Raw genomic sequence first — 57,671 nt, 5'->3', positions numbered from 1 at the left:
GGACGGCGCGAGCGGGGTGCGGCTGTTCTGGTACGTCACCGTGCCGATGATCCGCGCCACGGTGATGGTCGTGCTGACCACCGTCATGATCATCACGCTGAAGGCCTTCGACATCGTCCGCACCATGACCGGCGGCAACTTCGGCACCCAGGTACTGGCCAACGAGATGTACTCGCAGTCCTTCGTGCAGTTCAACTCCGGCCGGGGCAGCGCCCTCGCGGTGCTGCTCTTCCTCGCGGTGCTGCCGCTGGTGGCCTACAACATCGTCCAGCTGCGGAAGGAGCGTGAGGTCCGGTGACCGGGACGCGTGGCCGGGAGCGGCCGGTGAAGTCGGCGGCGCCGGTGAACCCGGCAGGGCCGGTGAAGTCGGCGGCGCCGGTGCGGAAGGCCTTCAGCAGCCCGCTGGCCTCGGTGTTCGTGATCGCGATGACGGTGCTCTGGACGATCCCGACGCTGGGCCTGCTGGTGACCTCGCTGCGGCCCAAACGGGACGTGAGCACCAGTGGCTGGTGGGACGCCTTCCTCCACCCGGACCTCGGCCTCGGCAACTACCACTCGGTGCTGTTCGAGGGCGGGTCCGGCGTTTCCACCGGCCTGATGCCCTTCCTGGTCAACTCGCTGGCGATCAGCATCCCGGCGACGGTCTTCCCGCTGGCACTGGCGGCGATGGCGGCGTACGCGCTGGCCTGGGTGCGGTTCCGGGGGAGCGACGCGGTCTTCTTCACGGTGTTCGCGCTCCAGGTGGTGCCGCTCCAGATGGCGCTGATCCCGCTGCTGCGACTGTTCGCCGGCGGCGCGCACCTGGGCTCGCTGACGCTGATCCCGGCGGTGGACCTGAAGGGCAGCTACGCGCCGGTCTGGCTGGCGCACACCATGTTCGCGCTGCCGCTGGCGGTGTTCCTGCTGCACAACTTCATCGCCCAGCTGCCGCGCGACCTGATGGAGGCCGCGGTGGTGGACGGCGCCTCGCACTTCAAGATCTTCCGGTCGATCGTGCTGCCGCTGTGCACGCCCGCGCTGGCCTCGTTCGCGATCTTCCAGTTCCTGTGGGTCTGGAACGACCTGCTGGTGGCGCTGACCTTCGCGGGCGGCACGCCGGAAGTGGCGCCGATGACGGTACGGCTGGCGCAGCTGTCCGGCTCACTGGGCGGGCGCTGGGAGCTGCTCACGGCCGGGGCGTTCCTGTCGACCATCGTGCCGCTGATCGTCTTCTTCAGCCTCCAGCGGTACTTCGTGCGGGGGCTGCTGGCCGGGTCGGTGAAGGGGTAGCCGGGGAGTCCATGGCGGTGAGGGTGTTCTGAACGCGTTCAGACTCAGCTTTTGAACCTGTTCAGAATGGTCTACAGTCGGCAGCGGCCGCGGCGCCGAGCGCGCCCGCCGGCGGATCGCCCGATGGGTGGCTTCCGCATGCCTGCCGACCACTGAGGGGGACTCATGACAGGCCCGTCCATGCCTGCCTCGTCCGATTCGCCGGGTTCGAACGCGTCGCCGGAGTCGGCCGTGCCGAACGAGTCGCCGAAGCCGAACGAGTCGGCTGAGGGGACCGGAACGCCCGGCCCGGCCGCGCCGCACAACCCGCATGACGCGTACGACCCGTACGATCCCTACCGCCGTCCCGCGGGCCCCGGTGCGCAGGGCGGCGGTAAGGGCCCGGGCCGGGCGCCCGGCGCCGCCGTGCCCCCGGCCGCCGCATGGCTGCGCCGCAGTGACCCCGAGCGCCGGGCGGCGGCCACGCCCCGAATCCTCCTGGCGGCCCTGCTCACCGGTGTGCTGACGGCCTGGCTGCTCTACGACGGCCTGGGGCCCAACCTGCTGCTGCTCGGTGCCACCACCGCCGTCGGGGCCGGGACCGCCGCCCGGGCGGCCGACCGCCGGATCCGGCCGTGGACGGCGGTGTGGAGCCTGCTCGCCCTGGCACTGCTGGTGGTCCCGGCCTGGTGGGACGCCGACTGGCCCTCGGCGCTGGCCGCCCTCGGCGCGCTCGCGCTGGCCTCGCTGGCCCTGCACGGCGGCCGCCGGTGGCCGGGCGTGCTGTTCCCGCTGCCGGGCATCCTCTGGCAGCTGGTGCCCTCGACGGTCTGGGCCTGGGAGAGCACGGACGGGCGGCGGCTGCCCGGTCGTGGCCGGATCGTCCCGGTGCTCAAGGCGCTCGTGGTCGCCGCCGTCCTGCTGACCGTCTTCGGCCTGCTGTTCGCCAGCGCCGACGCCGCCATGGCGGACCTGCTGGGCAACCTCAGCCCGGACCTCGACCTCGACCAGCTCCCGGGGCGCGGCGTGCTGTTCGTGCTCGGGACGGTGATCGCGCTGGGCTTCGCGCACATGGCCGCCGGCCCGCGCCGCTGGGACCGTACGGTGATCCGGCCGGGCCGGGAGCGGCGCCGGCTGGAGTGGGCGCTGCCGCTGGTGGCGCTCAACCTGATGTTCGGCGCCTTCGCGGTGGTCCAGGCCGTGGTGGTGCTCGGCGGCGCCGACGCCGTGCTGAGCAACACCGGGATGAGCCGCTCCGAGTACGCCCGGCAGGGCTTCTGGCAGCTGAGCGTGATCACCGTGCTGACCCTCGTCGTGGTGACCTTCGCCAAGCGCTGGGCCCCGCGCACCACCCCCGCCGACCACCGGGTGGCGCGGATCCTGCTCGGCCTGCTCTGCGTCCTGGCCCTGGCCGTGGTCGCCTCGGCACTCGGCCGGATGTGGTTCTACGTGGACGCCTCCGGGCTAACCCGGCTGCGGCTCTGGGTGCTGGTGGTCGAGGTCTGGCTGGGCGCCGTCTTCCTGCTGCTGATCGCCGCCGGGCTGACCCGCCGCACCGGCTGGCTGCCGCGCGTGGTCGTCCTCAGCGGGGTGCTCACCCTCGGGGTCTACGGGCTGATGGGCCCGGACGCGATCGTCGCCGAGCAGAACGTCAGCCGGTACGAGCGGGTGCTGCGGACCGATCCGCCGCGCGCGGACATCGACCTGCGCAACGTCCGCCGGCTCTCGGCCGACGCGGTGCCCGCCCTGGACCGGCTCCCCGAGCCGCAGCGGAGCTGCGCGCTACAGCTGATCGGGCGGGGCCTGGCCGAGGAGTCGAAGCCCTGGTACGCGACCAACCGCTCGGCCGCCCGGGCCCGGGAGATCCTGGCGGAGCGGCCACTGATGGACTCGAAGGGGTCCGACCGCACGGCCTGCGACTGGGCCCGGCTGCCGTACGACGCCCGGTAGGCCGCCCGTCCTGAGGCTCGCGGGTCTACGGACCCGCAGAGCCGCGGACCCGCGGACAGCGGCAGGGCCGGTCGGGAGCGTGCTGCTCCCGGCCGGCCCTGCCGCTGTCGGTTCGCCGTGGCGGCGTCAGTGCATCGCGACGGCGGAGGCGTCACTCGGCAGGTCGCTGGCCTTGGCCTTGATCGCGAAGACCGCGACCAGCAGGGCGACCGCCGCGAGCGCGGCGCCCACGATGAAGCCGTGCGAAATGCCCTGGGTGAGCACGGTGTTGGCGGCGTCCGTGCCCTGCGGGAACTCGTGGTGCTGCTGGAGGTAGGCCAGCTGCTCCGGCGTCGCGCTCTCCATGAACTTCGGCAGCTGGACGGCCGACTCGGCCGTGGCGTAGTGCGCGAAGACCGTGGTCAGGATCGACAGGCCGAGCGAACCGCCGATCTGCTGCATCGAGTTGAGCAGGCCGGAGGCGGCTCCGGTCTCCTCGCCCGGGACACCCGCGACGGAGAGCAGCATCACCGGGACGAAGATCAAGCCCATCCCGAAGCCGAACACCACCGTGGGGCCGAGCACCCCGTCCAGGTAGCCGCTGTCCTTGCTCATCTGGGTCAGCCAGGTGAGGCCGACCGTGACCAGCAGCGCGCCGCCCGCCATGAAGGGCTTCGGGCCGTACTTGGCCTGGAGGTTGGACGCGATCTGCGCGGCGATGATGATCGCGACGCTGATCGGGAGGAAGGAGACGCCGGCCATCAGCGGGCTGTAGCCGAGCGGGCCCTGCACGAACAGCACGACGTAGAAGAAGATGCCGAACATGGCCGCGGCCAGGCAGAGCATCATCACCAGGCCGCCGGTGCGGTTGCGGTCGGCGAACAGGTGCATCGGGGTGATCGGCTGGTCGGTGCGGCTCTCGATCACGAGGAAGGCGGCGAGCAGGATCGCGCCGGCCACGAAGGAGCCGATCGTGATGCTGTCCGACCAGCCGTCCGAGGCGGCCCGGATGAACCCGTAGACCAGGCCGACCAGGCCGAGCGTCGAGGTGAACGCGCCGGGCAGGTCGAAGCGGCCCGGGTGGCGCTCGGACTCGGCGATGTAGCGCGGCGCGGCGACCGCGATCAGGATCGCGATCGGCACGTTGACGAAGAACACCCAGCGCCAGTTGAGGTACTCGGTGAGCAGACCGCCGGCCAGCAGGCCGATCGCGGCGCCCGAACCGGCCACCGCCGAGAACACCCCGAACGCCCGGTTGCGTTCCGGCCCCTCGTCGAAGTTGGTGGCGATCAGCGCGAAGGCGGTCGGGGAACAGATCGCGCCACCTATGCCCTGGAGCGCGCGGGCTGCCAGCAGCAGGGTGCTGTCCTGCGCGAAACCGCCGAGCAGGGAGGCCAGCCCGAACAGCAGGGTGCCGAAGACGAACACCCGCCGGCGGCCGAGGATGTCACCCGCGCGCCCGCCGAGCAGCAGCAGCCCGCCGAAGGTCAGGGTGTAGGCGTTGATGACCCACGACAGGTCGGTGGTCGAGAAGCTCAGGGCGTCCTTGATGTGCGGCAGCGCGATGTTCACGATGGTCGCGTCGAGGACCACCATGAGCTGGGTGGCCGCGATGACGGTCAGGGTGATGCCCTTGCCCCGCCCCTGGCTCGTGCGTGGTGGTGAGTTCTTGCTGAGCGTGTCGGAGATAGCCACGAATGTGCCCCCTGCTGGCTATGAGCTCGGTGGTGCGGGGTCCGGCGGAGTCGCCGGTCCGGGCGTGGCGCTGCGCCCTTGCGCAGGCCGGGAAGGAACGGGATCGTTCACTAATCGGGACGATATCCTGGCCGTGATTGTGAACGCAAGCGTTCCTTAAGGATGGTGGCGATGGAGCGGTTGGTGCGGCGCCTGGTGGCGGACCGGTCCGGTCGGTCGCGAGGTGGGGCGGCGGATGGGCCGGCGGGTGGTTCGACCGATGGTCCGTCGAATGGTTCGTCGGATGGTTCGGTGGGCGGTTCGACGGTGCCGGCTTCCGGGGCGGTGGCCGCGGGGTCGAGCACCGGCGCGAGTGCGGAGCCGCGGTTCGGGTCGGATGCGGAGCGGGGCGCCGAACCGGCCTTCTGTCCGGTGCGGGCCGCCCACCAGGCCCTGACGCGGCCGGCGCGACGCCGGGGGAAGGAGTTGGAGAACGCGATCTTCGAGGCCGCGCTCGACCAGCTCACCTCCGGCGGATACGCGCGGCTGACCATGGAAGGGGTCGCCGGTGCGGCGCGGACCGGGAAGGCCGCGCTCTACCGGCGCTGGGCGTCCAAGGACGAACTCGTCATCGACGCCCTGGACGCCACTCTCCCACGGCCTTACGACACCCCCGACCTCGGGTCCGCATGTGATGAACTCCGCCAGCTCATCGAGGGGTTCACCCAGGCGATGACCTCCCGGGTGGGCTCCGCGCTCAACGCGCTGATGGGCGAGATCGACCACGAGCGGGCCGAGGTCTTCAAGGCCTTCATCACCGACCGGGTCATCGAACCGACCGCCCGGACCATCCTGGAGATCCTGCGCCGCGGCGCCGAGCGCGGCGACGTCCGGCCCAGCGCGGCCACCCCGCTGGTGGCGGACGTCATCCCGGCGGTGCTGCTCTACCACGTCAAGGTCCGCGGGGTGGAGAGCTTGGGGCCGGGCTTCGCCGGCCGGCTGGTGGACGAGGTGCTGGAGCCGATGATCCGGGCCTGAGCCGGCCGTCGCCGGACTGGGAGTGCCGGGCCTGAGTCGGCCGGGGCGGGTCCGGGCGAGCCCGTGCCGCCAGGCGGGCCCGGACTGCCCGCCGGGCCCGGGCTGCCGGAGGCCCCTCCCGCCGGCGGAGGCGGATCCGGCGGTCGTGGGGCTGGCTTAGGCTGGAGGCTGCCCCCGCTGAACGGAATCCGCCATGCCCATCGTCCCCCCGACGCACTCCGTCGAACGCTCGCTCCGCCGGGCCGGCGCCAAGATCGTCGTCGGTCTCGACGAGGTCGGACGCGGCGCCTGGGCCGGGCCGGTCACCGTGGGCGCGGCCGTCACCGGTCTGCGCAAGGCGCCGGAGGGGCTGACCGACTCCAAGCTGCTCACCGAACTGCGCCGCCGCGCGCTCGCCCCCGTCCTCGCCGACTGGGTCACCGCGTACGCGCTCGGGCAGGCATCCCCGCAGGAGTGCGACGAGCTCGGCATGACGGCGGCGCTGCGACTGGCCGCCGTCCGCGCGCTGGAGGCGCTGCCGGTCGAACCCGACGCGGTGATCCTGGACGGCAAGCACGACTACCTCGGCGGCCCCTGGCGGGTACGCACGGTGATCAAGGGCGACCAGTCCTGCGTCTGCGTCTCCGCCGCCTCGGTGCTCGCCAAGGTCCACCGCGACGGCCTGATGGCCGAACTGGGCGAGGGGCTCCCGGAGTACGGCTTCGCCGACAACGCCGGATACCCGTCCCCGGTGCACCGCGCCGCGCTGGAGGAGCTCGGCCCCACCGAGCACCACCGGCTCTCCTGGGCGTACTTGGACGCGCTGCCGAAGTGGCGTCATCTCAAGCGGGTTCGGGAGATCGCGGGGGACGGCCGGGGGTCCGCCGACGAGCAGCTGGCGCTCGGTTTCTGACGGTCCGTCTGGAATTGCCCCGGCGGGGGGCGGCGGGAGACGTGTACCCAATGGGTGGGGCGCCCGTGCGCGCCCGACCGGCATTTGATAGATATCCGGGTATGCCTGTCTTCCCCGAGGAGCCGGAGATTCACGAGAGCATCCCGGGCCCCGGCGTTCCCTTCCCCCGCGAGTCGGACGCACAAGCCCCTGCCACCGCAACCACCACCGCCGCCGCCCCGGCGCCGGTGCCCGGCCCCCGCCCGGCGCCCCCGCGTCCGGCCCCGCCGCGCGCCGCCCGTCCGGGCCCGCCGCGACTGATCCCCAAGCCGGGGCCGGCGCCGCGCCGCCCGGCCCCCGCCGCACCGCAGGTGGAGGTCCAGCGGATCGCCGCCACCCCGGCGCAGGCGGTGGAGCGCGCCGACGACGCGGTCGACCTGCTGCTGGAGTCCGGCCGCAACCCGGGCGACATCCTGGTGCTGACGGTCGGCGAGGCGCACCCCTGGCAGCAGCACGAACTCTCCTTCGGTGAGGAGCGCTACTGGGCGCAGCTCGCCGAGGGCGGGGACGTGTTCTACGCGGACGCCGCGCTGACCCGCCCGGTCCGCCGAGAGGCGGTCGTCCTGGTGGTCAACGGCGGACCGTCCGCCAAGGCCGCCGAGGCGTACGCCAAGGCGCTCGACCACGCGACCGCCCTGCTGGTGGTCTGCGGCGACGCCGGTGTCGCCGGCGCGGGCACGGCCGGAGCCGCGCCGGGCCGCCCGGTCAAGGCCTGACCACAGTCGTCCACTTCGGGCCCGGCGCCGCCGTACGGCTCCGGGCCCGAGGTCCGTCCCGGAGTTCCCCCCGGGGTCCGTCCCGAGGCTCGTCTGCGGCCCGTCCCGTGGGTGCGCGCGCGGTCCTCGACGGTCGGCGATCGGCCCCGACGGCCGGCGGCCCGGTGGGGCCGGTTCTGCCGCCGCCGATTCAGCGCGTGCCGGTGCGGCGGGTCGGTTCGGCCGCCGCGACCCGGGCCTGGGCCCACGGGGGCTCGGACTGCGGGGAACGCGCCGCGCCCTCGCCGTGCGTCGCCTGGTCGGCCGTCAGTTGGCGGGTGCGCTGGCCGCGCGGGGCGTCCAGCGCCGAGCGCGGCGGCAGTTCCGTCACGGTGTGCACCGGTCCGTCGGCCCACGAGCCCGCGTGCGGGTTGCGTCCGCTCCGCCCGTCGCCGAGGACCTGCCAGCCCGCCGGGGTGAGTCCGATGTACGAGCCGCAGCGCAGTCCGTGGAGCGCGGACGCGTCTCTCAGCGCCCACATCCAGGCGCCGTCCTGTTCCGTCCAGCCGGGCGCGCCGTCGCGGCAGCGCAGCAGCACGGCCGTCCGGGTCGGCTCGGGCAGTCGCAGGTCGTGCGGGATGATCCGGCGCAGGTGCGTCAGCAGCGCGTTGCGGTGCTGCCAGCCGTCGGTGTCGTGCGGCCAGGGGGTGAACGAGGCCGATGCGACGAGGTGGTGGAGCGCGTCCAGGACGGCGACCACGACGGTGCCCGGCTGGGGCAGGTGGCGCTGGTGCAGTTCCAGGACGAACTCGCGGGGGTCGCGCAGCAACGGGATCCCCGAGGCGGTCCAGGCCTCCAGGTCCAGCACCCGTCTGGGTTCCGGCCTCCCGGAGAAGGGATTCTGACCTCGGTCGATGCCGTTGATCACGATCCTCCTTCCTGACCCGTGGGCAGGCGGGTGCCTGGGTGCGCCGAAGGACGGGTCCAGCGGACCGGGTTTCGGGTACCTCCCAATTCTCGGGGCATCGGGGGCGGAGCGGCAATGATGAAATGATGAACGCCATCCGATAGCCCATGGTCTGCCGGATATGTTCCACGGGGGACCGAGCACCGCGGACGTGCCTCCGGGCCTTGATCCACAAAGCCCGCAGGGCAGGGTGAACCGTCATCGACATGGTGGCCACTCCTTTCCCGGGTCGCTCGACCGCTGTGATCGAAATCGCTTCGTCTGATCCTTTCTGTTAGGCCATTCGAGTGAGCGGGAGGGCGTCTTCGGCGGCGTTCCGCCGTCCCGTCACCCCTGCACGGCCAGCACCAGCGGCAGCACCGCGCTCGCCCCCGCCCGGCGCAGCAGCCGGGCGGCCACGGTGACCGTCCACCCCGAGTCGACGAGGTCGTCCACCAGCAGCACCGGCCCGTTGGCGGCCGCCACCGCCTGCTCCACCTCCGGCGGCAGGACCAGCGCGCCGGCCAGCGAGTGCAGCCGCTGGGCGCTGTTGCTGCGGGCGCCGCGCGGAGCCAGACCGCCGGCGTACTCGATCCGGCCGAGCATCGGCAGCCGCCCGATCTCGGCGATCCGCGCGCCCAGGCTGCCGACCAGTCGGGGCCTGGTCGAGGAGGCCATCGTCACCACGCCGACCGGCCGCTCCAGCCGGGCGCCCTCCGTCGTCGCGGGCCCGGCCCAGCCGCCCGGACCGCGGGCCCAGTCGGCGAGCACCGCCACCAGTGCGTCCACCGCCTCGCCGGGCACCGGCACGTCGGGCGCCTGCTCGGCGAGCAGGGCGCGCAGCCGGTTGCCCCAGCCGATGTCGGACAGCCGGCCCAGCGCCCGGCCGGTCTCCGCCTGCTCGCCCGCCGGGATCCGGCCCTTGAGCGGCACCCCGAGCGCGTCCATCCCGGTCGGCCAGAGCCGGCGCGGCTCGAAGGTCACACCCGGGCGGCCGAGCGCGGCCCGGGCGGCCGCCAGCGTCTCGGCGGAGACGTCCGGGGTGTGCAGCGGCCCGGCGCAGTTGTCGCACCGGCCGCAGGGGGCGGCCTGCTCGTCGTCCAGCTGGCGGCGCAGGAACTCCATCCGGCAGCCGGTGCCCGCCGCATAGTCGCGCATCGCCCGCTGTTCCGCGTCCCGGGAGGCGGCGACCTTGGCGTAGCGGGCGGTGTCGTACGTCCAGCTCTGGCCGGTGGCCGTCCAGCCGCCCTTGACCCGGCGGACGGCGCCGTCCACGTCGAGCACCTTGAGCATGGTCTCCAGCCGGGCCCGGCGCAGGTCCACCCGGGGCTCCAGGGCGGCGGTGGAGAGCGGCCGGCCGGCCTCGGCCAGTGCGTCGATGGTGCGGCGCACCTGCTCCTCCGGCGGGAAGGCCAGCGAGGCGAAGTAGCGCCAGATCGCCTCGTCCTCGCGCCCGGGCAGCAGCAGCACCTCGGCCCGGTCCACTCCGCGCCCGGCCCGGCCGACCTGCTGGTAGTAGGCGATCGGCGAGCTGGGGGAGCCGAGGTGCACCACGAAGCCGAGATCGGGCTTGTCGAAGCCCATGCCGAGCGCGGAGGTGGCGACCAGCGCCTTGACCCGGTTGGCCAGCAGGTCGGCCTCGGCGGTGCGGCGCTCGGCGTCCTCGGTGCGGCCGGAGTAGGAGGCCACCGGGAAGCCGCGCTCGCGCAGGAAGGCCGTCACCTCCTCGGCGGCGGCCACCGTCAGGGTGTAGACGATGCCCGAGCCGGGGAGCCGGTCGAGGTGGTCGGCCAGCCAGGCGAGCCGGTGCGCCGGGTCGGGCAGGGAGAGTACGCCCAGGGTGAGGCTCTCCCGGTCGAGCGGCCCGCGCAGCACCAGGGCGTGCTCGTCGGTGGCGCCGGTGCCGAGCTGCTCGGCGACGTCCGCGGTGACCCGGGCGTTGGCCGTCGCCGTGGTGGCCAGCACCGGGACGCCGGGCGGCAGGTCCGCGAGCATGGTGCGCAGCCGGCGGTAGTCGGGGCGGAAGTCGTGCCCCCAGTCCGAGATGCAGTGGGCCTCGTCGACCACCAGCAGGCCGGTGGAGGCGGCGAGTTCGGGCAGCACCTGGTCGCGGAAGTCCGGGTTGTTCAGCCGCTCGGGGCTGACCAGCAGGATGTCGACCTTCCCGGCGGCGACCTCCTCCTGGATCGCGGCCCACTCGTCGGTGTTGGCCGAGTTGATGGTGCGGGCGTGGATGCCGGCCCGGCCGGCCGACTCGACCTGGTTGCGCATCAGGGCGAGCAGCGGCGAGACGATCACCGTCGGCCCGGAACCGCGCGCCCGGAGCAGGGCGGTGGCGATGAAGTAGACCGCGGACTTCCCCCAGCCGGTGCGCTGGACGACCAGGGCGCGGCGGCGGTCGACCACGAGGGCCTCGATGGCCGTCCACTGGTCCTCGCGCAGGGTGGCTGCGGGGCCGGCGAGCTCGCGCAGGACGGCCTCGGCCCGCGCCCGGACCTCGGCGCGGTCGGCGGCGGTGGCGGTGGTGTGGGTGTCGGGCTGCTGCATGGCGTCCATGTAACCCCGTACCGCCGACAAGCGACGAATGCAGGGGAGGGGAAGCGGGGGAAGGCGGGGTGTATTTCATCCGCTGGTCCGCTGAACGGCGGTCGAAATCCACTCGTCGGAGGGAGTGTCGCCTGCTCCGAATGGGCGAAGGGAAATTCGGGGGCGGAGTTATCCACAGGAAAAGGGTCGGTTCCGGCATCGTCCGCGGATTGCGTCCACTGTTGCGGCCATGAACGCGATGAACAACGAACACGTCATTCTGTCCCTCGGCCCGGCCTCCGAGCACCGGCCGGTCGTCATGCGAGGTCCGGCCGACATGGCCGAGCTGCTTCCGTACTTCCTGGGCTTCTACCCCGACGACAGCATCGTCGCGGTCGGGCTCCACGGCCCCGGCCTGCACCAGGGCGGGGTGATCCGGGCGGACCTGCCGCGGTCGCCCGCGCAGTGGCCGGCCGCCGCGGACGAGACGGCCGCCCTGCTGACCGCCCTCTCCGAGCGGCACGGCGCCCGGCCGCTCCAGGTGCTCCTCTACCTCTGCCAGGATCCCGGCGCGGCCCACGCTCCGCCGGTGGTGGACGGGCTGCGGCCGCTGGCGGAGGCCCTCCGGGCGGCCTTCGGGCGCCGGGGCGTGGCCGTCAAGGAGTCGCTGTGCGTCTCGGACGGCCGCTGGTGGTCCTTCCTCTGCCGCGGCGACGGGTGCTGCGACGCGGCGGGCAACCCGGTGCGGCGCAGCCCAGACCCCGGTCCGGCGGCCGCCGCCGCGACGGTCGCGGGCCTGGCGCCGCGCGGCAGCCGGAAGGCGATCATCGGCGGGCTGGATCCGGTCGGCCCGCCGGTGGCCGCCGCCCAGCGCGAGGCGCTCGCCCGGGCCGAGGCCGTGGACGCCCTCGCCCGGGAGCAGCGGATCGCCCTGCTCGACCAGGCCGTCGCCGAGTTCCAGGCCGGGGCCAGGGAGCTCGACGCGGACCGGACGGCACAGCTGCTGCTCGCCCTGCGGGACCGCCTGGTGCGGGACCGCGGCGTCGAGTACGCCCGGCCGGGCGAGCTGGCCCCGGCCGAGCGGCTCTGGCGCTTCCTCGCCCGGCGGGCCGTGCCGCCGTACGAGGGCTGCGCGGTGGCCCCGCTGACGCTGCTGGCCTGGACGTCCTGGGTCGCGGGGGACACGGCGACGGCCCGGGTCGTGCTCGGCCACGTCCTGCGGCTCGCCCCGGGCTACCTGCTGGCCGAGCTGCTCTACGAGTCGCTCAACGACGGCATGACGCCCCAGGGCCTGCTGGCCGCCGTCGAGGCCCAGCGACGACGGCGCGAGGAGCCCGAGGTTGCGGCGGCCCCGGCCGACGGACCGCGGCCCCCGGCGGGCGGAGCGCCGAACGCCGAGGCGCCGCCTGCCGACGGCGCGCCGCCCCGTGGCGATGCGGGCCCCGGCCCCGCCGTGCCGGGTGCGGGCGGGGCCGCCGGCGAGCGGCCGTCGCGGTCGGGCGGCCCCCGGCGGCACCGCAGGGGCGGTCGCCGGAAGGGCTCGTCGTCGGCTCCGGGGTCGGCCGAACCGACTCCGGGAGCTGTGGACGGCTGCGAAGGCCGCCCGGAGCCGGACGGCGGCGGCGCCGGCGCGGTCGCCCTGCTGGCGGCACCCGGACGGGCCGCGACGCCGGGGCACACCCGGGCGGTCGGAGAGCGGTCCGTCCGGGGCCTGCGGTTCGGTCGGGCCGCGGCGTGCTCGTCTGCCGCGGCCCGCACCGGCCTCCACCGCTGCCGGGGCGTGCGGCGGGCGACGAGAGGGGGTCACCGTGCGCACTGAGCCGGTCCGTGCGGCCGGGCCGACCCGCGGGCCGCTACGCCTCGCCGTGGGCCATCTTGATCAGGCGGTCCAGCACCTTGCCGCCGCTCAGCCGGAGGCCGTCGTGCTCCCACTCGTTGGTGATCCAGGTCCGCAGGCCGCGCACCGCACGGGCGGTCTCGAGCGAGTCGGCGGTGTCCACGTACATGTCGTCGTGGTACACGGCCGCCACGACCGGCACGGTGTTGGCGGCCAGTCGCGCCCGGTCGTACAGGTCGGGCCAGTCGGTGCGGGCGGCGAGCAGGTCCGCGGTCTCCTTCAGCGGGCGCAGCGCCGGGTCGGTGTCGAACATCCAGGGGTAGATCATCTCCCCGGTGAACAGCACCGGGGCGTCGGACTCCAGCGCGGCCCGGGCGTCGAACTGCGGGAACTCCTTGCGGACCCGCTCGGCCGCCCAGGCGGTGCCGCCCTGGTCCACCGACCGCTGGCCGTAGATCGACTCGTGCAGCACCGCGTACAGCGGGCCGCCCGCGAAGGAGAGCTGGGCCTGGGCGCCGGCCAGGAAGGTGTCGGAGAGCTCGGGCCCGGCCGGGCCCTCCACCCAGGCCTCCTCCAGCAGGTAGTGGAGCGTGCCGGAGCCGTTGCCGCCGCCGAGCAGCAGACCGAGCATCTGGAACGCTTCGACGGTGAGCCGCCCGCCGTCCGGCAGGGTCGCGGGGGAGTCCGCGAGGTGGGCCGCGATCCGGCGCACCGCCTGGACGTCCTGCGGGAACCGCGCGTAGTGGTCCTCGTTCTTGCGGACCACCCGCGGGTAGGCGGCGCGGTAGACGTCGTCGGCCGAACTGCCGAGGCCGGCGAGACCACCGGTGATGAAGGCCTCGGTCAGGCCCTCGGGGGCGAAGGAGAGGTAGGTGAGGGTGCAGAAGCCGCCGAAGCTCTGGCCGAGCACGCTCCAACGCCGGTCGGCGCCGAGCAGCCGCGTACGGATCAGCTCGGCGTCCCGGACGATCGAGTCCGCGCGGAAGTGGGCCAGGTAGTCCGCCTGCTCCTGCGGGCCGCCGCGCCGGGCGAGGGTCTGCCGGGTCGCGGGGGTGGACCGCCCGGTGCCGCGCTGGTCGAGCAGGAGCACCCGGTAGTCGTCCAGGGCGCGCTCCAGCCAGGAGTCCCGGCCGAGCGGGCGGGCGGCCTTGCCGCCGGGCCCGCCCTGGAGGAAGACCAGCCAGGGCAGGTCGTCCCGCTCGCGGCCTGCGGCCACCACCTCGCGGGCGTACACCTCGATCTGCTCGCCCTGCGGGGCGGCGTGGTCGAGCGGCAGCTGGAACACGTGGTCGGTGGTGACAATCCCGGGCAGCCGGCTGATGGTGGACATGCAACTCCTCGGTCTCTGCTGGTCACAGCGGTGGCGTCGCGGTTCACGGGGTCACCGGGTGCGGGGCCGCGACCCCCGCACCGTATCCTGGCGGCGGTCGAGCGCCGGTTCGACCGCCCCCGTCCGCCCGACCGGACGGCCGACCCCGGCCGACGCCCGGCCCGAGCGGGTCCGACGGCGGCCCGAAAAGCGGGGCGCCGCCCCCGGACCGCAGGCGGCGACGCGCCCGTGACGAGGCCCCGATTCCGTTCCGACGGACGCGGTACGACCACCGAGCGGGGCCGCCCGACCAGCGGCGCAGCGGCGGGGCGTGACCTGGCGGCGGTGCGCGGCGTTCACCCCGGGGGCCTGCGCCCGATTCGGACGGGCCGATCGCCGCGCGGTACGGACCCGGCCGCCCGGTAACGGCAGCGGTCGGCGGCCGTGTGCGGCACCACGACCGGCCGCCACCACGGGGCCGGACGCTCGGACGGCCGGGCGGGCGCGGGCCGCGGGGGAGAAGGGCGTCACCGGCAGTCCGGGGCGCCGGACCTGACGCCGTGCCGGGCGCGGTGAGGGCCCCCGGAACGAAGGCACGGCGCGCGGTACCGGCCCGGTACCGAGCACCGCATGGCACGACCCGCCACCGGGTACGGCCAGACACGGCACACCGCCGGCGGGACGGCCCCGTCGGCCCGGCACCATCAGCACGCGATCGAGCATGCTCGCGGCCCACCGGCCTGACCGGCCACCGGACCGCCGAGGGGAGGAGAGTCCGGTGACCGCCATGAGGCCACCACAGGCCATGCCGGCCGAGAGCGTGGTCGGCGCGCCGCCCAGGCCGGTGGGCCGCCCCGACCAGGTCCAGGGGACCGGGCCCGCAGGCGCACCACTCGGCCCGGGCCGCCCCGCGGCCCCACCACGACCGCAACCGCCCGCCGTCCACCACGCGGTGATCTGCGTCAACGCCCCGGCGATGGCCGCCTCCGGCCCCGACGGCCAGCTGCGCGGCCACGGTCTGCACGGTTTCTACCGCAACGGCGTCCGGGTGCTCGCCCGGATGGAGCTGCGGCTCGGCGGGATGGAGCCGTTGCCGCTCCAGGGCACCCTGACCAGCACCGCCCAGGCCCGCTTCCTCGGTGCCGTCCGCCTCCCCGGCGACCTCGACCCGGACCCGGCGCTCACCGTCGAGCGGCTGCGCCACGCGGACGGCGTGGAGACCGTGGTCGTGCGCAACACCGGTCCGCGGCCCGCCCGGCTGCCGCTGGAGATAGCCCTCGGCACCGACCTCGGCCCGGTCGCCGAGATCGCCGCCGGGCACCGCCAGCCCGACCTGCCGGGCCAGGTGCAGTCCGCCGGGCTGCGCTGGGCGGGCCCGGTGCACAACGCCGTGGTCAGTGCCCAGCCCTCCCCGCACGCCGTCCTGGCCGGCGCCGGCGTGCTCCGCTGGGATCTGGAGGTCCAGCCCGGCGCCCGCTGGTCGGTCGAGCTGCACACCGAGCTGGAGAGCGCCGCCGGCGGCCCGCGCCCGCCGGGCGGCCGCGGCACCGGCGTCCCGCTGCCCTGGTCCGAGCCGGAGGTCCGCAGCGACGACACCCGGGCCGCCCTGCTGGTCTCCCGCTCACTGGACGCCCTCGGCGGGTTGCTGTTCGCCGACCCGGACCGCCCGACCGACCTCTACCCGGCCTCCGGAGCGCCCTGGCGCTTCGGCCTCGCCCCGGCCGACGCGCTCTGGGCCGCCCGGCTGACCCTGCCGCTCGGCACCCGGCTGGCAGCCGGCACCCTCCGGGCGCTGGCCCGCCGGCAGCAGCTCGTCCCCGCCCCGGGCCGCACCGAGGGCCTGCTGCCCGGCGCCCTGCGCCACGGCGGTCCCGAGCTGCCACCCACCTGCACCGCCACCGAGGCCACCCTGCTGTTCGTCACCGTGCTGGCCGAGGCCTGGCGCTGGGGCCTGCCCCCGGCGGAGGTCGCCGAGCTGCTCCCGGCCGCCGAGCGGGCCCTGGCCGCCCTGCGCGAGGGCCTGGCCGACGGCTTCGTCACCGACCTGAGCCGCCCCGCCGAGGAGCGCTCCGCCCACCCGGTCCCCGCCCGCGCCGAGGTCCAGGCGCAGGCCCACCGCGCCGCCCTGCACGGGGCCGAGCTGCTGGAGGCCTTCGGCCGACCGGGCGCCGAGGACTGGCGCGGCTGGGCCGCCGCGCTTCGCGGGCGCTTCCGCGAGCGGTTCTGGGTCGACGACCTGTCCGGCGGCCGCCCCGCGGCCGGGCTGGCCCCGGGCGGCCAGCCGCTGCCCGTCGTCACCTCCTCCCTGGTGCACCTGCTGGACACCGGGCTCGCCGTCGACGGCGGCCGGCACGAGAGCCTGCTGGACCGCGAGCAGACCCGGCTGCTCGCCCAGCGCCTGGTCGCGCCCGAGCTGGACAGCGGCTGGGGCCTGCGCACCCTGAGCGCCAAGTCCCCCCGCTTCAACCCGCTGGGCCACCGGGGCGGTGCGGTACGGGTCCACGAGACGGCGCTGGCGGTCGCCGGGCTGGCCGAGGCCGGTCACGAGAACGAGGCCGGCACCCTGCTGGAGGGCCTGCTCGCCGCGAGCGCCCACTTCGAGGGGCGGCTGCCGGAGATGTACGCGGGGGAGCAGCGCATCCCCGGCTGCCCACCGGTGCCGCACCCGGCGGCCTGCCGCCCGGCAGCGGTCTCGGCGGCCGGCGCCGCGTACGCGGTGTTCGCCCTCGCCGGGGTCCGGCCCGATGTCCCGGGCGGCCGGGTGTTGGTTCGCCCCGCCAGCACCGCACCGCTCGGCGAGCTGGAGCTGACCGGCCTGCGGGTGGCGGGCGAGCCCTTCTCCGTCCGGGTGAGCCGGATCGGCGTGGCGATGGTGGAGGAGGCGTCCACGGACCTGCAACTCGTCGCCCACTGAGCCCGACGCCGCGCGTCCGTGCTCCGGCATCGGTGATCGGGCATCCGTGATCGGGCATCCGTGGTTGGGCGACCGTGACCCGGTGTCCGTCCGGCATCGGTGACCCGGTGCCGGTGACACCGGGTCACCGACACCGGGCCTGCCCGCCCCGGCCCCGGCGGGCCGTGGGCGGGCCACGCCGGGCCGGGTGGGCGGCACAGGCCCCTGCGCGTTCCATGCACGGCCTGTGCTTATCGTCAGAGAGACGACTATGATCGTGCCCATGTCGCGTTACGATCCGTCGGCCTTCCCCCCGTTCGCTGTCACGGTTGACCTGGTGGTGCTGACGGTGCGCGACCACTCGCTCTGCGCCCTGCTGGTCAGACGAGGCGAGCCGCCGTTCCAGGGGTACTGGGCGCTGCCCGGCGGCTTCGTCCGCCCGGACGAGGGCCTGGCCGAGGCCGCCTCCCGCGAGCTGGCCGAGGAGACCGGCCTGCGCGCCCACACCGCCCCCGGCCACGACGCGGTCGGCCCCGGCGCGGCCGGCGCCCACCTGGAGCAGCTCGCCACCTACGGCCACCCGCAGCGCGACCCCCGGATGCGCGTCGTCAGCGTCGCCTACCTGGTGCTCGCCCCCGACCTGCCCACGCCCCGGGCCGGCGGCGACGCCAGCAGCGCCCGCTGGGCCCCGGTCGGCGAACTCCTCGGCGACAACCCGACCGACGGCGTCCCGCTCGCCTTCGACCACGGTCTGATCCTCGCCGACGGCGTGGAACGCGCCCGCTCCAAGATCGAGTACTCCTCCCTCGCCACCGCCTTCTGCCCGACCGAGTTCACCGTCGGCGAGCTGCGCCGGGTCTACGAGGCGGTCTGGGGCGTGGTGCTGGACCCGCGGAACTTCCATCGCAAGGTCACCGGCACCCCCGGCTTCCTGCTGCCCTCGGGTGGCACGACGACCCGTCAGGGCGGCCGCCCGGCCCAGCTGTTCACCGCGGGCGGCGCGACCGTCCTCAATCCGCCCATGCTCCGTCCGGAGTCCTGAGCCCCGCCGCCCCCTTGCCCGGCCCGCCCGGAGCGGGGCCGCCGTCCCACCGCAGCGCGGCCCTGAACGACCGAATGGCCCGGCCTGGCTGCGGACCCCCGGACGGCGGCGCAGAGTGTGAGGGTGGACGCTCCGGCCGCCGGGCCGGAGGCCTTCCGGCCCCGGGAGCCCCGTGATGGCCACCAAGGACTGCGCCGACCGGCGAACCCTCATCGAGGGGCTGGCGGCGGACTACCGGAGCCTGGACGCGACCACGACCGCCACGGAGCGGGAGCTGGCCGCGCTACAGGCCGAGCACGCGGCGCCCGAGGCGATCGCCGCCGTGCAGGAACGGCTGGCCGCCGAGCGGGAGCGGGTGGGCGAGATCACGGTCGAGGGCCGGGCCGCGGTCGACGGGTTCCACGCGCGGTGCGCCGGTGAGCAGCTCCCGCCGCCGCCCTGGCCCCCTCGGTAGCGGCCGCACCCTGCGCCGGGCACCGGGCTCCGCCCGGCCGAAGCCCCCGATCCCCCGATCCCCGCCGAAGTGGCCGAAACCGCCGATGACACCGATCCCGCCGAAGGAGTCGACGCCCCGGAACGGGCCGACCGCCCGTGAATCGCAGGATCGGATTGTCCCCTGATCGGGTGAGGTGGGCAGTCGGCTGGCCCGTGCCGTTCCCGTAATGCCCGGAATAGCCGTCGCCGCCCCCTAATGTGCTGGCGCGGAGCCGCGCGGGTGCATGCCCGCCCGTCAGGGGTGCTCCGCGTCGAGCAGGTCGGCCGAGGGCATGGGAGCAGCCAGCGATGATCCAGATCACCGGACTGACCAAGGTCTATCGCAGGGGCGCTCCGCCCGCGCTGCTCGATCTGACCTTCGACGCCAAGCCCGGCACGGTGACCGCGCTGCTCGGTGCCGAGGGGGCCGGGAAGTCCACCGCGCTGCGGCTGATGCTCGAACTCGAACGCGGCCAGGGCGTCACGCTCTTCGGCGGCCGCCCCTACCGCAGGCTGCGCCACCCCGAACGCGAGGTCGGGGTGCTGCTGCCCGGCACCGAGGAGGCCGCGGTGGCGGGCCACCCGGGCCGCAAGGCGCGCGGGCACCTGCGGATGCTCGCCGCGGCCGTCGGCGTTCCGGCCCGGCGGGCCGACGAACTGTTGGAGCAGACCCGGCTGGCCACCGTCGCCGGGCAGCGGCTGCGCACCTTCTCGCCCGGTATGCACCGCCGGCTGGCCCTGGCCACCGCCCTGCTCGGCGACCCCGGCGCGCTGCTGCTGGACGGGCCCACCGACGGCCTGTCGCCGCGCAACGTCGAGTGGTTCCACTCCTTCCTGCGCTCCTTCGGCGGCGCCGGTGGAACGGTCCTGGTCACCACCCGCAGCCCGCAGGAGGCCTCGCAGCTCGCGGACCGGGTGGTCACCCTGGACCGTGGCCGACTGGTGGCCGACCAGCCGGTCGCGGAGTTCCGGCGGACCAGGCTCAGCCCCGAAGTGGCCGTCCGGGGACCGCAGATGGCGCGGCTGGCGGACCTGCTGGTCAGTCAGGGCGCGGACGTCCGGCGGGACGGCAGCGTGGGCCTCGCGGTGGCCGGCATCGACCGCACCGAGATCGGTGAACTCGCCTACCGCCACGGGATCCTGCTGCACGAGCTGGCCGACCGGGTGGTCGAGCAGCCGGTGCCGAGGGTCGTCCTGCCGGTCGGCTCGGGCCGTTCCGGCCACCTCCGCCTCCACCCGGAAGCCGAGAGCGACCCGCGCCCGGAGCCGGTCCAGGAGTCGAGTCCGACGTCGGCCGCCCGTCAGGTTCCCGAACCGGCCGCCGAACCGGCCGCCGAACCGGCCGCCGAGCCCGCCGCGGTCGAAGCGGTGGCACCCCCGGCCGAGCCCGCGACGGCCCCCGCCCCGGCCGAACCGGCCGTTGCCACTACCTCCGCCACTGCCTCCGAAGCCGGCTCCGTCGCCAGCGCCGCTACCGAGGTCGCCGCCGCGCCCAAGCGCAGCCCCCTCCGCCGCCCCCGGCAGGACGGCTCCCTGCCCACTCGCGCCCTGCCCGCCGTGTCCGTGGCCGCCGCGCTCCCCGCCGCCGCCCTCCCCGCCCTCGGTTCGGCCGGTCGCCGCCCCGAGCCCGCCGCGGAGTCCGGGACCGGCACCACGGACGCCACCGCCGGACCCGCCCCGACCGTCGCCGTCGACCGGCTCTTCCGCGACGACCCGGCCCCCGTGCCCGCCCCGGCGCCCACCCCCACCCCGATCCCGACCCCGGTCCAGGCCTCGGCCCTGACACCTGCCCGGGTCTGGCCCCTCGGCCGTCGGAGGAGCGCCGGCGACCTGCCCACCGACGACACCCTCCGCCTCCGCCGCCCCGCCTCGGGCGCGACCGCCGTCCGGGCCTCCGCCCCTCGGACCCCCAAGCCCACCACCCCCACCACCCCCACCACCCCCGCCATTTCCGCAGCCCCCGCCACCCCCGACGACCACCGGAGCGAGTGAACCGTGCGTGTCCTGGCCTACGAGCTGCGCCGCCTGCGCGGCCTGCGTTCCACCTGGCTGCTGCTCGCCGCCGTGCTGCTCGGCGATGCCGCCGTGGCAGCCGTCCTGGCGAGCCAGGCCCCGGAGGGCCCGCTGGAGGCCCCCGTCGGGGCGCGGCTGCTGACCGCCGCCGTCCCGCTGATCCCGCTGCCCTTCGCGGCGCTCGGCGCCGCGGTGCTGGGCGCGCTCTCGTACGGGCACGAGGTGCGCTACCCCGGGCTGCCGGCCTCGCAGGTGTCGTTCCCGCGCCGGGTGCGGCTGCTGCTGGCCAAGCTGCTGGTGATCGGCCCGGTGGCGGCCGTGCTCGCGCTGGCCACCCTGCTGCTCGACACGGTCGCCGTGCACCTCGCGCTGCCGGACGGCGTCACCGTGGAGGCCTGGACGGATCCGGCCGCGCTGTCGGACCGGGTGTCCGGGGTGCTGACCGGTGCCGGGCTGTCCGGGCTGTCCGACCTGCCGGGCGCGTTCGCCCCGCTGGGACTGGTGGCCGGCCAAGGGGTGCCCGCCGCGCTGCTGGCCTTCGTCCTGCTCACCGTGGCGGCGGGCTGGACCGGTGTGCTGACCGCCTCGCTGACCCGCAGCGCCGCCGCCGGGGTGCTGCTGCTGTGCGCCCTGCCGCCGCTGCTGGAGTCCGGCATCGCCCTGCTGCTGCGCCAGACGGGCAGGCCGTGGCCGACCCGGGCGGCCGACCTGCTGCCGTTCCAGTCCGGGATCGAGTGGGCCTACGTCCGGGTGTACGGGGGTGGTGCGTACGAGGAGACGGCCGAGAGCGCGGCCCTGAGCGATCCGGCCCTGCTCGCCGCCGTCGCCGTGCCCGCGGCGCTCCTGCTGCTCGCCGCCCTGCTCGTCCAGGCCCGCCGTCGCGCCCTGTAGGCCGCCCGCGCGGAGGCGGCCCACGCGGAGCCGCCCGCGCGGAAGCCTGCCCCGGCCGGACGGCGTCCCCGCCCCAGCGCTGTCCCTCGGGTGCGGTCCTGCCCGGGAATTCCAAGATCGACCAGCAGTGACCGTAATGCGCGGTTCTTCCTGATAAGAAGTCAATTATCCAGTCACGGTCGATCACCCTTTCGTGTGCTTTTCACGAGAATTCTCAAGCCACGCCTGCGGATCGCCGACAAATGAGGCGTGAGTACCCTTGCGCACCCCACCATGACCCCCGCCCGTTCCGCCGATGGGCCGATCCACGGTCCCGGCGACCTGGACCGCTTCTCGTACGCCGACCGGCCGACCCCGCCGGCGCCCCGCTGGGAGGGCGCCGAGTCCGACATCGGCAGGGTCGGCCGCAAGACCACCAGCAGCCGCGGCCGCGGTCTGCACGGCCAGCTGGTCCAGCAGCTCGGCCAGATGATCGTCTCCGGCGACCTCGGTGCCGACCGCCCGCTGGTGCCCGAGGAGATCGGCCAGCGGTTCGAGGTCTCCCGCACCGTCGTCCGCGAGTCGCTGCGCGTCCTGGAGGCCAAGGGCCTGGTCAGCGCCCGGCCGAACGTCGGCACCCGGGTCCGCCCGGTGAGCGACTGGAACCTGCTGGACCCGGACATCATCGAGTGGCGCGCCTTCGGCCCGCAGCGGGACGAGCAGCGCCGGGAGCTGTTCGAGCTCCGCTGGTCGATCGAGCCGCTCGCCGCCCGGCTCGCCGCCGGCCACGGCCGGGAGGACGTCCAGCAGCGCCTGGTCGAGCTGGTCGAGATCATGGGCCACGCCACCTCCCAGGCCGACCTCTCCACCTACACCCGGGCCGACGCCGAGCTGCACGGCCTGATCCTCCAGTTGGCCGGCAACCGGATGCTGGAGCACCTCTCCGGGATCGTCGCCTGCGCGCTCCAGGTCTCGGGCGGTCCGGCGATCTCCTGCGAGCGGCCCTCCGAGTCCTCGGTCAGCCTGCACGGCCGGCTGGTCGACGCGCTGGGCGCCGGCGACGGCACCGCGGGCGAGGCCGCGATGCGGGCGCTGCTCACCGTCCACCCCGAGATCGAGCCGTCCGTTCCCGCGCCCAGGGAGCACTGAACGGGCCCAGGAAGCGCTGAACGGGCTGTCCACGAGCGGAGGCGCCGGACGGCGGCGGTCCGCTCCGCCAGGCCCTCCGGCCGCACCGCGCGGCGCAGCCGGAGGGCCTCCGCGTGCCGTCGGCGCGGGCCGGTCCCTGGGGGATCGTGCGTTGGGGAGGGCCGCGGCCAGGGAGACCGAGGGCCGGGGGAGGTCGAGGATCGGGGAAGGCCGAGGATCGGGGGAGACCGAGGACCGGGGGAGACCGAGAATCGGGAGGGCCGAGGCCGGGCAGAGGCCGTCGGCCCCGGGAGGCGAACCGGGAACGCGGGCCCGGAAAACGGGCGGCGGAAAGCCGAGCCCATTCCAGGGCTTGTTCATGACAATGGTTTGCCCCGCGAGTGCGCGATGATGGAAGCGGCCCCGGGTTGCGGACGCCGGGTGGTGTGACCCGCGACACGAAGGCCATGCGTAACACTTGACGAGTAGCAGCGATGTGTCCTGAGCGGAAGCAGCTCCGGAATACTCCAACATGTCAGAATGCTGTGTTGGTCCGCGGCGCTGCTGCCGTCCTGCAAACCCAGTCCTCAAGCCCGAGTCGGTCGGAATCGACACCGCGCGCCCGGCGCGCGATCTCCTTCCCCGCCCGCTCGGGCGGCCGGTACGGGTTCGAGTCCACTCATCGTCCGAGAGGTTGTTCGTGTCGGCCAGCACATCCCGTTCGCTTCCCCCCGAGATCGCGGAGTCCGCAGCTCTGCTGGCGCTCATCGAGCGGGGCAAGGCCCAGGGGCAGATCGCCGGTGACGACGTGCGCCAGGCGTTCGAGGCGGACCAGATCCCGGTCACCAAGTGGAAGAACGTCATGCGCAGCCTCAACCAGGTGCTGATTGAGGAGGGGGTGGACCTCATGGTCAGCGCGGCCGAACCGGCCGGCGCCAAGCGCAAGAGCGTTGCTGCCAAGAGCCCCACCAAGCGCACCGCCACCAAGGCTGTCACCACCCGGACCCCGGCCGCTCCGTCGGCCCCGACCAAGCCGCCCGTGCGGATCGCCCCCGGCGCTCCCGTCGCGGCTCCGGCCGTCGCCGCCGCCGCGGCCCCGGCTCCCACCGTCTCCGCCGAGATCACCGTCGAGGAGACGACCGGCCTCGTCACCGAGGTGAAGGCGGCTCCCGCGAAGAAGGCCGCCCCGGCCAAGAAGGCCGCGGCCAAGAAGACCGCCGCGCCGGCCAAGAAGGCCGCCGCCAAGAAGACCGCCGCCGGCAAGGCCGCCAAGGGCGACGAGGAGCTGCTCGGCGAGGAGGAGCTGCTCGAGGACGTCGCGCTGCCCGGTGACAAGACCGAGGCCGAGGGCACCGCTCCGGAGGAGGAGTCGGAGGGTTTCGTCCTCTCCGACGACGACGAGGACGACGCGCCGGCCCAGCAGGTCGCCGTCGCCGGCGCCACCGCCGACCCGGTCAAGGACTACCTGAAGCAGATCGGCAAGGTCCCGCTGCTCAACGCCGAGCAGGAGGTCGAGCTCGCCAAGCGCATCGAGGCCGGTCTGTTCGCCGAGGACAAGCTCTCGGCCGCCGACAAGCTGGCCCCGAAGCTCAAGCGCGAGCTGGAGATCATCGCCGAGGACGGCCGCCGGGCCAAGAACCACCTGCTGGAGGCCAACCTCCGTCTGGTGGTCTCGCTGGCCAAGCGCTACACCGGTCGCGGCATGCTCTTCCTGGACCTGATCCAGGAGGGCAACCTCGGTCTGATCCGCGCGGTCGAGAAGTTCGACTACACCAAGGGCTACAAGTTCTCGACGTACGCCACCTGGTGGATCCGCCAGGCGATCACCCGCGCCATGGCCGACCAGGCCCGCACCATCCGCATCCCGGTGCACATGGTCGAGGTCATCAACAAGCTGGCCCGCGTCCAGCGCCAGATGCTCCAGGACCTGGGCCGCGAGCCCACCCCGGAGGAGCTGGCCAAGGAACTCGACATGACCCCCGAGAAGGTCATCGAGGTCCAGAAGTACGGCCGTGAGCCGATCTCGCTGCACACCCCGCTGGGCGAGGACGGCGACAGCGAGTTCGGTGACCTGATCGAGGACTCCGAGGCGGTCGTCCCGGCCGACGCGGTCTCCTTCACCCTGCTCCAGGAGCAGCTGCACTCGGTGCTGGACACCCTGTCGGAGCGCGAGGCGGGCGTGGTCTCGATGCGCTTCGGCCTGACCGACGGCCAGCCGAAGACGCTGGACGAGATCGGCAAGGTCTACGGGGTCACCCGTGAGCGCATCCGCCAGATCGAGTCGAAGACCATGTCGAAGCTGCGCCACCCGTCGCGCTCCCAGGTACTGCGCGACTACCTGGACTGATCGACGGCAGTCGTTCCACGCGAAGGCCCGGAGCCGCACGGCTCCGGGCCTTCGCGGCTGTCCGGGCCCAGACCCGTCAACATCTCCGCCCGTCAGCGTCCGGGTGGTGGTTGTCCCTCGTCCGGGTGGCGGCGCGGCGGTAAGCGGTCGCACCGTGTAGCCGGTCACCTACGCTGTGCCGGTTGCCTGCTACCGACCCCCTGGAGTCACGGTGCCGACCGAGCCGGACCGCACTGACCTGCCGACGACCACCCCGTTCCCGGCGGGGCCCGCCGACCCGGCCGATCCGGCCGACGTCCGGGCGGGCCGTCGCCGCAGGGTCGCCGTGCTGGCGCTGCTCGCCGCCGTGCCCGTCCCGCTGGTCGCCCTCGGCACCGCGGCACCGGCCGAGGCGCAGCGCCGGGTGGTCGGCGGCACCGCGGCGAGCACCGCGGACCACCCGTGGATCGTGGCGCTGTCCAGCCGCCAGCAGTTCGGCAGCGGCCGGTCCGGCCAGTTCTGCGGGGGTGCGCTGGTCACCCCGACCAAGGTCGTCACGGCCGCGCACTGCTTCTACGACGAGTCCAAGGGCCGGGTGGAGCGGCCGGGCCTCAAGGTGATCGTCGGCCGGGACGACATGCGCGGGACGGCCGGGCGGGAGGTGTCGGTGCGGTCGGTCTGGATCCACCCCGACTACTCCTTCGCCGCCAACATGAACGACGTCGCGGTGCTCACCCTCGCCGAGTCCCAGGGTGCCCGGCCGGTGGTCGAGCTGGTCGGCCAGGGCGAGACCGCACCGTACGCGGCCGGGACGACGACGCAGGTGTACGGCTGGGGGGACACCACCGGGCGGGGCGACTACTCGCCCACCCTGCGCGGGGTGGCCGTGCCGATCGTGCCGGACCACACCTGTGCGCAGGCCTATCCGGGCGGGCAGGACGGGAAGTTCGACGCCCGGGGCATGGTCTGCGCGGGCGAGGAGCGGGGCGGCAAGGACGCCTGCCAGGGCGACAGCGGCGGCCCGATGATCGTCGACGGCCGGCTGGTCGGCCTGGTCTCCTGGGGGACGGGCTGCGCCGAGGCGGCCCACCCGGGCGTCTACACCAGGGTCTCCTCGGTCGCGGACGCGGTGCGTTCGGTCCTGTGAGCGCCTGTGGACGCGGTGTGCCCCGGCGCCCCGGTATCGCGGTGGGTGAGCGGCCGGTCACGTGCTGAGGCCGGGTTCTGACGAAGCGTCGGCCACGGCGGTCCGGGCCCGCGCGGGGGCCGGCGGCATGCGCCGGGTACAGCAGAGCCGGGCGGCCGGCCCCCGAAGGGGTCAGCCGCCCGGCCCACCGGTCGCGCGCGGTGCGCGACCGGACACAGCTCGACGCCGGCTGCTGGTTTTGGCGCCCGGTATCAGCGCTCTTCGTCCGCGGCCGCGGCCGCGTTGGTCGTGGTGAGACGGCCGCTCTCGTCCTGTATCTCCACGGCGATCTTCTTGAGCTCGGGCTCGAACTTCCGGCCGTGGTGGGCGCAGAAGAGCAGCTCTCCGCCGCTGGCGAGTACGACGCGCAGGTAGGCCTGGGCGCCGCATCGGTCGCAGCGGTCAGCCGCGGTGAGCGGGCTCGCAGGGGTCAGAACAGTAGTCACGTCGCCTCTTCTCTAGCTCGACGAGCTGTCGTACCAGGGTCAACATCCAACCAGGCCGAAAACGTTCCCGCTCGTGGCTTTTCTTCTCTGAGGATTCTGCTGTGTTGATGAGGACGTGCCCCGGGCGCCGGTGGTTCATGCGTGCCGAATCCCGGGATCCGCCCCTCGCTCGAACGCCCGATCGGGATCGGGTACGAGGTCCGCGTAGCATAATCCTCTGCCGGGTTGGAGCATAAGCCCCGTCCCGGGCCCCGGTAGCCTGCATAACGGCAGTTCCGGAGCCTGTGCCGGGCCCCACGATCCGCCAGGACCGGTGGTACCGGGAGGAGATGGCGCCCCCGGGGTTCGCACCCGGGTGCGGTGCTTGTTCGCGCAGCGCGTACAAGCTGCGCGGGGTCGACCCGTCGTGCTGTGCACCCGGCGCAGGGGGTCGGGTACGCAGGGCGACGGATGTCGGTGCGGCGTGCTGCACTGGCGTTTGGTCCGGATGCGTCCGGGATGTGACCGATGAGACAGAACTTCACCGAGGAGAGTGCCGCGTGAGTGCCGAAACGACCGTGCCGTCCGCGCTGCTGGCCGGCGACGACGGTTCCAACTACACCGCGCGGCACCTGCTCGTCCTGGAGGGGCTGGAGGCGGTCCGCAAGCGCCCCGGCATGTACATCGGCTCGACCGACAGCCGCGGTCTGATGCACTGCCTCTGGGAGATCATCGACAACTCCGTCGACGAGGCGCTGGGCGGTTACTGCGACCGCATCGACGTGGTGCTGCACCCCGACTCCTCGGTCGAGGTCCGGGACAACGGGCGCGGCATCCCGGTCGACGTCGAGCCCAAGACCGGGCTGTCCGGCGTCGAGGTGGTGATGACCAAGCTGCACGCCGGCGGCAAGTTCGGCGGCGGCTCCTACGCGGCCTCCGGCGGTCTGCACGGCGTCGGCGCCTCGGTGGTCAACGCGCTCTCCGCCCGCCTCGACGTCGAGGTCGACCGCGGCGGCCACACCCACGCGATCAGCTTCCGCCGCGGCACCCCCGGCATCTTCACCGAGACCAGCCCGGACGCGCCCTTCGAGCCCGGCAACGGCCTGACCAAGGCCCGCAAGGTGCCGAAGACCCGCACCGGCACCCGGATCCGCTACTGGGCCGACCGGCAGATCTTCCTCAAGGACGCCAAGCTCTCCCTGGAGAACCTGCACAGCCGCGCCCGGCAGACCGCCTTCCTGGTCCCCGGCCTGACCATCGTGGTGCGTGACGAGCGGCTCACCGAGAGCGAGCAGATCGAGGAGTCGGTCTTCCGCTACGACGGCGGCATCGCCGAGTTCTGCGAGTTCCTGGCCCCCGACAAGCCGGTCTGCGACGTGCTACGGCTGCGCGGCGAGGGCACCTTCAAGGAGACCGTGCCGGTCCTGGACGACCTCGGCCACATGACCCCCACCGAGGTCACCCGCCACCTCGGGGTGGACATCGCGCTGCGCTGGGGCGCCGGCTACGACACCACGCTGCGCTCCTTCGTCAACATCATCGCCACCCCCAAGGGCGGCACCCACGTCACCGGCTTCGAGCGCTCGCTGGCCAAGACGGTCAACGAGGCGCTGCGCGCGGGCAAGCTGCTGCGCGTCGCCGAGGACGACATCACCAAGGACGACGCCACCGAGGGCCTCACCGCGGTGGTCACCGTCCGGCTCGCCGAGCCGCAGTTCGAGGGCCAGACCAAGGAGGTGCTCGGCACCTCGGCGGCCAACCGGATCGTCGCCGCCGTCGTCGCCAAGGAGCTCAAGGCCTTCCTCACCTCGGCCAAGAAGGACGAGAAGCTCCAGGCCCGGGCGGTGCTGGAGAAGGTCGTCGCGGCCGCCCGCACCCGGGTCGCCGCCCGGCAGCACAAGGAGGCCCAGCGCCGGAAGACGGCGCTGGAGACCAGCTCGCTGCCCGCCAAGCTGGCCGACTGCCGCAGCGACGACGTCGACCGCAGCGAACTGTTCATCGTCGAGGGGGACTCCGCGCTCGGCACCGCCAAGCTCGCCCGCAACTCCGAGTTCCAGGCGCTGCTGCCGATCCGCGGCAAGATCCTGAACGTGCAGAAGGCCTCGGTGAGCGACATGCTCAAGAACGCCGAGTGCGCCGCGATCATCCAGGTGATAGGGGCCGGCTCCGGCCGCACCTTCGACATCGACCAGGCCCGCTACGGCCGGGTCATCTTCATGGCCGACGCCGACGTCGACGGCTCGCACATCCGCACCCTGCTGCTGACCCTCTTCCACCGCTACATGCGGCCGATGGTCGAGCAGGGCCGGGTCTTCGCCGCCGTGCCGCCGCTGCACCGGATCGAACTCACCAACCCCAAGCGCGGCCAGGAGAAGTACCACTACACCTACTCCGACGCCGAACTGCGCTCCACACTGCTGGAGTTCCAGCGCAAGAACATGCGCTGGAAGGAACCGGTGCAGCGCTACAAGGGTCTGGGCGAGATGGACGCCGACCAGCTGGCCGAGACCACCATGGACCCGCGCCACCGCACGCTGCGCCGGATCAACCTGGGCGACCTGGAGCAGGCCGAGAAGATCTTCGACCTGCTGATGGGCAACGACGTCGCCCCGCGCAAGGAGTTCATCGTGGACTCGGCGGCCACCCTGGACCGCTCGCGCATCGACGCCTGACGCACTCCGTCCGCGCGGTGCCTCCCCCCACGGGTGGAGGCACCGCGCGCCCGCGTTCCACCCGGGGTCCACCCCGGCTCCGATCAGTGGGAACCGGCGCGTCCGTACCGTCGGAGAGGTCAGCGACCAGCCCTCTCCCCGGACGGAGAAGTCCGATGACCGCCCTCGCCAACCTGCTCGTGATCGCCGTCGTGGCGGTCCTGGTGGTCCAGCGCCAGATGCGCGCCCAGCGCCTGGACACCGAGCGCCGCTTCTGGCTGCTGCCGCTGGTCCTGGGCGCGCTCGCGCTGCGGGACCCGCAGATCATCGACCACCGGCACACCGTCCTGTCGGCGGTCCTGCTGGCCGCCGGGCTGGTCGCGGTGCTCGGGACGGGATCGGCCTGGGGCTGGACGGTGCGGCTCTGGAGGTCCGAGGACGGCTCGGTCATGGCCAAGGGCACCAGGGCCACGGTGGCCGCCTGGATCGGGATGATCGCCGTCCGGATCGGCCTGTACGGGCTCGGCACGGCGCTGCACGTCCACCAGTCCGGCAGCTCCCTGCTGCTCGGCATGGCGGTCCTGCTGCTGGTCCGCTCGCTCGTGGTGAACTGGAGGGCCCGGGCGCTGGAGCCCGCGCCGCCCGTCGCCGCCCTGCGCTGAACCGCGTGGATACGCGGCCGTACGGACCCGACCCGCGTCCTGGTCCGCGCGCCTCATCCCTCTGACCCGACCCACCGCCGTGAGCACCGAGGAGGCACCCGTGGCCGGGTGGTACTGGACCCGCTGGCCCTCCCGCGAGGGGATGGACCGCGAGGCCGAGAGCCGGCCGCGGCGGGTGCTCACCGTGCTCGGCCGGAGCGTGCTGCTGGCCACCGTCGTCTGGGGGACCTTCGCCGACGGCGGGTTCGCCGGCTGGGCGGCGGTGGCCGCGGCGGCCGGGCTGGCCGCCGCCGTCGGGCTCTGCGCGGCCTTCCTGTGGGCCACCCGGGAGCAGCGCCCGCTGCCCGCGTATGTGCTGGCCGGCGCGGTGCTCGGCGCCGCCTGGCTGGCCGAGACCGGCCGGGCGACCCTGCTCGCCGACGTGCTCTGGTACGGCCTGGCCGTGATGTCCCTGGTCCGGATGCCGCCCGCGCCCGGCCTGGTCACGTCGGCGGCCTCGCTGGCCTCGTACGCGGCGGTCACCACGGCGAGCTGGCTCAGCGTCGCGGCCACCGTCGGCGGGATCACCCTGCTCGGCTACCTGCTGCGGTTGGACGTCGAGGCGCGCGGCACCTCCCGCCGGCTGCTCGCCCAGGAGCGGGCCGCCCGGGCCGCCGAGGCGGAGAGCGCGGCGCTCGCCGAACGGGCCAGGATCGCCCGGGACATCCACGACGTGCTCGCCCACAGCCTCTCCGCGCAGCTCGTCCACCTGGAGGCGGCCCGGCTGATGCTGGACGCCGGGACGGACCGCGAGCAGATCCGCGAACGGGTCGTCGCCGCCCGGCGGATGGCACAGGACGGACTGGCCGAGACCCGGCAGGCGCTGTCCGCGCTGCGTGGGGAACTCACCCCGGTCGGGGAGTTCCTGGTCGAGCTGACCGGACGGGAACGGGCCGCCCTCGTCGTCACCGGCACGCCCCGGCCGCTCGCCGCCGAGGCCTCCCTCGCGGTGCGGCGCACCGCGCAGGAGGCGGTGACCAACGTCCGCAAGCACGCCGCCGGCGCCCGCTGCTCCGTCGAACTGCGCTACCTGGACGGGGCGGTGGAGCTGGAGGTGCGCAACACCCGGCCGCCGCGCGGTCAGTCCGCAGGTGAGGGGGCGCCGGAGGAGCTGGCCGCCAGCGGCAGCGGGTACGGTCTGCTGGGAATGCGCGAACGCGCGGAACTGCTCGGCGGCGCGCTGGTGGCGGGCCCGGAGGACGGAGGGTGGCGCGTGCTGCTGCGGGTGCCGGCATGAGTGAGCGCGGCGAGCTAGTCATCGAAGGGTGCGCGTTTCGCGAAGCGACCACCGAGCGCGGCGAGGTGGGCGCATGAGCGGGCCGGGCGTGACCAGGGTGCTGGTCGCGGACGACCAGACGGTGGTGCGCGAGGGCATCGTGATGCTGCTGGGGCTGCTGCCCGGCATCGAGGTGGTCGGGGCCGCAGGGGACGGGGAGGAGGCCGTCGCCCTGGTGGAGCGTCATCACCCGGACGTGGTGCTGATGGATCTGCGGATGCCGCGCTGCGACGGCGTCGAGGCGACCCGGCGGATCCGCGCGACGCACCCGGGGACCGAGGTCGTGGTGCTCACCACCTACGCCGACGACGACTCGCTGTTCCCGGCGCTCCAGGCCGGGGCGCGCGGCTACCTCACCAAGGACGCCGGCGCCGAGGAGATCGCCCGGGCCATCGCGGACGTCCGCTCGGGCGCGGCCGGACTCTCCCCGCAGGTCCAACTCCGTTTGCTGGAAAGGCTTTCGGAGCAGCGCGGCGGCGCCGGGCCGAGCGCCGAGCGGCCCGGCGCCCGGCCGGAGGAGCTGCCCGACGGGCTGACCGCCCGGGAGGCCGAGGTGCTGGCGCTGATCGCCGAGGGGCTGTCCAACGCCGAGATCGCCCAACGGCTGTTCGTCAGCCAGGCCACCGTGAAGACCCACATCAACAATCTGTTCGCCAAGACGGCGGTGCGGGACCGGGCTCAGGCGGTCGCGTACGCGTTCCGACACGGAATCACCAGGACGCAGCAGTAGTCGGATGAGCGTCTGTCGGATGATCGATCACCTCATCGAGTGAAGGTATCTGCGATGGTCAGGGGCGCTGTCCAAGGGCCGCCATCATGGTTCGGGTCAGAACATCCGGCCGTCCAGGAGCAGCAGTGCCACAGCAGCAGACGAGCAGTCCCGGCCCGGGACAGCAATTCGACTGGTGGGCCGCTCCGGCCGCCGGCATCCCCGTTGAGTCCGCCGAGCCATCGGCTGCGCACCTCCGAACGGCGGTACCGGCTCAGTCCGGCCCCGACCGTACGGACCACGCCCGCACGGCCCAGTCGGCAGAGGCCGTCGCCGGGTCAGTGGCCGTGGGTGCACCCGTCCACGGGGCCGCCGTCGAGCCGTTCGCCCAGACCACCCCCGCCGACCCTGAGGACCTGGCCGAGCCGGGCGAGCCGCTCGCCGAGGAGCCGGTCGCCGACCGCACCGAGGTGTACCGGGCGGTCCAGGCCAGCACCGCCTTCCGACAGATCCGCCGTAGCTACCGGACCTTCGTCTTCCCGATCACCGGTGCCTTCCTCGCCTGGTACCTGCTGTTCGTCGCCGCCCAGGCCGGCGCCCCCGACCTGATGCGCAGGACGGTGGCCGGTCCGCTCAACGTGGCCTGGCTGCTGGGGCTGCTGCAGTTCGCCACGACCTTCCTGCTCACCTGGCTCTACGCCCGCAACTCCCGGACCAAGCGCGACCGCGCCGCCCTGGGGCTGCGCTGGGACACCCAGGACCAACTGCGATGACGACCTGGATGCTCACCGTGCCCACCGACGCGGCCAAGGCCGCCGTACAGACCGCGGTGTCGACCGCCACCCCGCCGCCCGTCGCCCCCACCGGCGACCACCACTCGCTCGCCATCGCGCTGTTCGCCGTCGTCGTCCTGGTCACCCTGGGCATCACCCTCTGGGTCGGCCGCCAGGGCAACGCCGCCGAGGACTTCTTCGCCGGCGGCCGCGACTTCACGCCGCTGCAGAACGGCTTCGCGCTCTCCGGGGACTACCTCTCCGCCGCCTCCTTCCTGGGCGTCGCCGGGCTGATCGCGCTGTACGGCTACGACGGCGTGCTCTACAGCATCGGCTTCCTGGTCGCCTGGCTGGTGGTGCTGATGCTGGTCGCCGAACTCGTCCGCAACGCCGGCCGGTACACCCTCGCCGACGTGCTCGCGCTGCGGCTGCGCCGCCGCAAGGTGCGCGCCGCGGCCGGCGGCGCCAGCGTCGTGGTCACCCTGCTCTACCTGGTGGCCCAGATGGTCGGCGCCGGCTCGCTGGTCGCCCTGCTGCTCGGCACCGGCAGCCCGCACGCCCGCACCTGGACCATCATCGCGGTCGGCGCCCTGATGATCGTCTACGTCACCATCGGCGGGATGCGGGCCACCACCTGGATCCAGATCATCAAGGCCTTCCTCCTGACCGGCGGTTCGGTGCTGCTCACCGTGCTGCTGGTGGTCCGCTTCCACGGAGACCTCGGCGAGCTGATGCGCCAGGCCGCCGAGCACAGCGGCGCCGGGCACCGCTACCTGGAGCCCGGGCTCAAGTACGGCGGCAGCATCACCAGCCGGCTGGACTTCGTCAGCCTCGGCCTGGGCCTGGTGCTCGGAACCGCCGGCCTCCCGCACATCCTGTCCCGCTTCTACACCGTGCCCACCGCGCGGGCCGCCCGCCGCTCCACGATGTGGGCGATCGGCCTGGTCGGCAGCTTCTACCTGATGGCCATCGTGCTCGGCCTCGGCGCCACCGCGCTGATCGGCTCGGCCGAGGTGCGGCACGCCAACTCGGCCGGGAACACCGCCGTTCCGCTGCTCGCCCTGACGCTCGGCGGCGGCAACGGCAGCACCGGCGGGGTGGTGCTGTTCGCCCTGATCTCGGCGATCGCCTTCGCCACCATCCTCGCCGTGGTCGCCGGGCTGACCCTGGCCTCCTCGGCGGCCTTCGCCCACGACATCTGGGCCGGCGCCTGGCGCGCCCGGCCGGCGCGAGAGCAGGTGAAGGGCAGCCGCGGCCGGCGCCGTCGGGGCGAGACCGTCCCGGCCTCCCGGTCGGGGAAGGAGTCGACCTCCGAGGTCAGCGAGCAGCAGGAGGTGGTGGTCGCCCGGATCGCCGCCGCCGGGATCGGGGCGACGGCGATCGTGATCAGCCTGTTCGCCCAGCACCTGAACGTCGCCTTCCTGGTCGGCCTGGCCTTCGCCGTCGCCGCCTCCTCCAACCTGCCGGTGCTGCTGTTCAGCCTGTTCTGGTCGCGGTTCACCGCCCGCGGCGCGGTCTGGGCGGTGTACGGCGGGCTGATCCCGGCGATCGTGCTGGTGTGCTTCTCGCCGGTGGTGTCCGGCTCCGCCGAGGCGCTCTTCCCCGGCCTCGACTTCCACTGGTTCCCGCTGGAGAACCCGGGCATCGTCTCCATCCCGCTCGGCTTCCTGGCCGGCTGGATCGGGACGGTCACCTCGTCCGAGCCCGCCGACCCGGACCGGTTCGCCGAGCTGGAGGTCCGTGCCCTCACCGGTGCGGGCGCGGCCTGAGCCGTCGCGCCCGGGGAACCCCGGCGGGCCTGGGGCCGCCGGGGTTCCCCCCTGTCCGGCCTCTGTCCGCCTCGGGGTCGGCGGCGCGGCAGGGTCCGAGCGGCGGGGCCTCAGGCCCGGGCCGCCAGCCCGTAGCGGTGCTCCGGGCGGCCGGTGTCGCCGTACCGCAGGGTCAGCCGCAGCCGGCTGTCCCGCTCCAGCTGCTTGAGGTAGCGCTGCGCGGTGGAGCGGCTCAGCCCGGTGGCGTCGGCGACCTCCTGGGCGGACAGCGGCCGTCCGGCCCGGCGCAGCACGCCCATCACCAGGTCGGTGGTGGGCGCCGAGTGGCCCTTGGGGAGCGTCCCGGCCGGGGCGGCGGCGCTGCGCAGGGTCGCGAACAGCCGGTCCACCTCGTCCTGGCCGGCCTCCCGGGCCGGGGCGGCGAGCGCGTGCCGCAGCTGCGCGTACGCCACCAGCTTCTCCCGCAGTCCGGCGAAGGTGAACGGCTTGACCAGGTACTGGAGCGCGCCGTGCTGCATCGCGGCGTGCACCGTCGACACGTCCCGGGCGGCCGTCACCATCATCACGTCGCAGGCCACCTGGCGTTCCCGCAGCCGGCGCACCAGGGCCAGGCCGGTCTCGTCGGGCAGGTGGTGGTCGAGCAGCAGCAGGTCCACCGGGCGGCGTTCCAGGGCGGCCAGCGCCTCTCCGGCCGAGTGCGCGGTGCCGGTGACCCGGAAGCCCGGGACCTTGGCCACGTAGGCGGCGTGCACGTCCGCGACCCGGAAGTCGTCGTCCACCACGAGTACGTCGATCATCACGCCTCCGCGAGCTGAGTGGTGAGCAGGGCCTCGGGCAGCTCGACGGTGAACCGGGCGCCACCGAGCGGCCCGGTGTCGAGCACGATCCGGCCGCCGGTCCGCTCGACCAGCCGCCGCACCATCGCCAGCCCCAGCCCGCGCGGACGGTGCGCGGGCGCGTCCTTGCTGGTCCACCCCTCCTCGAAGACCTGCTCGCGCAGCGCCTCCGGCACCCCCGGGCCGCTGTCCGCGACCTGTAGCAGCAGGGTCGGTCCGGCCGCGGCCAGGCTCACCTCCACCCGCCCCCCGCCGCCCGCGGCCAGCGCGTCCACCGCGTTGTCGATCAGGTTGCCGAGCACCGTCACCAGCGCCCGGGCGTCCACCACCGTGTCCGGCAGGTGCGCCGCCGGGGCCAGCGTCAGCCGTATCCCGCGCTCGCCCGCCACCGAGGTCTTGCCCGCCAGCAGCGCCGCCACGTGCGGGTCCCGCACCTGCTCGGCGATCCGCGCGGCGACCACGGCGTGCGAGCCGGACTGCTCCGAGATGAACGCCACCGCCTGCTCGTGACGGCCCAGCTCCAGCAGGCCCAGCAGGGTGTGCATCCGGTTGGCGTGCTCGTGGTCCTGGGCCCGCAGCGCCTCGGTCAGGCTGCGGGTGGTGTCCAGCTCGCGGACCAGCGACTCCAGCTCGGTGCGGTCGCGCAGGGTCACCACCGCGCCGCCCTCGGGCGTGGCCGTCCGGTTCACCACCAGTACCCGGTCGTCCCGTACGGCCGGCAGGTCCGCGCCGGCGATCCGCCCGGCGAGGACGTCCGCCAGCCGGCCCGGTGGCAGCACCGCGCCGATCGGGCGGCCGGTGCAGTCCTCCGGCAGGCCGAGCAGCCGGACGGCCTCGTCGTTGGCCAGTCGGATCCGGCCGCGCTCGTCCAGCGCGACCATGCCCTCGCGGATGCCGTGCAGCATCGCCTCCCGCTCCACCAGCAGCGCGGAGATGTCGGCCAGCGCGATGTTGTGGGTGCGGCGCTTGAGGCGGCGGGCCAGCAGGAGGGTGGCGAGCGTCCCGGCGGCCAGGCCGGCGCCCGCGCACAGCAGGATGCCGGTGAGCATCGTCAGCAGCCGGCGGCGGATCGAGTCGTCGCTGATGCCGACCGAGACCTCGCCGACGATCCGGCCGTCCGCCATCCGCAGCGGCACCTTGCCGCGGGCGGTGCGGCCCAGGGTGCCCTCCTGGATGGCGGTGACGCTGCGGCCGCTGAGGGCGGGCTCCGGGTCGGTGCTGACCCGCTGGCCGATCCGGCCCGGGTCGGTGTGGGAGAGCCGGATGCCGTCCAGGTCGGTGACCACCACGAAGCTGGCGCCGGTGGCCAGCCGGATCTGCTCGGCGTTGCGCTGGGCGGCCACCACGTCGCGGCCGGCGGCGGCCCGGGCGATGCTCTCGTCGGTGGCGGTGGCCTGGGCGATCGACAGCGCCCGCTGCATCGCGTCGTGGTCCAGCTCGCTGCTGACCGGGGCCAGGAACAGCCCGGCGGTCACGGCGGTGACACCGACGGTGACGACGGTCTGGCTCAGCAGCAGCTGGGCGAAGACCCGACGGGGTCCGCGGGGGAGCTTCATCCGGGCCTCCTCTCGGCGGCTTCGGGTGGTTCTGCGGGGATGGGCTGGGCGGGACGGGCCGGGACGGGCCGGTCGGTGGAGGGTAGGCGGGGGGACGGGCCGGTGGGTGGAGGACCGGCGGGACGGGGTCGGGACACCCTACGTTTCGGGCGTGTTTCTGTCAGCCGCGTCCCCGCAGTTGTAGCGGAAGCAAAACGAGCAGAACACCCCTCTATGCGGAGAAGTCGCACTACGCGGAGAAGGCTCCCGCCGGGGCCGGGCCCGCCCCTACCTTTCCGGGGCAAGCACAGACCCGGGAGGATCGAATGAGCACAACCCCGGCGATCGAGCTGACCGGCGCGACCAAACGGTTCCGCACCCCCTCCGGGGCGCTGCACACCGCCGTCCGCGACCTCGATCTGACCGTCGCCCAGGGCGAGTTCGTCGCCGTCGTCGGCCCCACCGGCTGCGGCAAGTCCACCACGCTGACCCTGGTCAGCGGGCTGGAGGAGCCCACCGAGGGCGAGGTCCTGGTGTACGGCGAGCCCGTGCGCGGGATCGACCCCAAGGTCGGCTTCGTCTTCCAGCAGGACGCCGTCTTCCCCTGGCGCACCGTCCTGTCCAACGTGATGGCCGGCCCGCGCTTCCGCGGCGTGCCCGCCGCCGAGGCCAGGGACCGGGCCCGGGACTGGCTCGGCCGGGTCGGCCTGGCCGCCTTCGAGGACCGCTACCCGCACCAGCTGTCCGGCGGCATGCGCAAGCGCGTCGCGCTCGCCCAGACCTTCGTCAACGACCCGGCGATCCTGCTGATGGACGAGCCGTTCTCGGCGCTGGACGTGCAGACCAGGGCGCTGATGTCGGACCAGCTGCTGGAGCTGTGGGCCGGTACGGGCTCCTCGGTCGTCTTCGTCACCCACGACCTGGACGAGGCCATCGCGCTCGCCGACCGGGTCGTGGTCATGACGGCCGGACCGGCCACCGTCAAGGAGGTCTTCACCGTCGACCTGCCGCGCCCGCGCACCGTGGAGGCAGTCCGGCTGGAGCCGAGGTTCGTCGAGCTGTACCGCGAGATCTGGTCCTCGCTCGGCGAAGAGGTGCGCATCACCCGGGAGAGAGGAGCGGGTCGTGCCGCTTGAGACCGCGTCCGAGTCCGTACCGGAGTCCGCGCCCGCGTCCGGGCCGGCGGCCGCCGGGAAGCCCCCGGCCGTCACGACGAGAACCGAGGCCCGCGAACGGGCCGCCCGCCACCGGAGGTTGGGCGTCTACGCGGCCCGGGTCGCGGTGCTGCTCGCCTTCCTCGGGCTGTGGGAGGTGTGCGCCCGCACCGAGGTCATCGACCCGTTCAACTTCTCCCAGCCGTCGAGGATCTGGGACCAGATCTGGCAGTGGATCACCCACGGCACCGCGCAGGGCTCGCTCGGCGAGCAGATCGGCTACACCCTGTACGAGGCCCTCACCGGCTGGGTGATCGGCGTCATCGGCGGTGTGCTGCTGGGCATCGCCCTCGGCCGGATCCGCTTCCTGGCCGACGTGTTCGGGCCGTACATCAAGGTGCTGAACGCCATCCCGAGGATCGTGCTCGCGCCGATCTTCCTGATCTGGTTCGGCCTGGGCCCGGCCTCCAAGGTCGCCTCCGCGGTGGTGCTGGTGTTCTTCCCGGTGTTCTTCAACGCCTTCCAGGGCGCCCGCGAGGTGGACCGCAACCTCGTCGCCAACGCCCGCATCCTGGGCGCCGACAACCGCAGGGTCACCCTCCAGGTGGTCATCCCCGCCGCCACCACCTGGATCTTCACCAGCCTGCACGTCAGCTTCGGCTTCGCGCTGATCGGCGCCATCGTCGGCGAGTACATCGGCGCCACCAAGGGCCTCGGCCTGCTCGTCGCGGCCGCCCAGGGCACCTTCAACGCGGCCGGCGTGTACGCGGCCATGACCATCCTCGCCGTCGTCGCGCTGCTCACCGAGGGACTGCTGACCTTCGCCGAGAAGAAGCTGTTCCGCTGGAAGCCCGCCGACGCGGGCGACGGGCGCTGATCTCCCGCCGCCGCCAGAGCCGCTGACTCCCCCGTCCGTACCCCGAGAGAGGCCTTCCCCATGCGTAGACCGGCTGCCGCCGCCCTCGCCGCCGTCCTGCTCCTCCCGCTCTCCGCCTGCGCCAACGACGCCGCGACCGCCGGCCACGGCGCGGTCGCCCCCGCCGGCCAGCAGGTCGACGGGCCCAAGGTCAAGATCATGGTCGGCGGCCTGGACAAGGTCATCTACCTGCCCGCGATGCTCACCCAGCGGCTCGGATACTTCGCCGAGGCCGGCGTCAACGTCGAGCTGATGACCGAGCCGGCCGGCGTCAACGCCACCACCGCCCTGCTCGCCGGGGACGTCCAGGGCGCGGTCGGCTTCTACGACCACACCATCGACCTCCAGGCCAAGGGCAAGAAGGTCGAGTCCGTGGTGCAGTTCGCCCAGGCGCCCGGAGAGGTCGAGGTGGTCTCCACCAAGCAGGCCGACGCCATCAGGTCCGGCGCCGACTTCAAGGGGAAGAAGCTGGGCGTCACCAGCATCGGCTCCTCGACCGACTTCCTCACCAAGTACCTCGCGGTCAAGAACGGCACCGCCGTCAGCGAGTTCAGCCCGATCGCGGTCGGCGCCGGCCAGACCTTCATCGCCGCGCTCCAGCAGGGCAGCATCGACGCCGGAATGACCACCGACCCGACCGTCGCCAACCTCCTGGACAAGGGCCTCGGCAAGGTGCTGTACGACATGCGCACCCCCGAGGGCTCGCGCGAGGCGCTCGGGGGGCTGTACCCGTCCTCGTCGCTGTACATGAACACCGACTGGGTGGAGAAGAACAAGGACACCACCCAGAAGCTCGCCAACGCCTTCGTGAAGACCCTCAGGTGGATGTCCACCCACAGCCCCGAGGAGATCGCCGCGAAGATGCCCGCCGACTACGCGCAGGGCGGCGCCGAGCAGTACGCGGCGGCGATCAAGGCGACGCTGCCGATGTTCACCACGGACGGCGTGATGCCGGCCGACGGGCCGAAGACGGTGCTCTCGGTGCTCGCCGCGTTCCACCCGGACGTCAAGGGCAAGGAGGGGTCGATCGACCTGGCGAGGACGTACACCACGGAGTTCGTCGCCAAGGCCGGCGGCTGAGCCCGGACGGCAGCGGCCCCGACGGCAGCGACCCCGCAGGTGGCGGTCCCGCGCTCACCCCCACGGGCGCGGGGCCGCTCTCACGCGCCCCGGACCGACAGCACGTCCATCCGCGAGGGCGTGCCCGCCGCCTTGCCGCAGCTCTCCGGACGGGCCGGCTCGCTGACCGCCTCGACCACGTCCACCTCCCAGGACCGGCCGTCCCGGTGCAGCACCGTCACCAGCCAGCGGCCCTCGCCGTCCGGCCGCTGGGTGAGCGTCAGCACGTCCGCCCCGGTCTCGCCGGTGGCCAGCCGCACCGCGTGCTCGGCCGCCTGGCCCGGACGCTCCCAGCCCGAGCAGCCGCGCGACCACTCCGGCACCACGTGCCCGGCCGCCGTCGCCGCCAGCACCTCCTTGGCGCTCTCCGGCGTCAGCCGCCCGTACGCGTAGCCGTACGGCAGCACCAGCATCGTGGGGGAGAAGCGGTGCCCGCCCAGGTGGGTGACCTCCCACACCTCGCTGTGCCCGGCCGCCGCCAGCTCCGCCGCGAGCGGACGGCCCAGCAGCGCGCAGCAGCGGTCCCGCCGCCCGTTGGTGCACACCAGGGCCACCGGGCCGCCGACGTGGTCCGTCCCGAAACCGGTGTGGTCGCCAGCGCCCAGCGCCGCGAAGTCCAGCCCCAGCAGCTCCGCCGGATCCGCCACTCCCGCCCGGCGGACCCAGCCGCGGCCCGGCACCGTGTGCGCCACGAGCACCTCGTGGCGTGCGGTCGGCAGGCAGTCGGCGTGCCGCCCGGGCCGCCGGATCAGCGCCACCCGCACACCCGTCCCGGCCGCGGCCGCCTCCAGCGCCCGCCCGACCGCCGCGTCCAGATGGCTCTCGGCCAGCGCCTTCGCGCCCCACGGCCCGTTCTGCTCCACCAGCAGCCAGGTGGACGCCACCGCCGCCGTCGCGGCCAGCGGCTCCGAAAGTTCACGCGACACGGTCGCACAGGTGCTCACGTCGGCAAGGCTACCCTCACCTGATCACCCTCACGCGGTCACCCGAACGCGGCCTTCACCCGCTCCGCCACCTCCTCGTCCACCCTGTCGTACAGCGGCTCGGCGACGGTCGGCAGATCGGCGAACTCCAGGTGGATGCTGCGGACGACGTTCGCGAACAGCTCCGAGTAGAGCTCCCAGTCCTCGGGGCACGGGGTGCTCAGCTCCAGCGAGAGCAGCTGGGACTCGTTCGGCAGCGGCAGGTGCACCTGGATCACCGAGGTGGTCAGCACCCCGTCGACGAGCGGGACCGCCAGGGCGTCGAGCGGGGTCACCTCGTCGTCGACCCGGGTCGCGACGGCGTCGATCACCGCCGCCGCGCGCCCGGCCGGCAGCTCTATCGCCGTCACCTCCGCCTCCGGACGGGCCCGGGACAGCCGGGCGACCAGGAAGTCCACCGCTCCCGCGTAGTCGGTCCCGACCAGGGGGCACACCGAGGCCACGATCGAGGCCGTGCTCGGGCGGCCGTCCACGTCCACCAGGCACATCCCGGCGTGGATCACCCCGGCCTCGGCCATCGGCGGGATCAGCTCGGCCAGCGCCACCGCCCAGCGCATCCGAAACTCGTCGGGATGGGAGGCCAGCACCTCGCAGACCAGCTCCCAGAGCTCCTCGGCCACCTGGTCGTCGGTGCCGAGCACCGGGACCTCGTGGAAGGCGGGCGGGACGATGAAGCGGATCTGGAGCCGGACGTCCGGGTGGTCCGTCGGGGTGCCGGGCATCGGGCCGTCGACGGGGATCATGAGGCTCTGCTGATCCACTTGCGGACGTCAAGCCAGGACGGCGGGACGGGGACCGGGGCGCCGTACGCGCGGGCCTCGACGAGCAGGGCGAGGTAGGCGGCGGCGTGGTCGCGCAGACCGGAGCGGCGCCAGGTCCAGTACTCCTTCAGCGCGGGGACGGCGGCGAGCACGCCGATGGTCACCAGACCCGCGCCGACGGAGCTGAAGCGCTGCCGGTACTCGGCGCCGGAGGGGTCCGTGCCGAGGGAGGTGACGACCAAGCCGGTGACCACCGTCAGGAGGAAGATCCTGCCCCAGAGGTCGATCATCCGGCGGGCACGCTGCTGGGCGGTGAGCATGAGCCGCACGGTCCGTTCGTCCAGGAAATCGAGACCGTGCGGAGTTCCGAGTTCGCGGGCCCGGCCGGCCAGGTCCCGGTGGGTGGCAAGCGCGGTGGGCGGCAGTACGGGGAAATCCGGGTCGATCACCGCGTCGGCAGGCCACCATGAGCTGGGCTGCGCGGGGGCGGGGTGTGACGTCGGTGCGTCGGGGTACGGGGCCGGAGCGGTCGGCGGTTGTGGCTGTGCTCGAGGTGCGGCTTCGGATTCCCACGTGGCGGCAGTGGCTCTCCACTCGCTTGGGATCTGAAATGTCAGTCCCGCGCGTCTGGCATGGTTCAGCAGGCCGATGTACGCGGTGAAGTGCACCGAGGCCGACTGCTTGCGGGAACTGTGGCCCTGCCCCCGCAGCCAGACGGCGATCCCGGCCGGAATCGCCAGGATCGACGCCACCAAACCGACCACTTCCTTCGGTTCCATCGGCGACTCCATCGAGAAGCCGAGGACTGCGGCGGCCACGATTCCCCCGAAGACGAGGATGCCCGCCGCCTCGTCGTGCCAGTCCTGCTGGTCCCGCTTCCGCATGTGCTTGATCACCACATTGCGGGCCACGTCGTCGTTCAGCAGGCTGACCCCGTACAGCGCCTCGACCCGCCGTGCTGCCTCGGCCACCTCGGGCACGGAAGCGAGCTGTCCGCCTGAGACAGGGAGGGTTACATGGAGATCCTTGACCATGGCTGTCTCCGCTCAGCCGACGGCGTTCAGGAACGGCGAGGACGCCGGACGGTACGCGGGCTTCGGACGCGGTCCCGAGGCCGCGGCGGGCGACTCCACCAACTCTTCGCTCTCCCTGTCCTTGTAGATGCCGTAGGTGATCCCGCTCAGCTTGTTCGTGATCGTGACCACGAGAGGGTTCACCTCGACGCCTGCTTTCGCGAGCCCGCCGACGATGCCCTTGGTCGACACCGTGTTGAGGGTCTTCTCGAGCAGCCCCGCGCCGGCGGCCGAGGTGCGTTCGGCGGCACCGGCCCCCTCGGCGGCGACCGATGTCTTGATGTTCCTGATCGGGGCGCGGATCACCTTGTTGACGACGCCGACGCCCTGAACCTTCGTGATCGACTTCCCGGCGGTGGCGAAGCCCTTGATGGCACCGAAGCCGGGGATCACGCCGAGCCCGTCCAGCCCGATCTTCGCCCAGGACACGTCCATGCCGCGGTTCTTGCCGATCCAGTGTCCGGCCATCGCGGCCGCGCTGGTCAGCACGGCCGCGGCACCCAGCAGCGGGCCTCCCACGGGAACCACCAGTGCCAGGATCGCCAGCCCGGCCGAGATCTTGGAGAGGGTGTCCGCGTGGTCGGCCAGGAAGTCCAGCGACTTCTGCCAGGCGTGCTCCACCTTGTCCAGCATCCGCTTGAGCAGGTTCGGGTCCGGAGGGTGGTGGCGGGACGCTTCCATGATCGCCCGGGCGGCCGCCTCGGCCTTGTTCCTGTGGTCCGCCAGCTGCTTGTGGCCGCTCGCGATCAGCTCGTCGAGCTGGTGCACGAGCTGCTGCTGGGCCTGGAGCTTGGCCTCGAAGTCGGCCCTGGCCTTCGCCTGGGCCGTCGCGTCGGTGGACTGGGCGGAGGCGTCCAGAGCCTTTCCCGCGGCACTGCACTGGAGGTTCATGTCGCCCAGTCGGGACCGCAGTTCGACGGCCTGGGCCTCCATCGTCCGGCCGGAGGAGAGCAGGCCGGTGAGCTGGGTGTGCCAGGTCTTGAGGGCCCGCGAGCAGGCGGCCATCGATTCGTGGCCCTGGGTGAGGTACTTGGGCAGTTCGCCGAGCCTGCCCGCGAAGTTGCGGGCCGCCTCGCCCTGCCAGGCGCTGCCCTCGGAGCCGAGGTCGGCGAGGGCGTGCCGCAGTTCCTCCAGTTCGCGGGCGACCGCGTCGACGTCGGCGTACATCTTGGCGATGGCCGGAAGGTCCCCCGGGGCCGGGCAGAACCCGAGGCCCGGCCAGTTCTTGTCACTCATGGTGGAATTCAGTCCCCTGCGTGTCGGCTCAGGTCGCGCCGAAGCCCTTGGCGGTGCCCTGCTCGTTCTCCCCGTAGTTCCTGAGCGAGGCGTCGAGGCCCTCGCGCAGGCCGTGGGCGAGCCTGGCCATCCGGCCGATGCCGCCGTGCCAGTGGTCCTCGAAGCCCTTGCAGGCGGAGTCGAGCCGCTCGGTGCCCAACTGCTTGCCCTTTCCGAGGTTCTCGAGGCTCTTGGCGACCGCCCCCATGCGGTTGCCGCATTCGTCGAGCTGTTTGGACACCGTCTTCATCCTGGCCATGTCGATCTTGAACTCTTCAGCCAACTCCCGGCCCCCCAGGCTGATGACACGTGATGGATCACCTGTTCGGTGAACCTAACCCATCGATGGGCAAAGTTCGGGCCATGGACGGGAATTGGGGACCGCCGTTCCGGAAGTCCGGTCGGCCGGGCACGAGAAAGCGGAAGGGCACCGGACGGTTCCGGTGCCCTTCCGCTCGTGCGAGGCCGTTACGCCGGGCCGGCGACCACCGCGATCGGGGTGGTGACCGGGGTGCCGGAGCCGTCGCGGCGCGGGTCGCGCTCCGGCAGGTCGACCGGGGCGCCCTTGGCGGTGGCGGCGCGGGCCGGGGCCGCGCCGGCCCAGGCGAAGGCCAGGGCGTCCTCGCCGCGCAGGAAGCGCTGGCAGCGCACGCCGCCGGTGGCGCGGCCCTTGCGCGGGTACTGCTCGAAGGGGGTGACCTTCCAGCTCGTCTGCTCGCCGCCGGACAGCGTGCCCGTGGCCGTGGCCACCGAGACCACCACCGCGTCCGCCGCCGGGTCCACCGCCGTGAAGGACAGCACCCGCGCGCCGTCCGACAGCTTGATGCCCGCCATGCCGCCCGCCGGGCGGCCCTGCGGACGCACCTGGCCCGCCGGGTAGCGCAGCAGCTGGGCGTCCGAGGCGATGAAGACCAGGTCCTCCTCGCCGGTGCGCAGTTCGACCGCGCCCACCAGCTCGTCACCCTCCTTGAGGGCGATCACCTCGAACTCGTCCTTGTTCGCCGGCCACTCCGGCACCACCCGCTTCACCACGCCCTGCGCCGTGCCCAGCGCCAGGCCCGGCGAGGACTCGTCCAGCGTGGTCAGCGCCAGCACCCGCTCCCCGGCCTCCAGCCGCAGGAACTCGCCCACCGCGGCCCCGCCCGCCAGCGTCGGCGACGGCGTCGGCGGCAGCGCCGGCAAGTCGATCACCGGCAGCCGCAGCACCCGGCCCGCGGACGTCACCACGCCCACGTCCGCCCGCGCCGTCGCGTGCACCGCGGACACGATCACATCGTGCTTCGCCCGCTTCTCCGACACCTCGAACGGCTCGCCGTCCGCCGTGCGCGCCAGCAGGCCCGTCGACGACAGCAGCACCCGGCACGGGTCGTCCGCGACCTCCAGCGGCACCGCCAGCGCCGCCGACGGCACCGCCCCCGCCTCCAGCAGCACGGTGCGCCGCTCGGTGCCGAACTGCTTCGCCACCGCGCCCAGTTCGGACGACACCACGCCGCGCAGCTTGGTGTCCGACTCCAGGATCTCGGTCAGCTCCGCGATCTCCGAGGTCAGCTTGGCCTTCTCCTGCTCCAGCTCCACCCGGTCGAAGCGGGTCAGCCGCCGCAGCGGGGTGTCCAGGATGTACGCCGTCTGCGTCTCCGACAGCGAGAAGCGCTCCATCAGGCGCTCCTTGGCCTGCTGGGCGTTGTCGCTCGACCGGATGATCGCGATGACCTCGTCGATGTCGAGCAGCGCCACCAGCAGGCCCTCGACCAGGTGCAGCCGCTCCTCGCGCTTGCGGCGGCGGAAGTCGCTGCGCCGGCGCACCACGGTGAAGCGGTGGTCGACGTAGACCTCCAGCAGCTCCTTCAGGCCCAGGGTCAGCGGCTGCCCGTCCACCAGGGCCACGTTGTTGATGCCGAAGGTCTCCTCCATCGGCGTCAGCTTGTAGAGCTGCTCCAGCAGCGCCTCCGGCACGAAGCCGTTCTTCACCTCGATGACCAGCCGCAGCCCGTGCTCGCGGTCGGTCAGGTCCTTGACGTCCGCGATGCCCTGGAGCTTCTTCGCGTTGACCAGGTCCTTGATCTTCGAGATGACCTTCTCCGGGCCGACGTTGTACGGCAGCTCGGTGACCACGATGCCCTTGCGGCGGGCCGTCACCGCCTCCACCGTCGTCGTCGCCCGGATCTTGAACGTGCCGCGGCCCGACTCGTACGCGTCCCGGATGCCCGACAGGCCGACGATCCGCCCGCCGGTCGGCAGGTCCGGACCGGGCACGAACCGCATCAGCGTGTCCAGGTCCGCGTTGGGGTGCTTGATCAGGTGCCGGGCCGCGGCCACCACCTCGGACAGGTTGTGCGGCGGCATGTTCGTCGCCATGCCGACCGCGATGCCCGTGGCGCCGTTCACCAGCAGGTTCGGGAACGCGGCCGGCAGCGCCAGCGGCTCCTGCTCGCTGCCGTCGTAGTTCGGGCCGAAGTCGACGGTGTCCTCGTGGATCGACTCCACCATCGCCATCGAGGCGGCCGTCAGCCGCGACTCGGTGTAGCGCATCGCCGCCGGCGGGTCGTCGTTGCCCAGCGAACCGAAGTTGCCGTGTCCGTCGATCAGCGGCAGCCGCATCGAGAACGGCTGCGCCATGCGGACCACGGAGTCGTAGATCGACGCGTCGCCGTGCGGGTGCAGCCGGCCCATCACCTCGCCCACCACGCGGGCGCACTTCACGTGCGCGCGGTCCGGGCGCAGGCCCATCTCGTTGGCCTGGTACAGGATCCGGCGGTGCACCGGCTTCAGACCGTCCCGCGCGTCGGGCAGTGCACGCGAGTAGATCACCGAGTAGGCGTACTCCAGGAAGGAGCCCTGCATCTCGTCCACGACGTCGACATCGAGGATCCGCTCCTCGAAGTCTCCGGGCGGCGGGGTCTGCGAACTGCGGCGGGCCATCGCGGCGGGGCTCCCTTACGTGTCGCTGGCTGTGTCTCGGTCGTTCGTCGTTCGTCGGTCGGCCGCCGAACGCCGGGGGCGGTCGTCGGCCGCCTCCGCACCGTCCTGCCGTCGGACCCGTCAACCGGGCGCCGTCGACAGGGCGCGGCGCCCCCATTGTGGACCCTCGCGCCGACACTCCCGGTCAGCGGCCCTCTTCCGCCCCTGGCGAACGCCCCCGTCCGCGCGGACACGAACGCGGCTCCCGCGCGTTGCACCACAATGGGGGACGCCACACGAACCCCGACATCGACGACGGGAAGGACCCGAGCGCATGGCCAACCCGGCCCCCGCCTCCAGCCGAGGCATCGCCATCACCGAGCACCGCCTGGCCAACGGCCTGCGCGTCGTCCTCTCCGAGGACCACCTCACCCCGGTCGCCGCCGTCTGCCTCTGGTACGACGTGGGCTCCCGCCACGAGGTCAAGGGCCGCACCGGCCTCGCCCACCTCTTCGAGCACCTGATGTTCCAGGGCTCGGCCAACGTCTCCAACAACGGGCACTTCGAGCTCGTCCAGGGCGCCGGCGGCTCGCTCAACGGCACCACCAGCTTCGAGCGCACCAACTACTTCGAGACCATGCCCGCGCACCAGCTGGAGCTCGCCCTCTGGCTGGAGGCCGACCGGATGGGCTCGCTGCTCGCCGCGCTCGACGAGACGTCCATGGAGAACCAGCGCGACGTCGTCAAGAACGAGCGCCGCCAGCGCTACGACAACGTCCCGTACGGCACCGCCTTCGAGAAGCTCACCGCGCTCTCGTTCCCCGACGGCCACCCGTACCACCACACGCCGATCGGCTCCATGGCCGACCTCGACGCGGCCACCCTGGAGGACGCCCGCACGTTCTTCCGGACGTACTACGCGCCCAACAACGCCGTCCTGTCCGTCGTCGGCGACATCGACCCCGAGCAGACCGTCGCCTGGGTCGAGAAGTACTTCGGCTCCATCCCCGCGCACGACGGCAAGCAGCCCCCGCGCTCCGGCGAACTCCCCGAGACCATCGGCCGGGAGATCCGCGAGGAGATCCACGAGGACGTCCCCTCCCGCGCGCTGATGGCCGCCTACCGCCTCCCGCACGACGGCACCCGCGAGGCCGACGCCGCCGACCTCGCCCTCACCATCCTCGGCAGCGGCGAGTCCAGCCGCCTCTACAACCGGCTGGTCCGCCGCGACCGCACCGCCGTCGCCGCCGGCTTCGGCCTGCTGCGGCTGGCCGGCGCCCCCAGCCTCGGCTGGCTCGACGTCAAGACCTCCGGCGACGCCACCATCGAGCAGATCGGCACCGCCGTCGACGAGGAGCTCGCCCGCTTCGCCGCCGAGGGCCCCACGGCCGAGGAACTCGAGCGCGCCCAGGCCCAGATCGAGCGCGAGTGGCTCGACCGGCTCACCACCGTCGCCGGCCGCGCCGACGAACTGTGCCGCTACGCCGTCCTGTTCGGCGACCCCAAGCTGCTCAACGACGCCCTCCCCAAGGTCCTCGACGTCACCGCCGAGGAGGTCCAGGCCATCGCCAAGGCCCGGCTCCACCCCGACAACCGGGCCGTCCTCGCCTACGAGCCGACCGCCGCCGAGACCGACGCCGACTCCGACGCCGCTTCCGAAGAGGAGGGTGCCGCCGTATGAGCACCGACTACGTCCCCGCCATGACCTTCCACCCGCAGCCCCAGCCGGGCACGCCCAGCCCCTGGGACTTCCCCGCCCCCGAGCGGGCCGCCCTCGGCAACGGCATCACCGTGCTGCACTGCCACCGGCCCGGCCAGCAGCTGGTCGCCGTCGAGGTCCTGCTCGACGTCCCGCTCGCCGCCGAGCCCGAGGGCCTCGACGGCATCGCCGGCATCCTCGCCCGCGCCTTCAGCGAGGGCACCGACACCCTCAGCGCCGAGGAGTTCGCCGCCGAGCTGGAGCGCGCCGGCGCCACCCTCGACGCACACGCCGACCACCCGTGCATCCGGATCTCCCTGGAGGTCCCCGCCTCCCGGCTCCAGCGCGGCCTGTCCCTGCTCGCCGACGCCCTGCGCGCCCCCGCGCTGCCGGAGGAGGAGATCGAGCGACTGGTCGCCAACCGGCTGGACGAGATCGTCCACGAGCAGGCCAACCCGGCCCGGCGCGCCGCCAAGGCCCTGTACGCCGAGCTGTTCGACAGCGCCGACCGGCTCTCCCGGCCCCGCGCCGGCACCGCCGACACCGTCAAGTCGATCGACCGTGCGGCCGTCAAGGCCTTCTACGACGCCCACGTGCGCCCCGCGACCAGCACCGTCGTGGTGGTCGGCGACCTCACCGGCGTCGACCTGCCCGCGCTGCTGGAGAACACCCTCGGCACCTGGACCGGCACGCCCGCCGAGCCGTCCACCCACGCCCCGGTCACCGGCGACGACCGTGGCCGCGTCGTCATCGTGGACCGCCCGGGCTCCGTCCAGACCCAGCTGCTCATCGGCCGGATCGGGCCCGACCGCCACGACCCGGTCTGGGCCGCCCAGACCCTCGGCACCTACTGCCTCGGCGGCACCCTCACCTCCCGCCTCGACCGTGTCCTGCGCGAGGAGAAGGGCTACACCTACGGCGTGCGGGCCTTCGCCCAGCCGCTGCGCTCGGCCGCCGACGGCAGCGGGCGCGCGATGCTGGCCATCAGCGGCTCGGTGGACACCGCCTCCACCGCCCCCGCGCTGGCCGACACCTGGACGATCCTGCGCACCCTGGCCGCCGAGGGCCTCACCGACGCCGAGCGCGACGACGCCGTGCAGTTCCTGGTCGGCGTGGCCCCGCTGAAGTACGAGACCGCGGGCTCGGTCGCCGGCACCCTGGCCGACCAGGTCGAGCAGTACCTGCCGGACGACTACCAGGCCGAGGTCTACCGGCAGCTCGCCGAACTGCCCACCGCCGCCGCCACCGAGGCGGTCGTCGCGGCCTTCCCGCCGGACCGCCTGGTGACCGTCCTGGTCGGCGACGCCTCGGTGATCGCCGACGACGTGCGGGCGCTCGGCATCGGCGAGGTCACCGTCATCAGCTGATCCGTTCGTCGGATCGCCGTCCGGCCCGGTGGAGCACCCGCTCCGCCGGGCCGGACGCGTTGTTAAATCCGTTGCGGGCCGGGTCCGTTCCGTGGATAGATGTTCCCCGGCGCACAGCACGTGCGCACTGTGACGAAGGAAGGGAGGCGGTCACCATGCGGGTCGAGCAAGCGATACGACGCTCCCCGAGGCCGTTTTCCCCCCGCGCCGTCGCCCTGGGCGTCTGAGCCCTCCCCCCCCCCGAACTTCCCCGAGCCGCGCCGGGATTCCTCGCGCGGCAGCTTCCGCACATGAACTTCCCGACCTCTGGAGGTCGTTCGACCATGACGTACACCGAGGTGCCCGGCGTCCGGGTGCCGATCCGGATGTGGACCGACCCGGCCACCGTCGAGGGCCAGGCGATGCAGCAGCTGCGCAACATCAGCTCCCTGCCCTGGCTGCACGGCCTCGCCGTGATGCCCGACGTCCACCTGGGCAAGGGCGCCACCGTCGGCTCCGTCATCGCCATGAACGGCGCGGTCTGCCCGGCGGCGGTCGGCGTCGACATCGGCTGCGGGATGAGCGCGGTGAAGACCTCGCTCACCGCGAAGGACCTCCCGGACGACCTCTCCGGCCTGCGCCGCGAGATCGAGCGGGCCATCCCGGTCGGCCGCGGCCTGCACACCGACCCGGTCGACCCGGGCAAGCTGTACGGCTTCCGGACGGCGGGCTGGGACGACTTCTGGCGGCGCTTCGACGGCATCGCCGAGGACGTGAAGTGGCGCCGTGAGCGGGCGATGCAGCAGATGGCCACGCTCGGCGGAGGAAATCACTTCATAGAATTGTGCATCGACACGACCGGTGCGGTCTGGCTGATGCTGCACTCCGGTTCCCGCAACATCGGCAAGGAGCTGGCCGAACACCACATGGGCGTCGCCCGGTCGCTCCCGCACAACCAGGGCCTGATCGACCAGGACCTCGCGGTCTTCCTCGCGAAGACCCCGGAGATGGCCGCCTACCGCCAGGACCTGTTCTGGGCGCAGGAGTACGCGAAGAACAACCGCGCGGTGATGATGGCGCTCTTCCAGGACGTCGTCCGGCGCGAGTTCGCCGAGGCGAACGTCGCCTTCGACGAGGTCATCAGCTGCCACCACAACTACGTGGCCGAGGAGCGGTACGACGACGTCGACCTGCTGGTGACGCGCAAGGGCGCGATCCGGGCCGGCTCCGGCGACCTCGGGATCATCCCGGGCTCGATGGGGACGGGCTCCTACATCGTCCGCGGCCTGGGCAACGCGGCGGCGTTCAACTCCGCCTCGCACGGCGCCGGCCGCAAGATGAGCCGCAACGCCGCGAAGAAGCGGTTCACCACCCAGGACCTGGTCGAGCAGACCAAGGGCGTGGAGTGCCGCAAGGACGGCGGTGTGGTGGACGAGATCCCCGGCGCCTACAAGAACATCGAGAAGGTCATCGAGCAGCAGAAGGACCTCGTCGAGGTGGTCGCGCACCTCAAGCAGGTCGTCTGCGTCAAGGGCTGACCCGGTCGGCCGCGGAAGCGGCCGGAAAGGCCGATCGGGGTGCCGCCGGAATCCGGCGACACCCCGATCGGGCGGCTGCGGGGCCTCAGGCCGCGGCGGGGAGCTCGTCGAGGCCCTCGGAGACGAGCTTGGCGAGGCGGTCGAGCGCGTCGTCGGCGTTCTCGGCGTCGGAGGCGAGGACGACCTCGTCGCCGCCCTGGGCGCCCAGGCCGAGGAGGCCGAGCATTGAGGCGGCGTTGACCGGGTTGCCGCCCGGCTTGGCGATGGTGATCGGCACGCCGGTGGCCGTGACGGCCCGGACGAAGACGGAGGCGGGACGGGCGTGCAGGCCCTCGGCCCAACCGATGGTGACGCGGCGCTCAGCCATGAGACGTGCCTTTCCGGTGAAGCTGGTCACGGCCGTGCTCAGGTGAGCGGGGGAAGCGGCCATGTTGTCTAGACCAGTGTTGCACGCAGGCGACCCCTGGGAACCGCCGCGTTCAGGACTTGTGATTGTTTCTTTTCGGGGCATAAACCCCGGTCGACGGGTCCCGTCCACCCTGCCGCGAGCACGTGACCGGCGCCATTCGGCTCGCCGCCGGATAACCTGACGAACGTGGAAGACCCCGCGGTGGCGAACCCCGAGCAACCCGACTATCCGCAGCACTGGGAAGCGGACGTCCTGCTGCGCGACGGAGGCACGGCCCGGATCCGGCCGATCACCCCCGACGACGCCGGACGGCTCGTGGAGTTCTACGAGCAGGTGTCGGACCAGTCGAAGTACTTCCGGTTCTTCGCCCCCTACCCGCGGCTCTCCGACAAGGACGTCCGCCGCTTCACCCACCACGACTTCGTGAACCGGGTCGGCCTCGCGGTGGTGGTGCGGGACCGCTTCATCGCCACCGTCCGGTACGACCGGATCGACGCCGAGGGCCGCCCCTCCGAGACCGGTACCGACGCCGAGGTGGCCTTCCTGGTGCAGGACGCCCACCAGGGCCGCGGCGTGGCCTCCGCCCTGCTGGAGCACATCGCGGCGGTCGCGCAGGAGCGCGGCATCCGCCGCTTCCAGGCCGAGGTGCTGCCGGAGAACCGCAAGATGGTGAAGGTCTTCACCGACGCCGGCTACACCCAGCACCGCAGCTTCGCCGACGGCGTGGTGCACCTGGAGTTCGACCTCGAACAGACCGACCGCTCGCTCGCCGTGATGCGCGCCCGCGAGCACCGCGCCGAGGCGCGCTCGGTGCAGCGGCTGCTCACCCCGCGGTCGGTGGCGGTGATCGGGGTCTCCCGTACCCCGCAGACCGTCGGCCGGGCCATCCTGCGCGACCTGCTGGGGGACGACGCCCCGGCCGACCGCCCGGTGTACGCGGTGAACCGCAACGCCGCGCCCGGCACGGAGCTGGAAGGCGTCCCGCTCCACCGTTCGATTCTGGACATTCCCGGACCGGTGGACCTCGCGGTGATCGCCGTCCCGGAGGGCGCCGTCCCGGCCGCCGTCGCCGAGTGCGGCGCCCACGGGGTGCAGGGCCTGGTGGTGGTCACCGCCGGCTACGCGGAGACCGGTCCGGAGGGCCGGGACCGCCAGCGCGCGCTGGTCCGCCAGGCCCGCGCGGCCGGCATGCGGGTGATCGGCCCGAACGCCTTCGGCCTGATCAACACCGACCCGCGGCACCCACTGAACGCCTCGCTCGCCCCGCGCCTGCCCGGCCGCGGCGGCTTCGGGATCTTCTGCCAGTCCGGCGCGATCGGCGTGGCCCTGCTGGAGGCCGCCCACAAGCGCGGCCTCGGCGTCTCGTCCTTCGCCTCGGTCGGCAACCGGTCCGACGTCTCCGGCAACGACTTCCTCCAGTACTGGGCCGAGGACGAGGCCACCCAGGTGGTGCTGCTCTACCTGGAGTCCTTCGGCAACCCGCGCAAGTTCACCCGGATCGCCCGCCGGCTCGCCGCCGTCAAGCCGGTCGTGGTGGTCAAGGGCGCCCGGCACACCGGCAGCCTGCCGCCCGGCCACGCCGTCCCCGCCACCGCCACCGGCCTGCGCGACGCCACCGTGGACGCGCTGTTCGAACAGGCGGGCGTCACCCGGGTGTCGACCATCACCGAGCTGTACGACACCGGCGAGCTGCTGGCCCAGCAGCCGCTGCCGCCGGGGGACCGGGTCGCGGTGGTCGGCAACTCCGACTCGCTCGGCCTGCTCACCTACGACGCCCTGCTGGGCGCCGGCCTGCGCCCGTGCACGCCCGTCGACCTCACCACCGCCGCGACCGGCGAGAACTTCCGGATCGCCCTGGACGTCGCGCTCGCCGACCCGGCCGTGGACGCGGTGATCGCCGTCGCCATCCCGCCGATCGGCACCTCCGCCCACGCCTTCATGGGCGGCCGGCTGACCGGCGAGGACGACCCCGCGATGGGTTCGGACGACCCGGAGATCGCCGCCGCCCTGCTCGAGGCCGGCAACCGCGCCCGGGAGCTGGGCAAGCCGCTGCTGCTCACCCACCTGGCGCTGACCGACCTCCCGGCCCGGCTGCGCCCCGGCGGCATCCCCGCGTACGCGGCGCCCGAGCGGGCCGTGCACGCCCTCGCCCACGCCGTGCACTACGCGCAGTGGCGCCGCCGCACGGCCGAGGCGGAGGAGACGGCACGCGTCCCCGAGTTGGACCGGATCGACGAGCCCGGCGCCCGCCGGCTGGTGGAGGCGGCGCTGAGCACCCGGGCCGCGGTGGCCGCCCGCACCCAGCCCGGCGGCGCCCGGATCACCCTGCCCGAGGCGGAGGCCCAGGAGCTGCTGGCCCGCTACGGGATCGACGTCTCGCCGGTGCGGCCGGCCCCGGACGAGGAGACCGCGGTGACGGCCGCCGGGGCACTCGGCTACCCGGTGGCCCTCAAGGCGACGGCCCCGCACCTGCGCCACCGCCCCGACCTGGGCAGCGTCCGGCTGGACCTGACCGACGAGGCGGTCCTGCGCCGCGCCCACCGCGAGCTGGACGCGCTGCTCGGCGGCGCCGCGCAGGCCGAACTGGTGGTCCAGCGGATGGCACCGCGCGGCGTGGACACCGTGATCGCCGCCACGGTGGACCCGGCGGTCGGTGCGATCCTGTCCTTCGGCCTGGCCGGCGCCCCGGCCGAACTGCTGGGCGACACGGCGCACCGGCTGGTTCCGGCCACCGACCAGGACGTCGCCGGGCTGATCCGGGAGGTCCGGGCGGCGCCGCTGCTGTTCGGCTGGCGCGGCGCCGAGGCGGTGGACACCGACGCGCTGGAGGAACTGCTGCTCAGGGTGTCGCAGCTGGTGGACGACGTGCCGGAGATCGCCTCGGTGGACCTCGAACCGGTGGTCGTCGCCCCGCACGGACTGGCGATCCTGGGGGCGCGGGTACGGGTCGCGCCCCTGCCGGTCCGCAGCGATCTGGGCCCGCGCGCGATGAGCACGCTGTAACCTTCCTTGGTTGCGCCCTGCCCGGGCGCTGTTGTCCGAAGCTCGGCGCCGTGCCGCCCGCTTCGTCGGCGGACCATGCCAGGATGGAGATATGGCGAAGACCGGTACCACCACCACTCAGGACCTGCGCTCGGCTATCGAGCGCAGCGGCTACTACCCGGCCCTGGTGTCCGAGGCGGTCGAGTCCGCGGTGGGCCCGGAGCCGATCAGCTCCTACCTGGTGCACCAGGAGACGACGTTCGACGCCAACGAGGTGCGCCGGCACGTGACGGTGCTGGTGCTCACCCCGACCCGGTTCGTGGTGAGCCACACGGACGAGCAGTCGGGGGCCGAGGGCAGCCCGGCGGTGCCGTTCGCGACGACGTCGACGGAGAGCGTCCGGCTCGACCGGATCGGCTCGGTCGTGGTCAGCCGGATGGTGGCGAACCCGGAGACGTACACCCCGGGCACCCTGCCGCGCGAGGTGGTGCTGACGATCGGCTGGGGCGCGGTGCAGCGCCTGGACCTGGAGCCGGCCGGCTGCTCCGACCCGAACTGCGAGGCGGACCACGGCTACACCGGTTCGGCCACGGCCGACGACCTCTCCCTGCGGGTGAGCGAGGCCGGTGACGGCCCGGAGACGGTGGCCCAGGCGCTGGTGTTCGCGCGGGCGCTGTCCGACGCGACGATCAGCAACGGCCCGCGGGTCTGAGTTCCACCGCTTCCGACCGCCCGCACCGCTACGAATCCGGTTCCATGTCCTTCGTTCCTGCCGACGGCTACGACGCCTTCGAGATCCTTGACCCGGCCACGGCCCCCGCGCCCCCGTACGGCAGCGGTTCGCTGTGCGACCTGCTGCCCTCGGTGGCGGCGGGGCTCGGCGTCCCCGGCTTCACCGCGACCCTCCCGATCGCCCCGGCCGACCGGGTGGTGGTCTTCCTGGTGGACGGCCTCGGCTGGGAGCTGCTGCTGCGCCACCCCGAGTACGCGCCGTTCCTGTCCTCGCTCGCCGGCAGCTCGCTGGGCGGCAGCGGCCGTCCGCTGACCGCGGGCTTCCCGTCGACCACGGCGACCTCGCTGGCCTCGGTCGGCACCGGCACGCCGCCGGGCCTGCACGGCCTGGTCGGGTACACGGTGGCGGTGCCGGGCGCCGGTTACCTGATGAACCAGCTGCGCTGGCAGCCGCCGACCGAGCCGCACGCCTGGCAGCCGTACCCGACGGTCTTCGAGCGCACCCACCAGGCCGGGGTGGCGACCGCGCAGGTCTCGTCCCCGCTGTTCGCCCAGACCCCGCTGACCAGGGTGGCGCTGTCCGGCGGCACCTTCCTCGGCCGCACCACGGGCGAGGAGCGGATGGACCAGGCGGCCGCCTGGCTGGCCGAGCACGACCGGGCGCTGGTGTACACCTACGTCAGCGAGCTGGACGGCGCGGGCCACCGCTTCGGGGTCGACTCGGACGAGTGGCGGATGACGCTGGACGCGGTGGACCGGCTGGCCCGCCGGCTGGCCGAGCAGTTGCCGCCGCGCTCGGCGATGTACGTGACGGCCGACCACGGCATGATCGACATCGCGCCGGAGGACCGGATCGACTTCGACGAGGACTGGGAGCTGGGCGCCGGCGTCGCCCTGCTCGGTGGTGAGGGCCGGGCCCGGCACGTGTACGCGGTGCCGGGCGCCGCCGCCGACGTGCACACGGTCTGGAGCGAGGTGCTGGGCGACCGGATGTGGGTGGCCACCCGGGACCAGGCGATCGCGGCGGGCTGGTTCGGTCCGGCCGTGGACGAGCGGGTGTACGCCCGGATCGGCGACGTGGTCGCCGCGGCGCGCGACGACATCGCGATCGTCGCCTCCCGCAACGAGCCCGGCGAGTCCACGATGATCGGTCTGCACGGTTCGATGACCCCGGTCGAGCAGTTCGTGCCGCTGCTCGAGGTCCGCGGCTAGCCGGGCCGCGCCGCCCCATTGACTTCTCTGTGCCCGAACTCCCTTGATTTGAAAGGCCTTTGCTCCACCCATGGCTGAACTGGTGTTCTTCTCGGGCACGATGGACTGCGGCAAGTCGACGCTGGCGCTGCAGATGGACCACAACCACACCGCGCGCGGCCGGCAGGGCTTGATCCTCACCCGCAACGACCGGGCGGGCGAGGCGACGATCTCCAGCCGGCTGGGCCTGCGCGCCGACGCGGTCGAGGTGACGGACGACTTCGACTTCCACGCGCACGTGGTGCACCGGCTCTCGGCCGGCGGCCGGGTGGACTACCTGATCTGCGACGAGGCGCAGTTCTTCGCCGCCGAACAGGTCGACCAGCTGGCCCGGGTGGTGGACGAACTGGACATCGACGTCTACACCTTCGGCATCACCACCGACTTCCGCACCCGGCTGTTCCCGGGCTCGCAGCGGCTGATCGAGCTGGCCGACCGGGTGGAGGTGCTCCAGGTCGAGGCGCTGTGCTGGTGCGGCGCGCGGGCCACCCACAACGCCCGTACGGTCGGCGGGGTGATGGTGGTCGAGGGCGCCCAGGTGGTGGTCGGCGACATCTCGGTGGACCAGCACGAGGTCGGCTACGAGGTGCTGTGCCGCCGCCACCACCGCCGCCGGCTGACCGCCGCGACGGCGCGCGCCTCGGTGCTCTCCCCGGACGTGCTGCCCTTCGAGGAGCAGCAGGTCTGACCGCGGGGCCCCGTCCTAGGGCCTGTGTGAGGTTGTGATCAGTCGGTCGTCCGCAGGAGGTCGTCGATCCAGATCATCGAGGCGCGGAGGTGGAGGCCGGCGAGGTA

45 protein-coding genes (1 of these 45 running past the window's edge) are annotated in these 57,671 nt (G+C 73.6%); 31 read left to right on the top strand and 14 right to left on the bottom strand.

What is annotated here, in order from left to right; translation table 11 throughout:
• The 3 genes from ACZ7RU_RS33460 to ACZ7RU_RS33450 form a co-directional block, all read left to right on the top strand.
• Positions 1 to 298, top strand: partial view of a carbohydrate ABC transporter permease gene (locus tag ACZ7RU_RS33460; protein WP_470344743.1) — the end only. 785 nt of this gene lie to the left of the window's left edge; only the last 298 of its 1,083 coding nucleotides appear in the window; its start codon lies beyond the left edge, outside the window; the stop codon is at positions 296 to 298.
• A complete protein-coding gene (locus ACZ7RU_RS33455; RefSeq protein WP_470344742.1) occupies positions 295 to 1,269 on the top strand; it encodes a carbohydrate ABC transporter permease in 975 nt (324 codons plus the stop codon). The genes ACZ7RU_RS33460 and ACZ7RU_RS33455 overlap by 4 nt, the downstream gene beginning before the upstream one ends.
• Before the next feature lie 231 nt (positions 1,270 to 1,500).
• Positions 1,501 to 3,198 carry a DUF4153 domain-containing protein gene (locus tag ACZ7RU_RS33450; RefSeq protein WP_470344741.1) on the top strand — a complete coding sequence of 566 codons (1,698 nt, stop codon included), beginning with the start codon at positions 1,501 to 1,503 and terminating at the stop codon, positions 3,196 to 3,198.
• A gap of 126 nt (positions 3,199 to 3,324) precedes the next feature.
• On the opposite strand, the gene ACZ7RU_RS33445 is transcribed toward ACZ7RU_RS33450, so the two are convergent.
• The gene (locus ACZ7RU_RS33445; protein WP_470344740.1) at positions 3,325 to 4,872 is read right to left on the bottom strand and encodes an MFS transporter; all 1,548 of its coding nucleotides are present in this window, start codon (positions 4,870 to 4,872) and stop codon (positions 3,325 to 3,327) included.
• A 465-nt stretch (positions 4,873 to 5,337) separates the two neighbouring features.
• Between ACZ7RU_RS33445 and ACZ7RU_RS33440 the strand changes: the two genes are divergently transcribed.
• From ACZ7RU_RS33440 to ACZ7RU_RS33430, 3 genes are all read left to right on the top strand, one after another.
• Positions 5,338 to 5,889, top strand: coding sequence for a TetR/AcrR family transcriptional regulator (locus ACZ7RU_RS33440; protein ID WP_470344739.1), 552 nt, complete (start codon positions 5,338 to 5,340; stop codon positions 5,887 to 5,889).
• A gap of 193 nt (positions 5,890 to 6,082) precedes the next feature.
• Complete coding sequence (locus ACZ7RU_RS33435) at positions 6,083 to 6,781, top strand: ribonuclease HII (protein WP_470344738.1); 699 nt, start codon at positions 6,083 to 6,085, stop codon at positions 6,779 to 6,781.
• 101 nt (positions 6,782 to 6,882) lie between these two features.
• On the top strand, positions 6,883 to 7,536 hold the full coding sequence (locus tag ACZ7RU_RS33430; protein ID WP_470344737.1) for a hypothetical protein: 654 nt from the start codon (positions 6,883 to 6,885) through the stop codon (positions 7,534 to 7,536).
• A gap of 190 nt (positions 7,537 to 7,726) precedes the next feature.
• Here ACZ7RU_RS33430 and ACZ7RU_RS33425 read toward each other — a convergent pair whose 3' ends face one another.
• Together ACZ7RU_RS33425 and ACZ7RU_RS33420 are read right to left on the bottom strand one after the other, a co-directional pair.
• Positions 7,727 to 8,383, bottom strand: a complete 657-nt coding sequence (locus ACZ7RU_RS33425; protein ID WP_470344786.1) for a hypothetical protein — start codon at positions 8,381 to 8,383, stop codon at positions 7,727 to 7,729.
• Between the two features lie 426 nt (positions 8,384 to 8,809).
• Complete coding sequence (locus ACZ7RU_RS33420) at positions 8,810 to 11,008, bottom strand: RecQ family ATP-dependent DNA helicase (protein ID WP_470344736.1); 2,199 nt, start codon at positions 11,006 to 11,008, stop codon at positions 8,810 to 8,812.
• 229 nt (positions 11,009 to 11,237) lie between these two features.
• Between ACZ7RU_RS33420 and ACZ7RU_RS33415 the strand changes: the two genes are divergently transcribed.
• Positions 11,238 to 12,806: a DUF4192 domain-containing protein gene (locus tag ACZ7RU_RS33415; RefSeq protein ID WP_470344735.1), complete on the top strand. Its 1,569-nt coding sequence runs from the start codon at positions 11,238 to 11,240 to the stop codon at positions 12,804 to 12,806.
• 34 nt (positions 12,807 to 12,840) lie between these two features.
• On the opposite strand, the gene ACZ7RU_RS33410 is transcribed toward ACZ7RU_RS33415, so the two are convergent.
• The gene (locus ACZ7RU_RS33410) at positions 12,841 to 14,154 is read right to left on the bottom strand and encodes an alpha/beta fold hydrolase (protein WP_470344734.1); all 1,314 of its coding nucleotides are present in this window, start codon (positions 14,152 to 14,154) and stop codon (positions 12,841 to 12,843) included.
• A 766-nt stretch (positions 14,155 to 14,920) separates the two neighbouring features.
• Between ACZ7RU_RS33410 and ACZ7RU_RS33405 the strand changes: the two genes are divergently transcribed.
• The 8 genes from ACZ7RU_RS33405 to ACZ7RU_RS33370 all read left to right on the top strand — a co-directional run bounded on the left by ACZ7RU_RS33405 (position 14,921) and on the right by ACZ7RU_RS33370 (position 26,026).
• Positions 14,921 to 17,047 carry an amylo-alpha-1,6-glucosidase gene (locus ACZ7RU_RS33405; RefSeq protein ID WP_470344785.1) on the top strand — a complete coding sequence of 709 codons (2,127 nt, stop codon included), beginning with the start codon at positions 14,921 to 14,923 and terminating at the stop codon, positions 17,045 to 17,047.
• 262 nt (positions 17,048 to 17,309) lie between these two features.
• Positions 17,310 to 18,068, top strand: a complete 759-nt coding sequence (locus tag ACZ7RU_RS33400; RefSeq protein WP_470344733.1) for an NUDIX hydrolase — start codon at positions 17,310 to 17,312, stop codon at positions 18,066 to 18,068.
• A 175-nt stretch (positions 18,069 to 18,243) separates the two neighbouring features.
• The gene (locus ACZ7RU_RS33395) at positions 18,244 to 18,522 is read left to right on the top strand and encodes a hypothetical protein (RefSeq protein ID WP_470344732.1); all 279 of its coding nucleotides are present in this window, start codon (positions 18,244 to 18,246) and stop codon (positions 18,520 to 18,522) included.
• Positions 18,523 to 18,851: 329 nt separating this feature from the next.
• On the top strand, positions 18,852 to 20,534 hold the full coding sequence (locus ACZ7RU_RS33390; protein ID WP_470344731.1) for an ABC transporter ATP-binding protein: 1,683 nt from the start codon (positions 18,852 to 18,854) through the stop codon (positions 20,532 to 20,534).
• 3 nt (positions 20,535 to 20,537) lie between these two features.
• Positions 20,538 to 21,446, top strand: a complete 909-nt coding sequence (locus ACZ7RU_RS33385) for a hypothetical protein (protein ID WP_470344730.1) — start codon at positions 20,538 to 20,540, stop codon at positions 21,444 to 21,446.
• Positions 21,447 to 21,695: 249 nt separating this feature from the next.
• The gene (locus ACZ7RU_RS33380) at positions 21,696 to 22,574 is read left to right on the top strand and encodes a FadR/GntR family transcriptional regulator (RefSeq protein ID WP_470344729.1); all 879 of its coding nucleotides are present in this window, start codon (positions 21,696 to 21,698) and stop codon (positions 22,572 to 22,574) included.
• Between the two features lie 673 nt (positions 22,575 to 23,247).
• Positions 23,248 to 24,900, top strand: coding sequence for an RNA polymerase sigma factor (locus ACZ7RU_RS33375; RefSeq protein ID WP_470344728.1), 1,653 nt, complete (start codon positions 23,248 to 23,250; stop codon positions 24,898 to 24,900).
• Positions 24,901 to 25,111: 211 nt separating this feature from the next.
• Positions 25,112 to 26,026 (top strand): S1 family peptidase, encoded by a 915-nt coding sequence (locus tag ACZ7RU_RS33370; RefSeq protein ID WP_470344727.1) that lies wholly within the window; start codon positions 25,112 to 25,114, stop codon positions 26,024 to 26,026.
• Positions 26,027 to 26,277: 251 nt separating this feature from the next.
• Here the strand turns inward: ACZ7RU_RS33370 and ACZ7RU_RS33365 are convergent, their stop codons facing one another.
• Entirely contained in the window at positions 26,278 to 26,511 is a 234-nt protein-coding gene (locus ACZ7RU_RS33365) for a DUF7455 domain-containing protein (RefSeq protein WP_470344726.1), read from the bottom strand.
• 539 nt (positions 26,512 to 27,050) lie between these two features.
• Between ACZ7RU_RS33365 and ACZ7RU_RS33360 the strand changes: the two genes are divergently transcribed.
• The 6 genes from ACZ7RU_RS33360 to ACZ7RU_RS33335 all read left to right on the top strand — a co-directional run bounded on the left by ACZ7RU_RS33360 (position 27,051) and on the right by ACZ7RU_RS33335 (position 34,369).
• On the top strand, positions 27,051 to 29,162 hold the full coding sequence (locus ACZ7RU_RS33360; RefSeq protein ID WP_470344725.1) for a DNA gyrase/topoisomerase IV subunit B: 2,112 nt from the start codon (positions 27,051 to 27,053) through the stop codon (positions 29,160 to 29,162).
• Between the two features lie 155 nt (positions 29,163 to 29,317).
• A complete protein-coding gene (locus tag ACZ7RU_RS33355) occupies positions 29,318 to 29,803 on the top strand; it encodes a DUF1453 domain-containing protein (RefSeq protein ID WP_470344724.1) in 486 nt (161 codons plus the stop codon).
• A gap of 142 nt (positions 29,804 to 29,945) precedes the next feature.
• Entirely contained in the window at positions 29,946 to 31,079 is a 1,134-nt protein-coding gene (locus ACZ7RU_RS33350) for a sensor histidine kinase (protein WP_470344784.1), read from the top strand.
• Positions 31,080 to 31,152: 73 nt separating this feature from the next.
• On the top strand, positions 31,153 to 31,848 hold the full coding sequence (locus tag ACZ7RU_RS33345; protein WP_470344723.1) for a response regulator transcription factor: 696 nt from the start codon (positions 31,153 to 31,155) through the stop codon (positions 31,846 to 31,848).
• 326 nt (positions 31,849 to 32,174) lie between these two features.
• Positions 32,175 to 32,600 (top strand): DUF485 domain-containing protein, encoded by a 426-nt coding sequence (locus ACZ7RU_RS33340; RefSeq protein WP_470344722.1) that lies wholly within the window; start codon positions 32,175 to 32,177, stop codon positions 32,598 to 32,600.
• Positions 32,597 to 34,369: a solute symporter family protein gene (locus ACZ7RU_RS33335; protein WP_470344721.1), complete on the top strand. Its 1,773-nt coding sequence runs from the start codon at positions 32,597 to 32,599 to the stop codon at positions 34,367 to 34,369. Before ACZ7RU_RS33340 ends, ACZ7RU_RS33335 begins: the two co-directional genes overlap by 4 nt.
• Positions 34,370 to 34,479: 110 nt before the next feature.
• Here ACZ7RU_RS33335 and ACZ7RU_RS33330 read toward each other — a convergent pair whose 3' ends face one another.
• Together ACZ7RU_RS33330 and ACZ7RU_RS33325 are read right to left on the bottom strand one after the other, a co-directional pair.
• Positions 34,480 to 35,166: a response regulator gene (locus tag ACZ7RU_RS33330; RefSeq protein WP_359912604.1), complete on the bottom strand. Its 687-nt coding sequence runs from the start codon at positions 35,164 to 35,166 to the stop codon at positions 34,480 to 34,482.
• Positions 35,166 to 36,761 (bottom strand): sensor histidine kinase, encoded by a 1,596-nt coding sequence (locus ACZ7RU_RS33325; RefSeq protein ID WP_470344720.1) that lies wholly within the window; start codon positions 36,759 to 36,761, stop codon positions 35,166 to 35,168. Before ACZ7RU_RS33325 ends, ACZ7RU_RS33330 begins: the two co-directional genes overlap by 1 nt.
• 305 nt (positions 36,762 to 37,066) lie before the next feature.
• Between ACZ7RU_RS33325 and ACZ7RU_RS33320 the strand changes: the two genes are divergently transcribed.
• The 3 genes from ACZ7RU_RS33320 to ACZ7RU_RS33310 are packed head-to-tail and all read left to right on the top strand — an operon-like array spanning position 37,067 to position 39,890.
• The gene (locus tag ACZ7RU_RS33320) at positions 37,067 to 37,876 is read left to right on the top strand and encodes an ABC transporter ATP-binding protein (protein WP_470344719.1); all 810 of its coding nucleotides are present in this window, start codon (positions 37,067 to 37,069) and stop codon (positions 37,874 to 37,876) included.
• A complete protein-coding gene (locus ACZ7RU_RS33315) occupies positions 37,866 to 38,771 on the top strand; it encodes an ABC transporter permease (RefSeq protein WP_470344718.1) in 906 nt (301 codons plus the stop codon). The genes ACZ7RU_RS33320 and ACZ7RU_RS33315 overlap by 11 nt, the downstream gene beginning before the upstream one ends.
• A 60-nt stretch (positions 38,772 to 38,831) precedes the next feature.
• The gene (locus ACZ7RU_RS33310) at positions 38,832 to 39,890 is read left to right on the top strand and encodes an ABC transporter substrate-binding protein (RefSeq protein ID WP_470344717.1); all 1,059 of its coding nucleotides are present in this window, start codon (positions 38,832 to 38,834) and stop codon (positions 39,888 to 39,890) included.
• A gap of 80 nt (positions 39,891 to 39,970) precedes the next feature.
• On the opposite strand, the gene ACZ7RU_RS33305 is transcribed toward ACZ7RU_RS33310, so the two are convergent.
• From ACZ7RU_RS33305 to ACZ7RU_RS33280, 6 genes are all read right to left on the bottom strand, one after another.
• The gene (locus ACZ7RU_RS33305) at positions 39,971 to 40,873 is read right to left on the bottom strand and encodes a sucrase ferredoxin (RefSeq protein ID WP_470344716.1); all 903 of its coding nucleotides are present in this window, start codon (positions 40,871 to 40,873) and stop codon (positions 39,971 to 39,973) included.
• Between the two features lie 38 nt (positions 40,874 to 40,911).
• The gene (locus ACZ7RU_RS33300) at positions 40,912 to 41,655 is read right to left on the bottom strand and encodes a hypothetical protein (RefSeq protein WP_470344715.1); all 744 of its coding nucleotides are present in this window, start codon (positions 41,653 to 41,655) and stop codon (positions 40,912 to 40,914) included.
• Entirely contained in the window at positions 41,652 to 42,644 is a 993-nt protein-coding gene (locus ACZ7RU_RS33295; protein WP_470344714.1) for a hypothetical protein, read from the bottom strand. The genes ACZ7RU_RS33300 and ACZ7RU_RS33295 overlap by 4 nt, the downstream gene beginning before the upstream one ends.
• Positions 42,645 to 42,719: 75 nt before the next feature.
• Entirely contained in the window at positions 42,720 to 43,982 is a 1,263-nt protein-coding gene (locus ACZ7RU_RS33290) for a WXG100 family type VII secretion target (protein WP_470344713.1), read from the bottom strand.
• A gap of 28 nt (positions 43,983 to 44,010) precedes the next feature.
• Entirely contained in the window at positions 44,011 to 44,304 is a 294-nt protein-coding gene (locus tag ACZ7RU_RS33285) for a hypothetical protein (RefSeq protein ID WP_470344712.1), read from the bottom strand.
• A 185-nt stretch (positions 44,305 to 44,489) separates the two neighbouring features.
• Entirely contained in the window at positions 44,490 to 46,940 is a 2,451-nt protein-coding gene (locus ACZ7RU_RS33280) for a DNA gyrase/topoisomerase IV subunit A (RefSeq protein WP_470344711.1), read from the bottom strand.
• A 313-nt stretch (positions 46,941 to 47,253) separates the two neighbouring features.
• Here ACZ7RU_RS33280 and ACZ7RU_RS33275 point away from each other — a divergent pair, with 313 nt between their 5' ends.
• From ACZ7RU_RS33275 to ACZ7RU_RS33265, 3 genes are all read left to right on the top strand, one after another.
• Positions 47,254 to 48,600: a M16 family metallopeptidase gene (locus ACZ7RU_RS33275; protein ID WP_470344710.1), complete on the top strand. Its 1,347-nt coding sequence runs from the start codon at positions 47,254 to 47,256 to the stop codon at positions 48,598 to 48,600.
• Between the two features lie 20 nt (positions 48,601 to 48,620).
• On the top strand, positions 48,621 to 49,985 hold the full coding sequence (locus tag ACZ7RU_RS33270; RefSeq protein ID WP_470344783.1) for a M16 family metallopeptidase: 1,365 nt from the start codon (positions 48,621 to 48,623) through the stop codon (positions 49,983 to 49,985).
• Positions 49,986 to 50,308: 323 nt separating this feature from the next.
• Positions 50,309 to 51,502, top strand: coding sequence for an RtcB family protein (locus tag ACZ7RU_RS33265; protein WP_470344709.1), 1,194 nt, complete (start codon positions 50,309 to 50,311; stop codon positions 51,500 to 51,502).
• A gap of 85 nt (positions 51,503 to 51,587) precedes the next feature.
• Here ACZ7RU_RS33265 and ACZ7RU_RS33260 read toward each other — a convergent pair whose 3' ends face one another.
• A complete protein-coding gene (locus ACZ7RU_RS33260) occupies positions 51,588 to 51,869 on the bottom strand; it encodes an HPr family phosphocarrier protein (RefSeq protein ID WP_396304964.1) in 282 nt (93 codons plus the stop codon).
• A 228-nt stretch (positions 51,870 to 52,097) separates the two neighbouring features.
• On the opposite strand from ACZ7RU_RS33260, the gene ACZ7RU_RS33255 reads away from it, so the two are divergent.
• From ACZ7RU_RS33255 to ACZ7RU_RS33240, 4 genes are all read left to right on the top strand, one after another.
• Positions 52,098 to 54,914, top strand: a complete 2,817-nt coding sequence (locus ACZ7RU_RS33255) for a bifunctional acetate--CoA ligase family protein/GNAT family N-acetyltransferase (RefSeq protein WP_470344708.1) — start codon at positions 52,098 to 52,100, stop codon at positions 54,912 to 54,914.
• A gap of 91 nt (positions 54,915 to 55,005) precedes the next feature.
• Positions 55,006 to 55,605 carry a DUF5998 family protein gene (locus tag ACZ7RU_RS33250; protein WP_355254021.1) on the top strand — a complete coding sequence of 200 codons (600 nt, stop codon included), beginning with the start codon at positions 55,006 to 55,008 and terminating at the stop codon, positions 55,603 to 55,605.
• 44 nt (positions 55,606 to 55,649) lie between these two features.
• Positions 55,650 to 56,837: an alkaline phosphatase family protein gene (locus ACZ7RU_RS33245; RefSeq protein WP_470344707.1), complete on the top strand. Its 1,188-nt coding sequence runs from the start codon at positions 55,650 to 55,652 to the stop codon at positions 56,835 to 56,837.
• A 70-nt stretch (positions 56,838 to 56,907) separates the two neighbouring features.
• Positions 56,908 to 57,564, top strand: a complete 657-nt coding sequence (locus ACZ7RU_RS33240; protein ID WP_470344706.1) for a thymidine kinase — start codon at positions 56,908 to 56,910, stop codon at positions 57,562 to 57,564.
• Positions 57,565 to 57,671 lie beyond the last annotated feature (107 nt).

Source organism: Kitasatospora sp. NPDC114501 (genome assembly GCF_055633695.1).
Note: the sequence above shows the minus strand (reverse complement) of the source record. Positions and strands in the feature narration are given on the sequence as shown.

Excerpts from the sequence above, each read along its gene's own strand:
- ACZ7RU_RS33290 (WP_470344713.1), bottom strand. The coding sequence starts at position 43,982 with ATGAGTGACAAGAACTGGCCGGGCCTCGGGTTCTGCCCGGCCCCGGGG.
- ACZ7RU_RS33420 (WP_470344736.1), bottom strand. The coding sequence starts at position 11,008 with ATGCAGCAGCCCGACACCCACACCACCGCCACCGCCGCCGACCGCGCC.
- ACZ7RU_RS33280 (WP_470344711.1), bottom strand. The coding sequence starts at position 46,940 with ATGGCCCGCCGCAGTTCGCAGACCCCGCCGCCCGGAGACTTCGAGGAG.
- ACZ7RU_RS33430 (WP_470344737.1), top strand. The coding sequence starts at position 6,883 with ATGCCTGTCTTCCCCGAGGAGCCGGAGATTCACGAGAGCATCCCGGGC.
- ACZ7RU_RS33335 (WP_470344721.1), top strand. The coding sequence starts at position 32,597 with ATGACGACCTGGATGCTCACCGTGCCCACCGACGCGGCCAAGGCCGCC.
- ACZ7RU_RS33400 (WP_470344733.1), top strand. The coding sequence starts at position 17,310 with ATGTCGCGTTACGATCCGTCGGCCTTCCCCCCGTTCGCTGTCACGGTT.
- ACZ7RU_RS33260 (WP_396304964.1), bottom strand. The coding sequence starts at position 51,869 with ATGGCTGAGCGCCGCGTCACCATCGGTTGGGCCGAGGGCCTGCACGCC.
- ACZ7RU_RS33250 (WP_355254021.1), top strand. The coding sequence starts at position 55,006 with ATGGCGAAGACCGGTACCACCACCACTCAGGACCTGCGCTCGGCTATC.
- ACZ7RU_RS33240 (WP_470344706.1), top strand. The coding sequence starts at position 56,908 with ATGGCTGAACTGGTGTTCTTCTCGGGCACGATGGACTGCGGCAAGTCG.
- ACZ7RU_RS33395 (WP_470344732.1), top strand. The coding sequence starts at position 18,244 with ATGGCCACCAAGGACTGCGCCGACCGGCGAACCCTCATCGAGGGGCTG.
- ACZ7RU_RS33270 (WP_470344783.1), top strand. The coding sequence starts at position 48,621 with ATGACCTTCCACCCGCAGCCCCAGCCGGGCACGCCCAGCCCCTGGGAC.
- ACZ7RU_RS33265 (WP_470344709.1), top strand. The coding sequence starts at position 50,309 with ATGACGTACACCGAGGTGCCCGGCGTCCGGGTGCCGATCCGGATGTGG.
- ACZ7RU_RS33435 (WP_470344738.1), top strand. The coding sequence starts at position 6,083 with ATGCCCATCGTCCCCCCGACGCACTCCGTCGAACGCTCGCTCCGCCGG.
- ACZ7RU_RS33245 (WP_470344707.1), top strand. The coding sequence starts at position 55,650 with ATGTCCTTCGTTCCTGCCGACGGCTACGACGCCTTCGAGATCCTTGAC.
- ACZ7RU_RS33405 (WP_470344785.1), top strand. The coding sequence starts at position 14,921 with ATGAGGCCACCACAGGCCATGCCGGCCGAGAGCGTGGTCGGCGCGCCG.
- ACZ7RU_RS33325 (WP_470344720.1), bottom strand. The coding sequence starts at position 36,761 with ATGAAGCTCCCCCGCGGACCCCGTCGGGTCTTCGCCCAGCTGCTGCTG.
- ACZ7RU_RS33390 (WP_470344731.1), top strand. The coding sequence starts at position 18,852 with ATGATCCAGATCACCGGACTGACCAAGGTCTATCGCAGGGGCGCTCCG.
- ACZ7RU_RS33330 (WP_359912604.1), bottom strand. The coding sequence starts at position 35,166 with ATGATCGACGTACTCGTGGTGGACGACGACTTCCGGGTCGCGGACGTG.
- ACZ7RU_RS33350 (WP_470344784.1), top strand. The coding sequence starts at position 29,946 with ATGGACCGCGAGGCCGAGAGCCGGCCGCGGCGGGTGCTCACCGTGCTC.
- ACZ7RU_RS33300 (WP_470344715.1), bottom strand. The coding sequence starts at position 41,655 with ATGATCCCCGTCGACGGCCCGATGCCCGGCACCCCGACGGACCACCCG.
- ACZ7RU_RS33320 (WP_470344719.1), top strand. The coding sequence starts at position 37,067 with ATGAGCACAACCCCGGCGATCGAGCTGACCGGCGCGACCAAACGGTTC.
- ACZ7RU_RS33355 (WP_470344724.1), top strand. The coding sequence starts at position 29,318 with ATGACCGCCCTCGCCAACCTGCTCGTGATCGCCGTCGTGGCGGTCCTG.
- ACZ7RU_RS33345 (WP_470344723.1), top strand. The coding sequence starts at position 31,153 with ATGAGCGGGCCGGGCGTGACCAGGGTGCTGGTCGCGGACGACCAGACG.
- ACZ7RU_RS33310 (WP_470344717.1), top strand. The coding sequence starts at position 38,832 with ATGCGTAGACCGGCTGCCGCCGCCCTCGCCGCCGTCCTGCTCCTCCCG.
- ACZ7RU_RS33415 (WP_470344735.1), top strand. The coding sequence starts at position 11,238 with ATGAACGCGATGAACAACGAACACGTCATTCTGTCCCTCGGCCCGGCC.
- ACZ7RU_RS33275 (WP_470344710.1), top strand. The coding sequence starts at position 47,254 with ATGGCCAACCCGGCCCCCGCCTCCAGCCGAGGCATCGCCATCACCGAG.
- ACZ7RU_RS33410 (WP_470344734.1), bottom strand. The coding sequence starts at position 14,154 with ATGTCCACCATCAGCCGGCTGCCCGGGATTGTCACCACCGACCACGTG.